44 protein-coding genes (1 of these 44 running past the window's edge) are annotated in these 57,671 nt (G+C 59.7%); 20 read left to right on the forward strand and 24 right to left on the reverse strand.

Features of this window, described 5'->3' with window-relative positions; genetic code table 11:
- Positions 1-197: 197 nt before the first annotated feature.
- From leuA to xseA, 3 genes are all read right to left on the reverse strand, one after another.
- The gene (gene leuA / locus ACP7BN_RS21110) at positions 198-1,877 is read right to left on the reverse strand and encodes a 2-isopropylmalate synthase (RefSeq protein ID WP_426205937.1); all 1,680 of its coding nucleotides are present in this window, start codon (positions 1,875-1,877) and stop codon (positions 198-200) included.
- Positions 1,878-2,403: 526 nt separating this feature from the next.
- Positions 2,404-3,225, reverse strand: coding sequence for a peptidoglycan DD-metalloendopeptidase family protein (locus ACP7BN_RS21115; protein ID WP_426205938.1), 822 nt, complete (start codon positions 3,223-3,225; stop codon positions 2,404-2,406).
- Positions 3,226-3,228: 3 nt separating this feature from the next.
- Complete coding sequence (gene xseA / locus ACP7BN_RS21120) at positions 3,229-4,608, reverse strand: exodeoxyribonuclease VII large subunit (RefSeq protein ID WP_426205939.1); 1,380 nt, start codon at positions 4,606-4,608, stop codon at positions 3,229-3,231.
- 63 nt (positions 4,609-4,671) lie between these two features.
- Here xseA and ACP7BN_RS21125 point away from each other — a divergent pair, with 63 nt between their 5' ends.
- The 6 genes from ACP7BN_RS21125 to tadA all read left to right on the forward strand — a co-directional run bounded on the left by ACP7BN_RS21125 (position 4,672) and on the right by tadA (position 11,484).
- Positions 4,672-5,436 carry a sulfite exporter TauE/SafE family protein gene (locus tag ACP7BN_RS21125; RefSeq protein WP_426205940.1) on the forward strand — a complete coding sequence of 255 codons (765 nt, stop codon included), beginning with the start codon at positions 4,672-4,674 and terminating at the stop codon, positions 5,434-5,436.
- Between the two features lie 151 nt (positions 5,437-5,587).
- Positions 5,588-6,136 (forward strand): sugar ABC transporter ATPase, encoded by a 549-nt coding sequence (locus ACP7BN_RS21130; protein WP_420650583.1) that lies wholly within the window; start codon positions 5,588-5,590, stop codon positions 6,134-6,136.
- A 115-nt stretch (positions 6,137-6,251) separates the two neighbouring features.
- Positions 6,252-7,721, forward strand: coding sequence for an IMP dehydrogenase (gene guaB, locus ACP7BN_RS21135; protein ID WP_420650584.1), 1,470 nt, complete (start codon positions 6,252-6,254; stop codon positions 7,719-7,721).
- 98 nt (positions 7,722-7,819) lie between these two features.
- Entirely contained in the window at positions 7,820-9,397 is a 1,578-nt protein-coding gene (gene guaA / locus ACP7BN_RS21140) for a glutamine-hydrolyzing GMP synthase (protein WP_420650585.1), read from the forward strand.
- Between the two features lie 210 nt (positions 9,398-9,607).
- Positions 9,608-10,984 (forward strand): multicopper oxidase family protein, encoded by a 1,377-nt coding sequence (locus tag ACP7BN_RS21145; protein ID WP_426205941.1) that lies wholly within the window; start codon positions 9,608-9,610, stop codon positions 10,982-10,984.
- The gene (gene tadA / locus ACP7BN_RS21150) at positions 10,984-11,484 is read left to right on the forward strand and encodes a tRNA adenosine(34) deaminase TadA (RefSeq protein ID WP_420650587.1); all 501 of its coding nucleotides are present in this window, start codon (positions 10,984-10,986) and stop codon (positions 11,482-11,484) included. Before ACP7BN_RS21145 ends, tadA begins: the two co-directional genes overlap by 1 nt.
- A 165-nt stretch (positions 11,485-11,649) precedes the next feature.
- Here tadA and cmoB read toward each other — a convergent pair whose 3' ends face one another.
- The 8 genes from cmoB to ACP7BN_RS21190 form a co-directional block, all read right to left on the reverse strand.
- Complete coding sequence (gene cmoB / locus ACP7BN_RS21155) at positions 11,650-12,606, reverse strand: tRNA 5-methoxyuridine(34)/uridine 5-oxyacetic acid(34) synthase CmoB (RefSeq protein ID WP_426205942.1); 957 nt, start codon at positions 12,604-12,606, stop codon at positions 11,650-11,652.
- Positions 12,603-13,346 carry a carboxy-S-adenosyl-L-methionine synthase CmoA gene (gene cmoA / locus ACP7BN_RS21160; RefSeq protein ID WP_426205943.1) on the reverse strand — a complete coding sequence of 248 codons (744 nt, stop codon included), beginning with the start codon at positions 13,344-13,346 and terminating at the stop codon, positions 12,603-12,605. The genes cmoB and cmoA overlap by 4 nt, the downstream gene beginning before the upstream one ends.
- A gap of 209 nt (positions 13,347-13,555) precedes the next feature.
- The gene (locus ACP7BN_RS21165) at positions 13,556-14,191 is read right to left on the reverse strand and encodes a lysoplasmalogenase (protein ID WP_426205944.1); all 636 of its coding nucleotides are present in this window, start codon (positions 14,189-14,191) and stop codon (positions 13,556-13,558) included.
- A 2-nt stretch (positions 14,192-14,193) separates the two neighbouring features.
- Positions 14,194-14,586, reverse strand: coding sequence for a protease inhibitor I42 family protein (locus ACP7BN_RS21170; protein WP_426205945.1), 393 nt, complete (start codon positions 14,584-14,586; stop codon positions 14,194-14,196).
- A 231-nt stretch (positions 14,587-14,817) separates the two neighbouring features.
- Positions 14,818-17,241 (reverse strand): endopeptidase La, encoded by a 2,424-nt coding sequence (gene lon, locus ACP7BN_RS21175; protein WP_426205946.1) that lies wholly within the window; start codon positions 17,239-17,241, stop codon positions 14,818-14,820.
- A 675-nt stretch (positions 17,242-17,916) separates the two neighbouring features.
- On the reverse strand, positions 17,917-18,288 hold the full coding sequence (locus ACP7BN_RS21180) for a DUF6124 family protein (RefSeq protein ID WP_426205947.1): 372 nt from the start codon (positions 18,286-18,288) through the stop codon (positions 17,917-17,919).
- Between the two features lie 375 nt (positions 18,289-18,663).
- The gene (locus ACP7BN_RS21185; protein ID WP_426205948.1) at positions 18,664-21,075 is read right to left on the reverse strand and encodes a glucose/quinate/shikimate family membrane-bound PQQ-dependent dehydrogenase; all 2,412 of its coding nucleotides are present in this window, start codon (positions 21,073-21,075) and stop codon (positions 18,664-18,666) included.
- Positions 21,076-21,181: 106 nt separating this feature from the next.
- Positions 21,182-22,543, reverse strand: a complete 1,362-nt coding sequence (locus ACP7BN_RS21190; RefSeq protein WP_426205949.1) for a carbohydrate porin — start codon at positions 22,541-22,543, stop codon at positions 21,182-21,184.
- Positions 22,544-22,843: 300 nt separating this feature from the next.
- Between ACP7BN_RS21190 and ACP7BN_RS21195 the strand changes: the two genes are divergently transcribed.
- Both ACP7BN_RS21195 and ACP7BN_RS21200 read left to right on the forward strand, forming a co-directional pair.
- On the forward strand, positions 22,844-23,074 hold the full coding sequence (locus tag ACP7BN_RS21195; protein ID WP_420650596.1) for a VF530 family DNA-binding protein: 231 nt from the start codon (positions 22,844-22,846) through the stop codon (positions 23,072-23,074).
- Between the two features lies 1 nt (position 23,075).
- Entirely contained in the window at positions 23,076-23,708 is a 633-nt protein-coding gene (locus ACP7BN_RS21200; RefSeq protein WP_426205950.1) for a Pr6Pr family membrane protein, read from the forward strand.
- A gap of 157 nt (positions 23,709-23,865) precedes the next feature.
- On the opposite strand, the gene ACP7BN_RS21205 is transcribed toward ACP7BN_RS21200, so the two are convergent.
- Together ACP7BN_RS21205 and ACP7BN_RS21210 are read right to left on the reverse strand one after the other, a co-directional pair.
- The gene (locus tag ACP7BN_RS21205; RefSeq protein ID WP_426205951.1) at positions 23,866-24,651 is read right to left on the reverse strand and encodes a siderophore-interacting protein; all 786 of its coding nucleotides are present in this window, start codon (positions 24,649-24,651) and stop codon (positions 23,866-23,868) included.
- Positions 24,648-25,223 carry a PadR family transcriptional regulator gene (locus tag ACP7BN_RS21210; protein ID WP_420650599.1) on the reverse strand — a complete coding sequence of 192 codons (576 nt, stop codon included), beginning with the start codon at positions 25,221-25,223 and terminating at the stop codon, positions 24,648-24,650. Before ACP7BN_RS21210 ends, ACP7BN_RS21205 begins: the two co-directional genes overlap by 4 nt.
- 494 nt (positions 25,224-25,717) lie before the next feature.
- On the opposite strand from ACP7BN_RS21210, the gene ACP7BN_RS21215 reads away from it, so the two are divergent.
- From ACP7BN_RS21215 to ACP7BN_RS21235, 5 genes are all read left to right on the forward strand, one after another.
- Positions 25,718-26,197 carry a CS1 type fimbrial major subunit gene (locus ACP7BN_RS21215; RefSeq protein ID WP_426205952.1) on the forward strand — a complete coding sequence of 160 codons (480 nt, stop codon included), beginning with the start codon at positions 25,718-25,720 and terminating at the stop codon, positions 26,195-26,197.
- A 114-nt stretch (positions 26,198-26,311) separates the two neighbouring features.
- Positions 26,312-28,834, forward strand: a complete 2,523-nt coding sequence (locus ACP7BN_RS21220; RefSeq protein WP_426205953.1) for a CS1-pili formation C-terminal domain-containing protein — start codon at positions 26,312-26,314, stop codon at positions 28,832-28,834.
- 2 nt (positions 28,835-28,836) lie between these two features.
- Positions 28,837-30,063, forward strand: coding sequence for a hypothetical protein (locus ACP7BN_RS21225; RefSeq protein WP_426205954.1), 1,227 nt, complete (start codon positions 28,837-28,839; stop codon positions 30,061-30,063).
- Between the two features lie 45 nt (positions 30,064-30,108).
- Positions 30,109-30,852 (forward strand): molecular chaperone, encoded by a 744-nt coding sequence (locus ACP7BN_RS21230; protein WP_420650603.1) that lies wholly within the window; start codon positions 30,109-30,111, stop codon positions 30,850-30,852.
- An 11-nt stretch (positions 30,853-30,863) separates the two neighbouring features.
- Positions 30,864-31,385 carry a CS1 type fimbrial major subunit gene (locus tag ACP7BN_RS21235; protein ID WP_426205955.1) on the forward strand — a complete coding sequence of 174 codons (522 nt, stop codon included), beginning with the start codon at positions 30,864-30,866 and terminating at the stop codon, positions 31,383-31,385.
- Positions 31,386-31,439: 54 nt separating this feature from the next.
- Here ACP7BN_RS21235 and ACP7BN_RS21240 read toward each other — a convergent pair whose 3' ends face one another.
- The 4 genes from ACP7BN_RS21240 to ACP7BN_RS21255 form a co-directional block, all read right to left on the reverse strand.
- Entirely contained in the window at positions 31,440-36,419 is a 4,980-nt protein-coding gene (locus ACP7BN_RS21240) for an NEL-type E3 ubiquitin ligase domain-containing protein (RefSeq protein WP_426205956.1), read from the reverse strand.
- Positions 36,420-36,644: 225 nt separating this feature from the next.
- Positions 36,645-39,788: a transglycosylase domain-containing protein gene (locus ACP7BN_RS21245; RefSeq protein ID WP_426205957.1), complete on the reverse strand. Its 3,144-nt coding sequence runs from the start codon at positions 39,786-39,788 to the stop codon at positions 36,645-36,647.
- A gap of 254 nt (positions 39,789-40,042) precedes the next feature.
- Positions 40,043-40,501: an REP-associated tyrosine transposase gene (locus tag ACP7BN_RS21250; RefSeq protein WP_426205958.1), complete on the reverse strand. Its 459-nt coding sequence runs from the start codon at positions 40,499-40,501 to the stop codon at positions 40,043-40,045.
- A 253-nt stretch (positions 40,502-40,754) separates the two neighbouring features.
- On the reverse strand, positions 40,755-41,072 hold the full coding sequence (locus ACP7BN_RS21255) for a hypothetical protein (RefSeq protein ID WP_426205959.1): 318 nt from the start codon (positions 41,070-41,072) through the stop codon (positions 40,755-40,757).
- Positions 41,073-41,129: 57 nt separating this feature from the next.
- On the opposite strand from ACP7BN_RS21255, the gene ACP7BN_RS21260 reads away from it, so the two are divergent.
- Both ACP7BN_RS21260 and ACP7BN_RS21265 read left to right on the forward strand, forming a co-directional pair.
- Positions 41,130-42,551: an amino acid permease gene (locus tag ACP7BN_RS21260; RefSeq protein ID WP_426205960.1), complete on the forward strand. Its 1,422-nt coding sequence runs from the start codon at positions 41,130-41,132 to the stop codon at positions 42,549-42,551.
- 176 nt (positions 42,552-42,727) lie between these two features.
- Positions 42,728-43,090, forward strand: coding sequence for a GtrA family protein (locus ACP7BN_RS21265; protein ID WP_420650610.1), 363 nt, complete (start codon positions 42,728-42,730; stop codon positions 43,088-43,090).
- Between the two features lie 38 nt (positions 43,091-43,128).
- On the opposite strand, the gene ACP7BN_RS21270 is transcribed toward ACP7BN_RS21265, so the two are convergent.
- The 6 genes from ACP7BN_RS21270 to ACP7BN_RS21295 form a co-directional block, all read right to left on the reverse strand.
- The gene (locus tag ACP7BN_RS21270) at positions 43,129-44,748 is read right to left on the reverse strand and encodes an FMN-binding glutamate synthase family protein (RefSeq protein ID WP_426205961.1); all 1,620 of its coding nucleotides are present in this window, start codon (positions 44,746-44,748) and stop codon (positions 43,129-43,131) included.
- 92 nt (positions 44,749-44,840) lie between these two features.
- On the reverse strand, positions 44,841-46,238 hold the full coding sequence (locus tag ACP7BN_RS21275) for an ATP-binding protein (protein WP_426205962.1): 1,398 nt from the start codon (positions 46,236-46,238) through the stop codon (positions 44,841-44,843).
- A complete protein-coding gene (locus tag ACP7BN_RS21280; protein WP_426205963.1) occupies positions 46,235-48,049 on the reverse strand; it encodes a DAHL domain-containing protein in 1,815 nt (604 codons plus the stop codon). Before ACP7BN_RS21280 ends, ACP7BN_RS21275 begins: the two co-directional genes overlap by 4 nt.
- Positions 48,046-48,999 carry a cytochrome-c peroxidase gene (locus ACP7BN_RS21285; RefSeq protein WP_426205964.1) on the reverse strand — a complete coding sequence of 318 codons (954 nt, stop codon included), beginning with the start codon at positions 48,997-48,999 and terminating at the stop codon, positions 48,046-48,048. The genes ACP7BN_RS21280 and ACP7BN_RS21285 overlap by 4 nt, the downstream gene beginning before the upstream one ends.
- Entirely contained in the window at positions 48,996-50,906 is a 1,911-nt protein-coding gene (locus tag ACP7BN_RS21290) for a putative bifunctional diguanylate cyclase/phosphodiesterase (RefSeq protein ID WP_426205965.1), read from the reverse strand. Before ACP7BN_RS21290 ends, ACP7BN_RS21285 begins: the two co-directional genes overlap by 4 nt.
- Positions 50,903-53,167 (reverse strand): GGDEF/EAL domain-containing response regulator, encoded by a 2,265-nt coding sequence (locus ACP7BN_RS21295; protein ID WP_426205966.1) that lies wholly within the window; start codon positions 53,165-53,167, stop codon positions 50,903-50,905. The genes ACP7BN_RS21290 and ACP7BN_RS21295 overlap by 4 nt, the downstream gene beginning before the upstream one ends.
- A gap of 253 nt (positions 53,168-53,420) precedes the next feature.
- Here ACP7BN_RS21295 and ACP7BN_RS21300 point away from each other — a divergent pair, with 253 nt between their 5' ends.
- Genes ACP7BN_RS21300 through ACP7BN_RS21315 form a run of 4 tightly spaced genes read left to right on the forward strand, consistent with a single transcriptional unit; the run spans position 53,421 to position 56,424 of the window.
- A complete protein-coding gene (locus tag ACP7BN_RS21300; RefSeq protein WP_426205967.1) occupies positions 53,421-54,764 on the forward strand; it encodes an HD domain-containing phosphohydrolase in 1,344 nt (447 codons plus the stop codon).
- Positions 54,765-54,824: 60 nt separating this feature from the next.
- Positions 54,825-55,259 carry an NUDIX hydrolase gene (locus ACP7BN_RS21305; RefSeq protein ID WP_426205968.1) on the forward strand — a complete coding sequence of 145 codons (435 nt, stop codon included), beginning with the start codon at positions 54,825-54,827 and terminating at the stop codon, positions 55,257-55,259.
- A 23-nt stretch (positions 55,260-55,282) separates the two neighbouring features.
- On the forward strand, positions 55,283-55,921 hold the full coding sequence (locus ACP7BN_RS21310) for a LysE family translocator (protein WP_426205969.1): 639 nt from the start codon (positions 55,283-55,285) through the stop codon (positions 55,919-55,921).
- 2 nt (positions 55,922-55,923) lie between these two features.
- Entirely contained in the window at positions 55,924-56,424 is a 501-nt protein-coding gene (locus ACP7BN_RS21315) for a GNAT family N-acetyltransferase (protein ID WP_426205970.1), read from the forward strand.
- Positions 56,425-56,433: 9 nt separating this feature from the next.
- Here ACP7BN_RS21315 and metR read toward each other — a convergent pair whose 3' ends face one another.
- Complete coding sequence (gene metR, locus ACP7BN_RS21320) at positions 56,434-57,351, reverse strand: transcriptional regulator MetR (RefSeq protein WP_420646192.1); 918 nt, start codon at positions 57,349-57,351, stop codon at positions 56,434-56,436.
- A gap of 112 nt (positions 57,352-57,463) precedes the next feature.
- Here metR and metE point away from each other — a divergent pair, with 112 nt between their 5' ends.
- Positions 57,464-57,671: the 5' portion of a 5-methyltetrahydropteroyltriglutamate--homocysteine S-methyltransferase gene (gene metE, locus ACP7BN_RS21325; RefSeq protein WP_426205971.1), read on the forward strand. It continues 2,105 nt past the right edge of the window; 208 of the gene's 2,313 nt are visible here — the first part of the coding sequence; the start codon lies at positions 57,464-57,466; the stop codon falls past the right edge of the window.

Raw genomic sequence — 57,671 nt, forward strand, 5'->3', positions numbered from 1 at the left:
ACTAACTCGTCGTATCGTTTTATCAGGCGGGCATCTAGCCCAGTCATTTGATATCCATGCCGTCCCTTTATAGACCAGGATCGGGAGATGTGTAGATACCAATGCCGCGATGGGGCCATCAAACTCAGCATAAAACCATCAGGCAAAAAAAGGCCCCGAGGTACGAACCCCGGGGCCTTTTGCGTTTCAGCAAAGCGTTACGCCGCTTTGGCTTCCGGCTGGCTCAGCGAGCGGTTCAGCGCGCTGAACAGCGCCTTGAAGCTGGCGGTGGTGATGTTTTCATCAATGCCCACGCCGTGCACTGCACGTTCGCCGTTCACACGCAATTCGATGTAGGCCGCCGCTTTGGCGTTGGTGCCCGCGCCGATCGCGTGTTCGTTGTAGTCCATGATTTCCACCGGAATCGGCAGGCCGGCCACCAGTGCTTCCAGCGCACCGTTGCCCTTGCCGCGCCAGTGCAGATTGGTTTCGCCCTGACCCTGGCTCGCCACTTCTACTTCGACGTTGCTGTTGCCGTTCTCTTCCCGCAGGCGATGGCTGACCAGCGCGTACGGAGTGTTGGCTTGCAAGTATTCACGCTGCAGCAACGCGTAGATCTGCGGTGCGGTCATCTCCAGACCAACGCGGTCGGTTTCGGCCTGCACGACCTGGCTGAACTCGATCTGCATGCGACGCGGCAGGCTGATGCCGTATTCCTGCTCCAGCAAGTAGGCGATGCCGCCCTTGCCCGACTGGCTGTTGACGCGAATCACCGCCTCGTAGCTGCGGCCAATGTCGGCCGGGTCGATCGGCAAGTACGGTACTTCCCACAAGGTGTCTGGTTTCTGCTGGGAGAAACCTTTGCGGATCGCATCCTGGTGCGAGCCGGAGAATGCGGTATGTACCAGGTCGCCAACGTACGGGTGACGCGGGTGCACCTGAATCTGGTTGCACTCTTCGACGACTTTACGCACGCCGTCGATGTCGGAGAAGTCCAGTTGCGGGTCGAGGCCCTGGGTGTACATGTTCAATGCCACGGTGACCAGATCGACGTTACCGGTACGCTCGCCGTTGCCGAACAGGCAACCTTCGACACGGTCAGCGCCAGCCATCAGGCCCAACTCGGTGGCGGCAACGCCAGTGCCACGGTCGTTGTGGGTGTGCAGGCTGATGATCACGCTGTCACGACGGTTGATATTACGTCCGAACCACTCGATCTGATCGGCATAAATGTTCGGGGTCGCGCACTCAACGGTGGCTGGCAGGTTAAGGATCATCTTGTGCTGAGGCGACGGGTTCCAGACCTCGATCACCGCGTCACAGACTTCCTTGGCGAATTCCAGCTCGGTGGCGCTGAAGGTTTCCGGCGAATATTCGAAGGTCCACTCGGTATTCGGCTGCATGGCTGCGTATTTGACGAAAAGCTTGGCGGCGTTGACGGCGATGGCCTTGATCCCGTCCTTGTCTTGGTTGAAGACGATGCGGCGGAACGACGGCGAGGTCGCGTTGTACAAATGCACGATGGCTTTCTTGGCGCCGCGCAGGGATTCGAAGGTGCGCTCGATCAAGTCTTCACGACCCTGGGTCAGCACCTGAATGGTGGTGTCGTCCGGGATGTGGCCTTCTTCGATCAGAGTACGCACGAAGTCGAAGTCGGTTTGCGAAGCGGCCGGGAACGACGCCTCGATTTCCTTCACGCCGACCTGCACCAGCGTTTTCCAGAAGCGCAGCTTTTTCGCCGCATCCATCGGTTCGATCAGCGACTGGTTGCCGTCGCGCAAGTCAGAGCTGCACCAGATCGGCGCGGAGACGATGGTCTTCGAAGGCCAGGTGCGGTCCGGCAGGTTGATCACAGGAAACGCGCGGTATTTCGAAGACGGATCTTTGAGCATGCTCATCGGGAAATTCCTTATTGTCTGGGCCGAAAAGAGGCGGCCTGCCGGTGTAACCAATGTTTGGGAAAAACGTGTCGGACGAGGCGCAACGATTCAGCCCGGCAGTCGTGCGCTGACGAGGCACAGGCTGCGGTGCTGGCGAAGCTGAATGAGGGTGTGAGAGGTTTTCATGCGTTCAACCCTAACCGCGAGGGGAAAGGATGGCAAGCAGTCGAAAAAAATTGAGAGGAATATCCGAAAAGGCGAGTTTTGCGCGATTTTATTGTGCTTAAGTTGGAAGATCTTGTTGATGTTTGCGTTAGGTTCGGTTGGGGCGCAATTGAGATTTGGGGTATGTCCGCGGATTTTTGCTGGCAGTGAGTCAGTCATCGCGGGCAAGCCACGCTCCCACAGGGGTTGGGGTGTACACAAAATTGGTGTTCACCTTAAGCTCTCCAACAGGTATTAGGGGGGACACAAAATTCGTGTTTACCGCAAACCCTGTGGGAGCTGGCTTGCCAGCGATGACGCCATCCGCCCCAGCGATAAATCAGGGTTGGAATGCGCCAATGAAAATTGCCGGATCAACCCGCGCATCATTCAGGCTGATGTTCCAGTGCATGTGCGGCCCCGTCGCGCGCCCGGTTGCGCCGACCTTGCCAACCACTGCGCCACGCGCCAGTTGCTGGCCGTCCTTCACGTCGATCTTCGACATGTGACAGAACATGCTGATAAAGCCCTGACCGTGATCGACAAACACCGTGTTGCCATTGAAGAAGTAGCTGCCGATCAGAATCACCTTGCCCGCCGCCGGGGTCTTGATCGGCGTGCCGGCCGGCACCGCGAAGTCCAGACCTGAGTGCGGATTGCGTTCCTCGCCATTGAAGAAGCGGCGTACACCGAACTTGCTCGACAACGGCCCGTTGACCGGTTTATCCAGCAACAGATTGCTTGGCGTGTTCGGGCTGAAGCTGCGATAAGCCTTGATCTGCTCCGCCAGTTCACCTTCGATGCGCTTGAGATTGGCCGGGTTCGGATTGACCTGCTGGGTGTTCTTCAGCGTGATGTGCTGTTCCGGGTATTTCTTGTTACCCACGGTGAAACTCAGATTGCGCCCCGCACTGGCGATTTGCTGGGTGCCGGGTTTGACCGTCAGCGGCACGCCGACAATCGCCAGCCAGTTGTTCTGTTCCTTGACCACCAGCACCGGTTTGCCTTGATAGGTGGCTTTCGGCGCTTGCGCGGCGGCGCCCAGATCGACCACGGCGACGCCACCCGGCACCGGTTTGTTCAAAAGCCGGGTGATGTAACTGTCGGCGTGGGCGTTGAAGGTCAGGCAGAGCAACAGCAGCGGAGCGAGAAAACGCGGCATGGATCAGTCCAGTAAAGAGAGGGTGACAGGCGTCAGGTGATTGTCTTCGACGCGCACTTGCAGTTCGCCTTCGCCGAGTTTGGCTTTCAGGCGCTGGCCGGTGTGGGTCTGCGCCGCGTTGCGAATCGCGTTGCCGCGCTCATCGAGCAGAATGCTGTAACCCCGGCCGAGTGTCGCCAGCGGGCTGACCACATGCAGCGTCTGCATCTGACTCTGCAATTGCAGACGACGACTTTTCAGGCCTTCGCGAATGGCCCGTGGCAAACGCTCGGCCAGGCTGTCCAGACGCTGGCGCAACATCGCCAGTTGGCGTCCCGGATGTTGCCCGGCGAGGCGGGTTTCCAAGCGGATCAAGCGTTCGCGGCGGGTATTGAGTTGGCGCTCGAAAGCCCGGCGCATGCGCATGTCCAGATCATCCAGACGCTGCGCTTGCTGACGCAGACGTTCGCCGGGATGGCGCAGACGGCGGGCCATGCTTTCCAGGCGCATGCGATCGCGCACCAAGCGGTCACGCATGCGCATCACCAGACGCCGATGCAGGCTTTCGACCTGGCGGATCAAGTGGCTGGAATCAGGCGCGAGCAGTTCAGCGGCAGCCGATGGCGTCGGTGCGCGCACGTCGGCCACAAAGTCACTGATCGACACATCAGTTTCATGCCCGACCGCGCTGACAATCGGCGTCACGCATGCATCGACGGCGCGGGCCACGGCTTCTTCGTTGAAGCACCAGAGGTCTTCCAGCGAACCGCCGCCACGCGCCAGAATCAGTGCGTCGAAACCGCGTGCATCCGCGAGTTTCAGTGCGCGTACGATCTGCGCGGTGGCTTCGCGGCCCTGCACGGCGGTTGGAATCAGCGTCAGTTGCACCTGCGGCGCACGCCGACGAAACACGCTGATGATGTCGCGAATCACCGCGCCGGTTGGCGAGCTGATAATCCCGATGCGTTGCGGATGCGCCGGCAGCGGCACTTTGCGCTCAGCACTGAACAGACCTTCGGCACTGAGCTTTTCCTTCAGTGCATCGAAAGCCAGACGCAGCGCGCCGTCGCCGGCCGGCTCCACGGTGTCGAGGATCAGCTGATAGTCGCCGCGTCCTTCGAACAGCGAGACCTTGCCCCGCACTTTTACCGCCAAGCCATCGCGCAATGCCTGACGCACCCGCGCAGCGTTCTGCCGGAACAGCGCGCAACGCACCTGCGCGCCACTGTCCTTGAGCGTGAAATAGATGTGGCCGGACGCCGGGCGGGCGAGGTTGGAGATTTCGCCTTCGACCCAGATATTGCTGAACACGTCTTCGAGCAACACCCGCGCGCGGCCGTTGAGCTGGCTGACGGTCAGGACTTCACGGTCCAGGCCAAGTCTTGCAAAGGGATCTTTAATCATGGGCCGCAGTTTAATGGCATTCTCTCGATCAATGCACGGCGGCTCCTACAGGGATGAGTACAAATGTTGGTTGATTTGTTCGGTCAATGGAATTTTGGCACGGTGGACTGGCTGGTCATCGGGGCAGGCATAGCCTTGGCCTACATCGTGTTTGGCATCGCCGGGTTCGGCACAGCGCTGATAGCGGGGCCTATTCTGATCCTGTTCATGCCGCTGTCGAAGATCGTGCCATTGCTGGTGCTGCTGGATTTTGTCGCGGCGTTCGGCAATCTGCTGCCCTCGCGCCGCGATGTGGCGAAACCCGAGTTGCTGCGGCTGCTGCCGTGCATGGCGGTGGGCTGCACGCTGGGGGTGATTTTTCTGCTCAACCTCAAATCCGATCTGTTGTTGCTGTTGATGGGGCTGTTTATCAGCGCCTATGCGATTTACAGCTTGTGGGTCAAAGCACGGCCTGCGCAGTTGTCCGCCGCGTGGGCACTGCCTATGGGGACGGTGGGTGGACTGTTTGGAGCGTTGTTCGGCAGTGGCGGCTTTTTATATGCGATCTATCTCAACAGTCGTCTGCCGAAAGAGGCCGCTCGGGCGACGCAAAGTGCGCTGATCAGTTGCAGCACGGTGGTGCGTTTGAGCCTGTTCATCGTCGCTGGGGTATATGCCGAGCTACGCTTATTAATGCTCGCGCTGTGTTTGCTGCCGGCCATGGCGCTGGGTCTGTGGGTTGGGCGACGCTTGACCATGCGTCTGTCGCGCGAAGCCTTCGTACGGCTGGTGACCTGGCTGGTGCTGGCCAGCGGACTTGCGCTGATCGGTCGCTATTTGAGCACTTGACCGGATTTCGTCAGGGATTATGCTGCCGGCCTTTAGGGCCTCTTCGCTGGCAAGTCGAGTCGTCGCCCCGCAGCTCCCACAGGGTTCGCGCAGATCCTGTGGGAGCTGGCTTGCCAGCGATGAAGCCAGAAGCCACACCGCAGGACTGTCCATGAACTCGCAAAGCATCATCGTCCCGAAAATTTCCAACCTGCCGGTACACGAACCCCGCGCCCGGGCGATCGTCCGCTGGCTGGTGCGCAAGAACATCATCAAGGAAGAGTTGAGCACCTGCGGACGCACCGGCAACCGCATGGCCTATGCGATTGCCGATGGCGCGCGCGCGGTGGTGCTGCATCCCCAGGCGCTGCCGTTCGGCGAACCGATCAATGGACTGGAGATCGTCACCAAGCGCTGCATCTTCACCCCGGCCAAGGGTTTTCTCGGCGAAGCGGGTTGCGCCGAATGCCGTCAGGAAATCGGAGAGGCGCTGTTCGAAAGTCTCGAAGAGTGGATGCCGGCGCGTACCGACAACTTCACCTGCCCGGAATGCGGGCATGAAGACGACATCAACGGCTTTCTGTTCTTGCAGGAATGCGGATTTTCCAACCTCGGTTTCATCTTCAACAACTGGCTGGAGGCGGGGTTCAAGCAGAGCTTCATCGACGAATTCGCCGATTGGCTGGATCAACCTGTCAGCTGGGTCAAAGTCGAGCTGTAGGTGCGGATTTTTCCGTACATCAGCAACATTGATATAAGACAAGTTTTACATTGAGCATGCAGGGGTGTCTGAGTATAATGGCGCGCTTCCATTTTCCCGCTCGGGAGCCCCCGCGATGCTGCGTATCAGCCAAGAAGCTCTGACCTTCGACGACATTCTTTTAGTGCCTGGTTATTCCGAGGTGCTTCCTAACGAAGTCAGTCTCAAGACCCGTCTTACCCGTGGCATCGAACTGAACATTCCTCTGGTTTCTGCCGCCATGGACACCGTTACTGAAGCCCGACTGGCAATCGCCATGGCTCAGGAAGGTGGCATCGGCATTATCCACAAGAACATGACCATCGAGCAGCAAGCTGCCGAAGTGCGCAAGGTCAAGAAGTTCGAAGCCGGTGTGGTCAAGGATCCGATTACCATCGAGGCTGACGCCACGGTACGTGATCTGTTCGAACTGACCCGCATGCACAACATTTCCGGCGTTCCGGTCCTGCACGATGGCGACCTGGTCGGCATCGTCACTTCCCGTGACGTGCGTTTCGAAAGCCGTCTGGAAGCGACTGTCCGTGAAGTGATGACGCCCAAAGAGCGTCTGGTCACGATCAAGGAAGGCGCGAGCAAGGACGAAGCACGCGAACTGCTGCACAAGCACCGCATCGAGCGCGTGCTGATCGTCGATGACAAATTCGCCCTTAAAGGCATGATGACCGTCAACGACATCGAAAAAGCCAAGGCTTACCCGCTGGCCAGCAAGGACGATCAAGGTCGTCTGCGTGTTGGTGCTGCGGTCGGCACCGGTAAAGACACCGGTGACCGCGTCGCTGCTCTGGTCAATGCCGGTGTGGACGTGGTGGTGGTCGACACCGCGCACGGTCACTCCAAAGGCGTGATCGACCGCGTGCGCTGGGTCAAACAGAATTTCCCTGAAGTGCAAGTGATCGGCGGCAACATCGCCACCGGCGCCGCCGCCAAGGCTCTGGCCGAAGCGGGCGCCGACGCAGTCAAGGTCGGTATCGGCCCTGGCTCGATCTGCACCACGCGTATCGTCGCCGGTGTCGGCGTCCCGCAAATCAGTGCCATCGCCAACGTCGCCGCTGCCCTTGAAGGCACAGGCGTACCGTTGATCGCCGACGGCGGCATCCGTTTCTCCGGTGACCTGTCCAAGGCCATCGTTGCCGGTGCTTCCTGCGTGATGATGGGCTCGATGTTCGCCGGTACTGAAGAAGCGCCGGGCGAGATCGAACTGTTCCAGGGTCGTTCGTACAAGGCTTATCGCGGCATGGGTTCGCTGGGCGCCATGTCCCAGGCTCAAGGATCTTCCGACCGTTACTTCCAGGACTCCTCGGCAGGCGCCGAGAAACTCGTTCCGGAAGGCATCGAAGGCCGTGTGCCGTACAAAGGCACCCTGAGCGCGATCATCCACCAACTGATGGGCGGCCTGCGCTCCTCGATGGGTTACACCGGCAGCGCCGACATCGAAGAAATGCGCACCAAGCCTGAGTTCGTGCGGATCACCGGTGCCGGTATGGCCGAATCCCACGTTCACGACGTGCAGATCACCAAAGAAGCGCCAAACTACCGCGTAGGTTGAGCCTTCCAGCAAATCGTTAAGCAACCGGGGCTGTGTTATTCAGCCCCGAGTTGTTTCTGAATCACGACTGTTACTGATTGACTAGACGAGACTGAATCATGGCCCTCGATATTCACGCTCACCGCATCCTGATCCTCGACTTCGGTTCGCAATACACCCAACTGATCGCCCGCCGCGTGCGTGAGATCGGTGTGTACTGCGAACTGCATCCGTTCGACATGGACGAGGATGCCATTCGCGAATTCGCACCAAAAGGCGTGATCCTCGCCGGCGGCCCCGAGTCCGTACACGAAGCCAACAGCCCGCGTTGCCCGCAAGCGGTGTTTGACCTCGGCGTGCCGGTTTTCGGTATCTGCTACGGCATGCAGACCATGGCCGAGCAACTGGGCGGCAAGGTTGAAGGTTCCGAGCTGCGTGAGTTCGGTTACGCCCGCGTTGACGTGGTCGGCAAGAGCCGCCTGCTCGACGGCATCGAAGATCACATCGACGCCGACGGCCTGTTCGGCCTCGACGTGTGGATGAGCCACGGTGACAAAGTCACCAAGATGCCGGAAGACTTCCACATCCTCGCCAGCACCCCGAGCTGCCCGATCGCCGGCATGTTCAACGACGAGCGCGGCTACTACGGCGTGCAGTTCCACCCGGAAGTGACCCACACCAAACAGGGCGGTCGCATCCTGTCGCGCTTCATCCTCGACATCTGCGGCTGCGAAGCCCTGTGGACGCCGTCGAAGATTGCCGAAGACGCTATCGCTCAGGTTCGCGCACAGGTCGGTACCGACAACGTGCTGCTGGGTCTGTCCGGCGGTGTCGATTCCTCGGTGGTAGCCGCGCTGCTGCACAAAGCCATTGGCGATCAGCTGACCTGCGTTTTCGTCGACAACGGCCTGCTGCGTCTGCACGAAGGCGAGCAAGTGATGGCCATGTTCGCCGAGAACATGGGCGTCAAGGTGATCCGCGCCAACGCTGAAGAACAGTTCCTGAACAATCTGGCCGGCGAGTCCGACCCAGAGAAAAAACGCAAGATCATCGGCCGTACCTTCATCGACGTATTCGATGCCCAGTCGAACAAACTGGACAACATCAAGTACCTCGCGCAGGGCACCATCTACCCGGACGTGATCGAGTCGGCTGGCGCCAAAAGCGGCAAGGCGCACGTGATCAAGTCGCACCACAACGTGGGTGGCCTGCCGGAAGAGATGAATCTGAAACTGGTCGAGCCACTGCGCGAACTGTTCAAGGACGAAGTCCGTCGTCTGGGCCTGGAACTCGGCCTGCCGTACGACATGGTCTACCGTCACCCGTTCCCGGGACCGGGCCTCGGTGTGCGCATCCTCGGTGAAGTGAAGAAGGAATACGCCGACCTGCTGCGTCGCGCCGACCACATCTTCATCGAAGAACTGCGCAAAGCCGACTGGTACCACAAAGTCAGCCAGGCGTTCGTGGTGTTCCAGCCAGTGAAATCGGTTGGTGTTGTAGGCGATGGCCGTCGTTACGCCTGGGTCGTGGCCCTGCGTGCCGTGGAAACCATCGACTTCATGACCGCGCGTTGGGCACACCTGCCTTACGAACTGCTGGAAACTGTCAGCGGCCGCATCATCAATGAAATCGAAGGCATCTCGCGCGTTACGTATGACGTGTCGAGCAAGCCTCCGGCGACGATTGAGTGGGAGTGATCCTGCGCTAACCGTGAAGGTTTGATCGCTGGATAAAGAAGCCGTGTGAACGAGAGTTCACACGGCTTTTTGCATCTGTGGCGCTCATCGGACAATGCCCCTGCGTCCCGTCGTCACGGCCTCTTCACTGTTGCTTTGCCAATTGCAGGTGTATCGTATTCGCCTTTTGCGGGCCTTGGCCCGCCGCAAATACGTGAGGTAGTTGAGTTCATGTCCTTTACCCGTCGCCAAATCCTCGGTGGCCTGGCCGGTCTTGTTGTCGTTGGCGTGGGGGCGGGGGGCGCGTCGCGTTATTGGTTGGGCAAGATGGCCGATGCCGACGCGGGGCATGACTACGAGTTGATCGCTGCGCCGCTGGACGTTGAGCTGGTGCCGGGGCACAAGACTGAGGCCTGGGCGTTCGGGCCGTCGGCGCCGGGCACTGAATTGCGTGTGCGTCAGGGCGAGTGGCTGCGGGTGCGTTTCATCAATCACCTGCCGGTTGCGACCACCATTCACTGGCACGGCATTCGTCTGCCGCTGGAGATGGATGGCGTGCCGTACGTTTCGCAGTTGCCGGTGTTGCCGGGCGAATACTTCGACTACAAATTCCGTGTGCCGGACGCTGGCAGCTATTGGTATCACCCGCACGTCAGCAGTAGTGAAGAGCTCGGTCGTGGGCTGGTCGGGCCGCTGATTGTCGAGGAGCGCGAGCCGACCGGGTTCAAGTATGAAAAGACTTTGAGCCTGAAGAACTGGCACATTGATGAACAAGGCAATTTCGTCGAGTTCAGTATTCCGCGTGAAGCGGCGCGTGGCGGTACGGCGGGGCGGTTGTCGACGATCAACGGCGTGCCGCTGCCGGTGATCGATCTGCCGGCCGGGCAGATCACTCGCGTGCGTTTGCTCAATCTCGATAACACCCTGACTTATCGCATCAACATTCCGGGTGTCGAAGCGCAGATCTATGCGCTCGATGGCAACCCGATCGAACCGCGCCCATTGGGCAAGGAATATTGGCTCGGCCCCGGCATGCGTATTTGTCTGGCAATCAAAGCTCCGGCGGCTGGTGAAGAACTGTCGCTGCGCAACGGCCCGGTGCGTCTGGGCACATTGCGTTCAGTGGCCAACGACGAGACGCCGACGCAATGGCCACCCGCACTGCCGGCTAACCCGGTAGCCGAGCCGGATCTGGCGAAGGCCGAGAAACTCAACTTCAATTTCGAATGGGTCGGCTCGGTGTCGGTGAATGTCGAAAACGGCCGGCCGCCAAGCCTGTGGCAGATCAACGGCAAGGCTTGGGATATCACTGACAAGACCTGTGCGGACCGGCCGATTGCCAGCCTGAAACTGGGGCAGAGCTATATTTTCGAATTGAAGAACATGACCCAGTATCAGCACCCGATCCACTTGCACGGCATGAGTTTCAAGGTGATTGCGTCGAACCGGCACAAGGTCATTCCATACTTCACCGACACTTATCTGTTGGGCAAGAACGAGCGTGCGCAAGTGGCGCTGGTGGCGGATAACCCCGGTGTCTGGATGTTCCACTGCCATGTGATCGACCACATGGAAACCGGCCTGATGGCCGCCATCGAGGTGAAGTGATGCGCCAGATTCGCCCCGCCGCGATCATCGACCGCAGCCGTGACCGCGACTTCATGCGCGAAGCGTTGGTGCTGGCGGCACAAGGCGCGGCGCTCGGCGAAGTGCCGGTGGGTGCGGTGCTGGTGCAGGACGGCGAGATCATCGGGCGCGGCTTCAACTGCCCGATCAGCGGCAGCGACCCGAGTGCCCACGCGGAAATGGTCGCGATCCGTGCGGCGGCGCAGGCTGTGAGTAACTATCGTCTGCCGGGCAGTACGCTCTACGTCACGCTGGAGCCGTGCAGTATGTGCGCGGGGTTGATTGTGCATTCACGGATTGCGCGGGTGGTGTATGGCGCGCTGGAACCCAAGGCCGGGATCGTGCAGAGCCAGGGGCAGTTTTTTACCCAGGGCTTTTTGAATCACCGGGTGTTGTATGAAGGTGGGGTGTTGGCGGAGGAGTGTGGGGCGGTGCTCAGTGAGTTCTTTCGGGCACGCCGAGCAAAGAGCCCCTCACCCTAACCCTCTCCCAGGGGAGAGGGGACCGACCGAGGTGAATGTTGACGTTACGCCGACCTGAAATTTTTGAGCCGAACTCAAGTTCTGAAAAGCTTGAAGATCGGCTCCCTCTCCCTCGGGAGAGGGCTGGGGAGGGGTGGGCTCACCGCGGAATTTTGGGAGATCGGGTTACTTCTTCGCGACAATCACCGCACGCATCGGCGCCGGCAGCCCTTCTACGGTTTTGCTGTGATCCTCAGGATCAAGAAAATCGCTCAGCGACTGATACTTCATCCACTCCGTCCCGCGTTGTTCCTCGACCGTAGTCGTACTCACGTCGACACAGCGAATATCGGTAAAACCGGCGCGGCGCAGCCATAATTCCAGCGCCGGCACCGACGGCAGGAACCACACATTACGCATCTGCGCGTAGCGATCTTCGGGCACCAGCACTTGATGCTTGTCGCCTTCGACCACCAGGGTTTCCAGCACCAGTTCGCCACCCTTGACCAGGCAATCCTTCAGCGCCAGCAAATGCTCGATTGGCGAGCGACGGTGATAGAACACGCCCATCGAAAACACCGTGTCGAAACCTTCCATGTTCGGCGGCAGGTCTTCGAACGGGAACGGCAAGTGCCAGGCATTCGGCTCTGACAGATAACGCTGCACCGCCTGGAACTGGCAGAAGAACAGCCAGTTCGGATCGACCCCGATCACGCTGTCAGCACCCGCACCGAGCATGCGCCACATGTAATAGCCGTTGCCACAACCGACATCGAGGATGCGTTTGCCTTTCAGATCCAAGTGCGGCGCGACCCGCGACCACTTCCAGTCCGAACGCCATTCGGTGTCGACGTGCACACCAAATAGATCGAACGGCCCTTTGCGCCAAGGCGACAGGCCCATCAGCGCGGTACGCATTTGCGCGCGGGTTTCGTCGTCGCAATCGGTGTCCAGCTTCAAGCCGTTGAGCAGGTCGACTTCGCTCGGCTGGATCTTCGGCAAGGCGTCCAGCGCACTTTGCCAGCGCTCCAGATCGCCGTGGCCTTTCTCCATTTTCTTGTCGAGTTGCGCTTGCAGGGTGTTGGCCCATTCGGCCAGCGGCGAGCCGGCCAAGCGGCGGGCGAGGGGGGACAGATCAATCATGGCAAGGCAATCAACGAGGCAAAGTTAAGACACTGGAACCACGGCACGACTTTCGAGAACCCGGCGGCCAGCAGGCGTTCGCGGTGTTCTTCGAGGCTGTCGGGCTTCATGACGTTTTCGATGGCGCTGCGCTTCTGGGCAATTTCCAGATCGCTGTAGCCGTTGGCGCGCTTGAACGCGACGTGCAGGTCGGTGAGCAGCGCGTGTTCTTCAGCATCGTTGAAACGCAGCTTCTCCGACAGAATCAATGCGCCGCCGGGCAGCAATGACTGGCGAATACGCGTAAGCAACGCGGTGCGCTGATCGGGGGCGATGAATTGCAGGGTGAAATTCAGTGCCACCACCGAGGCGGGCTGGAAGTCGAGCGCAAGGATATCGCCCTCGATCACTTCGACCGGCAGCAACTCCTGGAACATCGAATCCTGACCGTTGAGGTGTTCACGGCAGCGCTCGACCATCGCCGCCGAGTTATCCACAGCGATAACCCGGCAACCCTCGGTACGCACATGCCGGCGCAGCGCTTGAGTCACCGCGCCGAGCGACGAACCGAGGTCGTAGAGCACGCTGTTCGGCTGAGCAAATTGCGCCGCGAGCACGCCGAGGTTTTCGACGATGGTCGGGTAACCCGGCACCGAGCGCTTGATCATGTCCGGAAACACCCGCACCACGTCCTCGTTGAAGGCGAAGTCAGGCACCTGAGCCAAAGGCTGGGCGAAAATACGATCGGGTTCTTTGCTCACGGCGATTCCGGCGGTGGAAATGGAAAGGCCGGCATTTTAGCCAAAGTGGCGCGCGGATGCTTGGGTTGTCCGACGTGGCGAGGGGATTTATCCCCGTTGGGCTGCGTAGCAGTCCTGAATCTTCGCATGCGGTAGGCCTGATTCACCGCTATTGCAGATTTTGGGGCGGCTTCGCCACCCGACGGGGATGAATCCCCTCGCCACAGGGGTTAGCGATTGTTTTGGGAGAACGCGGAGGCGGTGATGCCCCACTGGCCCAGCCAGTAGCTGAGGATGATGACGTACGGCGCTGCGTTGAACGGGGCGGCGAAGCGGTCGATGCCGATCACGCTGTCGGAAAACACGAAAGCCAGCGCACCGCCCCCCGCGAGCAACGCCGAACGCTTCGGCACATCAGTGCCGAGACGCGCGAGGGCGCGCCAGAGCATGGCGCTGATGGCTGTGCCGTAGATGATCACTGGCACCAGCAGCGGCCCAAGGCCGTTGGAAATCAGAATCCCCAGCAGCACGGCGCCTACACCGAGGGCGAGAATCAGCGGCAACAGCGCCAGACGTTTGCAGTCGCTGAGGTAAGCCTTGAGGTACGCCAGATGCGCAACCAGAAACGCACCAAGGCCAAACACAAACAAATCCCCCGGCCACGCCAGCAACACATCACCGAGTAGCGAAAAAATCAGACCGAGGCTGATCCAGCGGCGGTAATCACTTGGCGGTGCATCGTGCAGCCAGCCGAGCATCGCCAGCACTGGCAACGGTTTGACCAACAGGCAGAGCAGCGCCGCGTGGGTGCTCAAGCCATAGAGGAAAGTCACCGCGCCCATCAGCGCCAGGATCAGCCAGCCCACGCTCAGTTCACCGAGATTGCGCAGTCAAAGGTTTCCACCGGCAGCACTTCCGGTGCCCATGGCTGTTGCGAGGTCAGGCGCAGGCGCCCGGTGCCGGGGGCGAAAGCCTGGAAACGCCAAGTGGACAATCCCGCCGCACCGACCACGCCTGCATCTTCCGGGTTGGTGTAAACCTCGGGGCTGAGCGCGCGCAAAACACCGCCGGCCGAGTCTTGAATGGCCCAGCGATAACCAGTGGTAGGATTGCTCGGCAGGGTAATGATCAGGTTTTGCCCGTTGGTGAGTTTCACCGGGCATTCGCTTTGTTTTTCCACGGTCACGTTGGTTTTCGGTTGCGTGGCGCAGGCGGCCAGCAGGGCGAGGGACAGCGGGACAAACAGGCGAGTGGGGGACATAGGGTCAGCGGCTCCGGGCGTTCACGACGAACGGCGAGCATAACTGAAGATGAGACGAAGTGTGACAGTGCGGGAGTGGGTGGTGTTGCAACTGACGCCATCGCTGGCAAGCCAGCTCCCACAGGGTTTTGTGGTGAACACAGGTTTCGTGAACACCTCGACCACTGTGGGAGCTGCGGTGCGACGATTCGACTTGCCAGCGATAGCGGTAGTGAGTGCACTACATCAATGTCAGAACAGCACCTTCGCCACATCCGAAAACTTCTTCGCGAAGTGCACGGTAATACCTTCCTTCAGATACTCCGGCAGTTCCTCGAAGTTACCCCGATTCGGCTCCGGCAAAATCAGCTCGAATATTTTCTGCCGCCGCGCCGCGATCACCTTCTCGCGCACCCCGCCAATTGGCAGTACATGCCCGGTCAGCGTCAGTTCGCCAGTCATTGCCACACCTTTTTTCGGCGCCTGATTACGCGCAAGCGAGAGCAGGGCACTGGCCATGGTCACGCCGGCGCTTGGGCCGTCTTTCGGGGTTGCGCCTTCCGGCACGTGCAGGTGGACGAAGGCTTCGTCGAAGAACTTCGGATCGCCGCCAAATGACTTCAGATGCGAGCTGACGTAGCTGTAGGCGATCTCCGCCGATTCTTTCATCACATCACCGAGTTGCCCGGTGAGTTTGAAACCACGGTTCAACGTATGAATCCGTGTGGCTTCGATCGGCAAGGTTGCGCCGCCCATGCTGGTCCAGGCCAGACCGGTGATCACACCGGTGCCGGACAACACTTGCTCGTTGCGGAACACCGGATGACCGAGGGACGCTTCGAGGTCTTTCGGCGCGATCTTGATCACCGCTTTCGGCTCGTCGATCAGTTTCACTACGGCTTTGCGCACCAGTTTGCCCAGCTGTTTTTCCAGCTGACGCACCCCGGCTTCACGCGCATAACCGTCGATCAAAGCTTTCAAGGCGCTGTCGCTGATGCTCAGGCTGCCTTTCGATACGCCGGCCTTTTCCAGCTGTTTTGGCCACAGGTGACGCTTGGCGATGGCGACTTTTTCTTCGGTGATGTAGCCCGACAGGCGAATCACTTCCATCCGGTCGAGCAACGGGCCGGGGATCGAATCGAGGGTGTTGGCGGTGCAGACGAACAGGACTTTCGACAAGTCCATGCGCAGGTCGAGGTAGTGGTCGAGGAATTCGACGTTCTGTTCCGGGTCCAGCGTCTCGAGCAGCGCCGAGGCCGGGTCGCCCTGGTAGCTCTGGCCCATCTTGTCGATCTCGTCGAGCATGATCACCGGGTTCATCACTTCGACGTCTTTCAACGCCTGCACCAGTTTGCCCGGCTGCGCGCCGATGTAGGTGCGGCGATGGCCCTTGATCTCGGCTTCGTCGCGCATGCCGCCGAGGCTGAAACGGTAGAACGGCCGGCCGAGGGATTCGGCAATCGATTTGCCGACGCTGGTTTTACCCACGCCCGGCGGGCCGACCAGCAGCACGATGGAGCCGCTGATCTCACCTTTATAAGCACCGACTGCGAGGAATTCGAGGATGCGATCCTTGATGTCGTCGAGGCCGGCGTGGTGTTTGTCGAGCACCTTGCGCGCGTGCTTGAGGTCGAGTTTGTCCTCGCCGTACACGCCCCACGGCACCGAGGTGGCCCAGTCGAGGTAGTTGCGGGTGACCGCGTACTCTGGCGATCCGGTTTCGAGGATCGACAGCTTGTGCGTTTCTTCGTCGAGGCGTTTCTTTACCTGCGCAGGCAGGACTTTGCCTTCAAGACGCTGCTGGAACTGTTCGATGTCCGCGCTGCGGTCGTCCTTGGTCAGGCCGAGTTCTTGCTGAATGACTTTGAGCTGTTCCTTCAGGAAGAACTCACGCTGATGCTCGCCGATCTTGCGGTTCACTTCGGCGGAAATTTCTTTTTGCAGACGCGCGACTTCGACTTCCTTGCGCAGCATCGGCAGGACTTTTTCCATGCGCTTGAGCATCGGCACGCAGTCGAGCACGTCTTGCAGCTCGGGGCCGGTGGCGGAGGTCAGGGCGGCGGCGAAGTCGGTCAGCGGCGACGGATCGTTCGGGCTGAAGCGGTTGAGGTAGTTCTTCAGTTCTTCGCTGTACAGCGGGTTGAGCGGCAGCAGTTCCTTGATCGCGTTGATCAGCGCCATGCCGTAGGCCTTGACCTCATCGGTCGGCTCGGTCGGCTGGTGCGGGTATTCGACTTCAACCAGATACGGCGGGCGATGGTGTTTGAGCCAGGTCTTGATGCGCACACGGCTCAGGCCCTGGGCGACGAATTGCAGTTTGCCGTTTTCGCGGCTGGCGTGGTGCACCTTGACTAGCGTGCCGTACTCGGGCAATGCGCCGGTGTCGAAGTGGCGCGGGTCTTCCTGGGGCGTGTCCATAAAGAACAGGGCCAGGGAGTGGTGTTCGGATTTGCTCACCAGTTCGAGGGTTTCGGCCCACGGTTCTTCGTTGACGATGACCGGCAGGACTTGGGCCGGGAAGAACGGGCGGTTGTGGATCGGGATGACGTAGACCTTGTCCGGCAGGTTCTGGCCGGGGAGGGCCAGGCCTTTGCCAGTGGGGTGGTGTTCGATGTGGTCGTCTGTGGTTTCGGTGTAGTCGGCGGGGTTATCGGGGAATTCTTGCTGGTCGCTCATGGGGCACCTGCGCAATTGGATATGGGTGTTAGATGGGGCAGGGTTTGGGTGGTTTCAATGGGGGTGTGTGTTTCTGCTTGTTTGTTCAGGGTTTGGACAGGGATTTGGGGGCATATCCGTTGCTGTGGTTGTGGCTGCTTAGGGTTTCGCCCTTACGGCGACTCACTTTTTTGACAAACGCCTCAAAAAAGTAAGCAAAAAAAGGCTTGTCCCAACGTTCGGCCCGCTCGCTGGGGCTCGGGGTTCCTTCGCTCCGGGGTTCATCCGGGGCATCGCCTCCGGTTTGCTGCGCTGCACCTCCTCTCGATGTTCCCCCCGGATGAACCCCTCCACTCAGCCTGCCGACGGGACCTGTGGATCAAGATCAAGAGCTGCAGCCGAGCTTGCGCTCATCCTGTTGAGTGGGGCGGCTTTGCCGCTGGTGGGCGATGGATGTTGTTGGTTGTGGTGATTGGCTTTGGGTTTTGTGTTGGATTCGCCCCTCACCCCAGCCCTCTCCCGAGGGAGAGGGAGTCCATTTTGGGGCTGTTCAAAATCTGCGTTCACCTCGGTATCTCACGTCGGCGTACCTTGTCCAAACACCTCGGTCAGTCCCCTCTCCCCTTGGGAGAGGGCTAGGGTGAGGGCCGCTCTGGAAGGTGTTTGAGTACCAGCCTCAACCCCAAACCATTTCAGCTACTGCCTCACAGGCCGACCAACCTCGACATTATCCAACACCCGATTCACCGCCAGTTCCGCCAGCATGATCACTTGCTGTATCCCCAGAATCCGATGCCGCTGCGGCGAGTCAACGTAGGCCGCAACATCGCTGGCCATCACGCTCGCCGTAGCCAACGATTCACACGCATGCGCTAACAGGCTCTCGTCGTCCATACCTTGGGCGATCTGAAACATCTGGCTCGGTTGCCGGCCAGGGCATTTTTTTGGGATGGGGTTGAAGTGGTGGTCGAGGGCGCGTTCGGCGGCGTCGTGGAATTTCTTTGAATCGGCCGATTCGTAGGGCGAGGTGTCGTCGGTTTCAGGTGGGTTCGGTGTTGGCTTTTTCATGATGGAACTCCATTCGGGATGTGGAGTTCGCCGCTCACTGCGACCAAGCAGTAGGGTGGCGAACCGTACGCAGGTTGGTCGACCAGGGAATGGATACCCGGCAGGGCCGTTAGCCCTCCCACGCACAGCTCGCCATAAGCAAGCTTATAAAGTGCGCCATTCTAAACCCGGACGACCAAGCCCGTTCGCTGAATTTGCAGCGACGCCCCAAAGCCTACCCAGCGCATTTCCGAGCGACAACCGACGCGGGTTGTCGGAAACATTCCCACCAAACGCCCTAATCTGTAGGACATAAACACCCCGTGTAAAAACCATCGAGCACAAAAAAAGGCGACACCCTCGCGGGCGTCGCCTTCCTTTTACCGCCGCTAAAGCTTATTCCGGCAGTTTGTACGCAATCACATAATCACCCATCTTGGTGCCCAGCGAGCCGTGACCGCCGACTACGAGCAGCACGTATTGCTTGCCGTCTTTGCCGGTGTAGGTCATCGGGGTTGCCTGGCCGCCAGCCGGCAGGCGAGCTTTCCACAGCTCTTTGCCGTTGTTGACGTCGTAGGCGCGCAGGTATTGGTCGAGCGTGCCGCTGAGGAAGCCGACGCCGCCGGCAGTCACGATCGAGCCGCCCATGCTTGGCACACCAAGGTTCATGCCGATCGGGATTGGCGAGCTGTCGCGGGTGGTGCCGTTTTTGCGTTTCCACACGACTTTGCCGGTGGTCAGGTCGATACCGGCAACGTAGCCCCAGGCCGGGGCCTGGCACGGTACGCCGATTGGCGACATGAACGGGTGCATGATCACCGCGTAAGGCGCGCCGGTGTTGGGTTGCACGCCAGCGGTTTCGCTTTCGCGTTTGCTGCCGGCGGCGACTTTTTCGCGCGGCACCATTTTCGAGACGAAGGCCATGTAGTTCGGGCTGGTGAACAGTATCTGGCGAACCGGATCGACCGACACGCCGCCCCAGTTGAAGACGCCGACGTTACCCGGATAGATCAGGCTGCCCTGTTCCGAAGGAGGGGTGTACTGACCTTCGTAGCGCAGTTCCTTGAACTGGATGCGGCACATCATCTGGTCGAACGGGCTCGCGCCCCACATGGCTTTTTCGGTCAGTTCCGGGGCCAGCAGGTTGAGGTCCGAACGGGCCTGGGTCGGTGCGGTGCGGTCGCCTTTCACGGCGCCTTGCGGAACCGGGATTTCCTTGATTGGAATGATCGGCGTGCCGTCACGACGGTCGAGAACATACAGGCTGCCCTGTTTGGTCGGAGCGATCAGCGCAGGTTTGATGCCGTCGGCAGTTTTCATGTCCAGCAGGGTTGGCTGGCTACCGACGTCCATGTCCCACAGGTCGTGGTGGGTGAACTGGTAGTTCCAGCGCACTTTACCGGTCGCGAGGTCCAGCGCGACCAGGCCGGCGCTGAATTTCTCGGCGCCCGGGGTGCGGTCAGCGCCCCACTGGTCTGGGGTCTGGTTGCCGAGTGGCAGATAAACCATGCCGAGTTTTTCATCGACGCTGGCCAGCGACCACATGTTCGCCGAGTTGCGGCTGTAGGTCTGGCCCGGGGCCAAAGGCTCGGTGGCGTCCGGGTTGTTGCTGTCCCAGTTCCATACCAGATGACCGTCGCGCACGTCGTAGGCGCGGATCACGCCGGACGGCTCGTTAGTCGATTCGTTATCGGTAACGTGGCCGCCCATGATCACCAGATCACGAGTGATCGCGGCTGGCGAGGTGGAGTAGTAGCCACCCGGGGTGAACGGGCCGATGCCCTGAGTCAGGTCAACCACACCGTTGGTGCCGAAGCCTTCGCAGATTTTGCCGGTGTCGGCGTTCAGGGCGATCAGGCGTGCATCGGCGGTCGGCAGGTACAGACGACGCGGGCAAGCTTGAGCGACGCCTTTGCCAGCCTCGGAGATCACGGCGGACGCTGCGTTTTCAGTTTTCGCGTAAGCGGCTTCGTCGTAGTACGACACGCCACGGCAGGTCATGTGAGCGAAGCCTTTGAAGCCGACCGGGCTCTTGATCTGTGGGTCGAAGCGCCACAGTTCTTTGCCGGTGTCCGGATCCAGCGCCAGCACTTTGCTGTGAGCCGTGCAGGCGTAGAGCATGCCGTTGGCTTTGAGCGGGGTGTTTTCGTTGGTCAGCTCGACCGGATCATCGGCCGTCGGCAGGTCGCCGGTCTGGATGCGCCAGGCTTCTTGCAGTTTGCCGACGTTGGCCGGGGTGATCTGCTTCAGCGGCGAGTAGCGGTCACCGAATTCGGTGCGGCCATAGGCCTGCCAGTCGCCATCAGGCATTTGCGGCGCGGCGCTGGTGGTGTCGGCGGTGTCGCGACCCAACTCGCCAAAGGTTTCACCCGGATGGGTGAACTGACTTGCCAGTGCAGTGGCGCCGGCCAGAACCACAGCCACGCTCAAAGCGCCGGTGCCCATTGGCGCAGGGCCATTGGTCAGCAGCGGACGGCGGAACCACGGCAGCAGCATGACCACACCGAGGGCGAACCACAGGGCCAGACGCGGCACCAGTTGCCACCAATCCAGACCCACTTCCCACAAGGCCCACACGGTGCTGGCGAACAGCACCACGGCGTACAGGCCCAGCGCGGCACGACGGCGCATCAGCAACAGAATGCCGGTCAGCGCAATGCCGATACCGGCCAGCAGGTAATACAGCGAGCCGCCGAGCATGCTCAGCTTGATCCCCCCGGCCAGCATGGCCAGGCCCATTAGCAGAAGCAGAATGCCGAGCAGGTTCGGCAGAAGACGGCTTCGACTCGAAGCACCTTCAGTGCTCATAGTGTGGTTCTCCGTGACGTTTCAAGTAGTCCCGCGCTGTAGTCACTGTAGATGACGATCCGGCGCGGGCATGGTTCAGATAAAACTTGTGTAGCTAACGAAATCTTTAGAACGAAGACTGGATCTTGATCCCGCCGATCAGCGCGTCATCGACTTTGTCCACGCCACCCGGATGGCGGATGTATTGCAGGTTCGGGCGCACCGTCAGCCAATTGGTGACGTGCACGCCGTAATAGAGTTCGGCGCTGTATTCGGTGTCTTGCGGCGGCAGGAACGAGGGATCGTCGTAGTCGTAAACAGCGCGGGCCTGATTGGTCGCTTCGGCGTTTTTGCGGAAGGCCGGGTTGACGTGCACGCGGGCCAGGGCGAAGCCGATGTCGTCTTTGGTGCGGGCATCGAACGGGCCTTTGTAGGTGATACCGGCCTGCACGTAGTTGTCGATGGCGTTGGTCTTCTTGTCGTGCATCGTGCCGTTGGCGAACACGCTCAAACCACGCGAGTTATCGCTGGCAACGCTGGTGATCTGCTGCTGCACGCCGAGCCACACGCCGTGCTTGCTCGAAGCGCTGCGGTAGGCTTCGCCGCTCAGGGCCGCCGGCTGACCGTTGCGGTCTTTATAGGCGTCGCTTGCCTTGGCATTGCTGTAGTAGTAGCCGGCGCGGTATTCGCCCGGCAGGCCGTTGAGTTTCGGCGTCCACACCAGCTCGATCGGCAGAATTGCGCCCTGGGTGCCGCTGCCGCTGAGCTTGAAGCCGTTGCCGCGATCGAGGTTCGACGGGTTCTGCTCATACGCGCCGACCTGTGCGTACAGCTCCGGCGTCAGGTGATATTTGACGCGCATTGCCCATTGGCTGACCGGCCAGTTGTACCAGATGCCGCCGACCCAGTTGCCGACCTGCGAGCCGCAGAATGCAAGGTTCTGGAAATCGCACGGGAAGGTATTGAAGTCTTCGCCTTCGCCAAAACGGCCGACTTTGATGTCGAGCTTCTGGTCGAAGAATTTCTGCTGATACCACATCTGCGTCAGGCGCGTGGTCTGGCCACGGCCCCAGACTTCCTGGGCCGAGGTGAAGCCACCGACGCGCGGGTCATTGATGCGGTCGTTGCTGATGTTGTTGCCGCTGCGTTTGGTCACGGTCAGTTGAAACTCTGCATCGCTCCAGCCGAGGAGTTTTTGCAGGTCCAGATGCGTGCCCAGACCCCATTGATCGCTGTAACGCGCCGTGCGGTCGTGGTCATAGCCGCCGTGCAAATTGCTGCCCATTTCGCCGGTGTAATCGAGTTTGAAGTCGATGCCTTTTGCCGAGAGTTCGCTGCGCGTGCCGTTCCAGTCACCGAGCATCCACGGTGATTCACTGTCGAAGGCCGGGGCGGCTTGCGCGCACGTGGCGAGGCCAAGGGCGGTGCAGCCGCCGATCACGCGCAGGGTTAAGATAGCGCTGTCTCGGAAAAGCGGAAAATCGGGCATAAATAGGTCTTTCTTGATCTTTTTTTGGGGATGGGCTGGCCGCTACGATTTGTCGCAGGCAATGAAGCGATTCAGCAGAAGGCCGGCAGGATAATGATCTGTAACAAAAAGACAAAGCGCTTTTGCAGACATGCAGCCTTTCGGATTCTGTAACAGTGCGGCAATACAGCGCATTGCGGGTCCCGCGCAAGGCTGCGATCTTCGTCGGTTGACCTACATTTAACGCTAGGCCTTCCACCTGCCGATGCCCTCGGCTAAGGTGCGCGGCTTCTGCAGTTTCAATTCGCCCAAAGGCCTGGCATGAACGACCACAACCCCGATCCGCTGCACGGCGTAACCCTCGAACAGATCCTCAATGCACTCGTGACCCACTACGAATGGTCGGGGCTGGCCGAGCGTGTCGACATCCGTTGCTTCAAGAGCGATCCGAGCATCAAGTCGAGCCTGACCTTTTTGCGCAAGACCCCGTGGGCGCGGGAGAAGGTCGAGCGTCTGTACGTGAAGCTGATGCGCACCAAGCGCCCGCTCTGAGATGACCGCCGTATTGCGGCGACGTCTGATTACCTCGGCCGCCACGCTTGGTTGGGCGGGGCTGAGCATTCAGCTGTATCTGATTTTTTTCGCTCGATTGAGTGTCGACGCCAGTCTGCTGGGCGGGCTGGTGAGTTTTTTCAGCTACTTCACGGTGTTGACCAACACGCTGGTGGCGGTGGTGCTGACTTGTGCAGTGACGGATCGAGATTCGGCTGCGCGGCGCTGGTTTTTGCAGCCATGGGTGAGTAGCGGGATTGCCGTGAGCATCACCGTGGTCGGCGTTGCGTACAGCGTTTTGCTGCGACATTTGTGGCACCCGGAAGGCTGGCAGTTTATCGCCGACGAATTGCTGCATGACGTGATGCCGCTGCTGTTCCTGACATATTGGTGGTTTTGTGTTCCGAAAGGCACGTTGCGCCTGAAGCATCTGCCGCTGTGGCTGATCTATCCGCTGGTGTACTTCGCCTATGCGCTGCTGCGCGGGCATTTGCTCGGGGCGTATGCGTATCCGTTCATAGACGTGGCGCAGTTGGGTTATCCACAGGTGTTTATCAATGCCGGGGGGATATTGGTGGGGTTTGTGCTGATTGCACTGATCGTCATCGGCCTCGACCGCTGGCATCCAGACTGAACAAAGTCAGCCCCTGTGGCGAGGGAGCTTGCTCCCGCTCGGCTGCGCAGCAGTCGTAAACCCAGCGATTGCGTTTACCTGACATAACGAGTCGGCAGGATCAGGGGCTGCTGCGCAGCCCAGCGGGAGCAAGCTCCCTCGCCACAAATGTGCGCAGTTACTCTTCTTCAGAACCCTCAGCGCGCCAGTAGCCTGCGGCTTTGACGAATTGCTCGTCCAGGCCATGCTCATCCAGCAGCACCCGGCGGATCTGCCGCGAGACTTTGCTCTCGGTCGCGACCCACGCATACAGATTGCCCTTGGGCACCTGCAACTGCTTCACAGTGGCCAGCAAGTTGTCCTTGCCACCATCGCGCAGCACCCAGATCACATTGACCTGCGCCGCACTCTCCAGCACTTGCTGCTCACCGCCATTCGCCACTTCGATTACCACCAGCGCCTTGCGATTGGACGCCAGACCTTCGAGACGGCGCGCGATGGCGGGCAGGGCGGTTTCGTCGCCGATCAGCAGATAGCTGTCGAAGATGTCCGGGACGATCATCGAACCGCGCGGCCCGCCGATGTGCAGGAACTGCCCGGGTTTGGCCTGTTCCGCCCAGGTCGAAGCAGGGCCATCGCCGTGCAGAACGAAATCGATATCCAGCTCAAGTGTGTCGAGGTCATAGCGGCGCGGGGTGTAGTCGCGCATCTCGGGCATTGGCGCGTCAGTCTTGCCAGCGCCGAGCACCAGATTCTCCAGTGCAGCGCTTTGTTCGGCGTTCTGCGGAAACAGCAGTTTGACGTGATCGTCAGTGCCGAGGCTGATGAATCCGGCCAACTCAGGCCCGCCCAAAGTGATGCGGCGCATGCGCGGGGTCAGATCGACCACGCGCAATACTTCGAGCCGACGGCGTTTGATTTCGTGCATCACACGGTGAATGGATTGTGTATCGACTGCGGTCATTCGGCTTGCTCCGGGGCAGGTTGTACGGCGGGGCCGTCGACGATGGCTTTGGCGGTGTCGTTGAGCAGGTCACGCACGCGCAGGATTTCTTCGGCGCTCCAGCGTCCATGGTGCATCTGCAAGGCGTGGCGCAAGTTGTGCACCGCTTCGTGGATTTCCGGCGGCCGGTCGTGGCCGCGCAATGAGCGCTTGCTCACATCGATGCGCATGCGTACGCCGTCGAGGGCCACGGCTTGTTCGCTGAGGGACTGGCGACCGGCGTCAGTCACGGCATAGCGTTTTTTGCCGCCCTCGGCGTCGCCCGAGATCATTTCGCTTTCTTCCAGAAAGGTCAGGGTCGGGTAGATCACGCCGGGGCTGGGGCTGTAGGCACCGTCGAACATGCCTTCGATCTGGCGGATCAGGTCGTAGCCGTGGCACGGCTGTTCGGCGATCAGCGCCAGCAGCAGCAATTTCAGATCACCGGGGGCGAATACCCGTGGACCGCGACCGCCGCGCTCGCGGCCCGGGCGCTTTTCAAAGCCGTCGCGGCCATCGCCGTGCTCTCTGTGGGGGGAATGATGGTCTCTCATTTTCTGTCTTCTCTCGTCGTGTTTAGATACAACTTAAGATATATCTTTTGCGTTGTGCAAGGCGTTTTTGCCGGACAGCCGACGAGCGGCCGCCGAGCTCTGGCCCACGGCAATCCTCGCGGCATAAGTTTTATTTGATGGATTTAAAATAACCGGAAAGTTAAAGCTATGACTCTATTAATATTGAGTTTATATTCTAAAAAGTAATGAAAGTGCCGGTTGGCAAAGTTCGGATTGGTGTAATGTTTTTTAGCGAAAACTGTGCGTAGTCCAAGTATTACAGTCGTATTTTGATATTCTCGGTTTTCAGTGTTTTTTCTTTCCAGTCGCGAGGCTGTTGAACTACAACTTCGTGGGAAGTTGCCTGCTTACATTCCGAAGAGAACAGTCGATCATGCCCCGGCGTTGAACTTGCGAGTATCTCGGCCGGTATCGGCAAGCGTTACTTGAACTTCAATGTTTCGATCCCAAAAAAAGCACACAGGTACTGACCGATGTTCAAGAAAACTGCAATCACTGCGTCCCTGGCTGTTCTGGCTCTGAGTTCGTCCATGGTCTTCGCTGCCGGTGAAGCCCGTCACTCCATCAGCCTCGTCGCGCACGTACCTACCGACGGTTTCTACGTAGTGCCGACCGACCCGGATCTGGTCAACAAGGACCAGGACATGAGCTTTCAGCCGACCACTGGCAAGCTGCGCGAAGTCAACGGCTTCTTCGATGTGCGCAATAACAATGGTTCGGTTCACGCCAGCCTGGAAAGCCTGCCGAAACTGATCGCGGGTTCTGAATCCATCGACCTGCAAGTTTCGTTCAACAACAAGGTACTGGACCTGACACCGAAACTGGTGGTGGATGAGGCCGACTCCGATGTGAACTACCGCGCACCTTTGAACATCAAGGCGCTGGGCAGTTCTTTTAAACCGGGCGATTACACCGGTTCGGTGGCAATGATCTTTGATGCCGTGACACCTTGATCGATTGATCAGGCGTTAAACGCCAACTTAAACAAGTGGCGTTCCCCGGCGGAACATATCTTCCCCGTCTGTTCCGCCGGATTTCAACGTGTTTGTAAATCAGAGTAAGAGTTCATGTTCCCGATGACATCCATCGCGGCTGCGCTTGCGCTGTTGTTTTGTGCCAGCGCAGCGGCAGCTTCCGAACCCGCCGGCACCACACCGCGCAGTCTGTTGGCGCAGGCCAAAGGTTTGCCGGCGGATTTCGAGGAGCACTTCTTCGACGTGCCGCTGGCCGTGCGGGTCGAACTCGACCAGCAAATGCTGGGTGAAGCCATGGTGGTTTTGTCCCGTGATGATCGCGTCACCCTGCTCGAATTTACCGACACCAGTGAGAACCGCTACACCCCCGCCGAGCGTGAAAAATGGGCGGCCTATCTCAAGCCCGGCGTGCCGCTCGGAGCGTGCAGCGGTGCATGCCCGGATCAGGTATTGGCGGTGCATTACAACCTGCAAAACTCACTGCTTTCGATTCTGACCGAGAACGCCGAACGCGACCTCGAAATCAAGCGTTACCACGACCAGCCGATTGGCGGCAGCAGCGGCCTGATGGTGCGCAATCAACTCAATCTGAATGGCGGTCAGGATCAGGATCTGGGCGGGCGCTTCGGTCTCGAAGCCAGCGGCAGCCTCGGCAACTGGAGCCAGACCTTCAACATGCAGATGGCCCGTCTCGGCGGCCCGGACGACAAGCTCTACCACGCCATCCATGAGCTTTATACCCAGCGCGAACTGCAAGGCAATTTCTTGCGTCTGGGCTATTTCACACCCAATTCCGAAGGGCTGACGCGCCAGCCGCGCACGTTCGGCACCAGCCCCGACACCGCCGTCGGCGTGATGTACGGCAGCTCCGACAGTCTGGCGATCAACAACGCGATGCCCAGCGTTTATCCCATCTATGTCACGTCCAACCGCCAGGGCTCGGTGGAGATCTGGCGCGATGGGCTGTTGATCAATACCCAGTCAGTACCCGCCGGTTTGCAGACCCTCGACACCCGCCCGTTGCCCGGCGGCATCTATGAAGTCGAAGTGCGTTTGATCGAGGACGGCCAGATCACTTCCTCGACCCAGGAGCTGGTGTACAAGCCCAACAACTGGCGCAACCTCGACGAACGCTGGCGCTACAACCTGTTCGCTGGCGAAGAACAGAAACTGCTGAGCAACTGGGATCAGCAGGCCAGCGGCAGCGCCACCGCTGGCGCGTCACTGAATTACCTGATGCACCCGCGAGTAATCCTCGGATTATCGGCGCGGCAGATTCGCGAAAAGCTGCAATACGGCACCTCTATCGACTGGACGCTGGCCAACCAAATCAGCCTGTATGCCAACGTTTACCAAACCGAGGATCACGGCACCGGGCTGGATCTGCAGAGCCTGTACAACTACGGTTCCGGCAGTCTGGTGATCAGCCACAACCGCAGCTGGCTCGACACCACCGACCAATATGAAACCCTGCCCGACGGCACACGGATCCGTCAGCGCAATGTGTTCATCGGCGAAACCAGCAATTCATCGCTGGCGCTCAATCACCGGATCAACAGCAAGAATTCGCTCAACGCCCGGGTCTCGCACAGCGAGGGCAATGTTGAAGGTATGGGCGTCGATCTGGGCTGGACCCAACGCACGCAATTATTCGGCAGCGACGCCAACTGGCGTCTGTCGCTGTTCGACCGGCCGGGCAGTTACAGCAGTGGCGATGCACGCAATCGCGGGGTCGATCTGAGCATCAACCTCGCGTTGGGCGCCCCCGGCCAGCAACTCACCGGCAGCATCGGCTCGCGTACCGATCGTGATGGCGGTCGCGACAACAATGCTTCGCTCGGCTGGCGCAAGGATTTCAAGGATCACGTCCTGCAAAACGTCTCGGTGACGGCATTGACCGACACCTATGGCCTGGGCATGTCCAGCCTGGCGAACTTTCGCACCGACGCGATCAATGGCGACGGCTTCGTCCAGCGTTCGTCCTATAACGGAAATCTCACCGGTGGCCTCAACGTCGACACCACGCTGGTGGTCGGCGGCCAGCAGATGCTCATGACCAGCCAGTACGAGATGCGCGGCGCCGGGATGATCGTTGATGTCGAGTCGGATATCGACGGCATCGCCCTGCGCGCCGACGACTTCAGCGGTGGCACCGCCGCGTTGAAACCGGGGCGCAATTTCATCCCGATCACCGCGTATCAGAACAGCTCGGTGAGCTTCGATTTCGAGGGCAACCACGTACCGGCGGCCACCATCGAACCGGCGCGTACGCGCTATCACCTGAACAAGGGCGGCGTCGATTATCGCAAGATCCGCGTGATGAAAACCCTGACCGTGCTCGGTCGGCTGGTCAACGAGCAGGGCCAGCCGCTCAAAGGCCACCACGTGATCAATCACGCCAGTCGCGGGGTGACCGAGGTCGACGGCTTCTTCTCGATGGAAATGAACGCCGGCTCGCCGACCCTCGAGGTGCGCCAGGATAACCGTTTGCTGTGCCAGTTCCGCCTCGACGCGAATCAGCACCGCAGCGAAAACAATGTGTTGATGATCGGGGATCTGCGCTGCACGCCGGACACCCTGGCGGATGCGACCTTTACCGATCAGAAGGCGGGTTGAGCATGAAGAAGTTGAGCTTTTGTCTGGGCTTGTTTGCGCTACTGAGCATGCCGGCGGCGCAGGCTTTCAATCAGGAGATCCGCGCTCGTTTTCAGCCGGATCCCTCGCAACCGAACAAGAACGTATTCGTCAACCAGACGCCCAATAGCGGCTATTGCACGATCAATCCGGCTGAGTGCACCAGCCTCGGCATGTTCAGCATTCAGTTACCGACGCGCTTCGATTCCAGCCGCGAGATCGTCCCGGGTACGTCCGATGAGACTGTGGCGTTGAAGGTGCCGGCGAATTGGCGGCGATTGACCGTGATCAATCAGGACACCCGTGAAGAAGAGACCGTAGAGGTACGCATCACGGGTATCGGGTCCAAATATGTTCTGAGCCAGAAGGCCGCCATTCTGGTTGGAGGGGCGTCGGACAATGTCGAAGCACATCAAAAGCTCTGGACTAACGACAGGTGGAACTATGCGCCCGCGCCATGTCGGTACAGCGGTGTCGGCTATGTCACCGACTACACCTACCGGTTTTTCTGGAAAACTCCGATGGAAACCTCGTGTTCCAAAATGGCGGCCTATCGAATCCCGAGGATGTCGTTCGACGGCATCGACTTTGCCTATGAATTACGCACCCCGAATCCGCTGAGCATGTCCTCCGGGCTGTACACCGGCTCGATCTCTTACACCATCGGGCCCAATGGCGATTTTCAGATGGGCTCGATGATGGTGCCGGACGACGGCAACCTGACCCTGGACTTCGTGCTCGACGTGCAGCACACCCTGAAAGTCGACCTGCCACCCGGTGGCGACAAAGTCGCGATGGAGCCAGTAGGCGGCTGGCAACGCTGGATCGACGGTGGGCGCATGCCGACCGAGATCTACCGCGACCAATTGTTCTACCTGTCGGCGTCTTCGCGCTTCAAGGTGATGATGCTCTGCAGTTCGCACGGCGGTAACGAATGCGATATCGGCAACAATCAGGTGGGTTTTTCCAAGTTTCAGGTTCGGCTCACTGTGCCCAAAGGCATTGTCGGCCCCGGTAATGCTGACGGTTGGTCCGGCACGCTGAATCACAATCTTTGGATCGGGCCGTTCGAACCCTCGCGTTACGTCGATCGCAAACCGGGCACTTTGCGTTTTCAGATGCCCTCGCGGTGGATTGAGTCGCTGCTCAAACCCGGCATGAACGGCACGCTGTGGGGCAACGTCACGATCATTTTCGATTCGGAAGTCTGAATCTCCGGGCTGGATCATTGTTTCTTTTTTACGAGGTTGAAGACCATGACACGTGCGTGTTTGCTGGTGCTGTCCGGAGTGTTTTGCATGGCGGCCAATGCCGGGCCGCAGATCAATGTCGGCACGGTGTACGACTATCTCGACGGTGACAAGAGCACCTATCTCAAACGCGTCTTCAATAGCGGCGACAGCACCGCGTTCGTCAAAATCAACGTGCTGGAGATCGTCTACGACGCCGACGGCAAAGCCCAGGAAATCCCGGTGCAAAACGCTGCCGACGGTGCTTCGCGCAATGGCGTCATGGCCAGTCCTGCCCGGCTGATCGTGCCGGCGCAGGGCATGCAGGGCACGCGCTTGCTGTACATGGGCGAGCGTGACCGCGAACGCTATTTTCGGGTGCGCTTCGTGCCGGTAGTGCCGGAGAAGGAAGACGAATTCGTGGTCTCTCAGGAGGACCGTGAGGAGTACAAGAAATCGCTGTCGGCCGGGGTCAACGTGATGACCGGCTTCGGCACCATTTTTTTTGTACGGCCCAGGGATGCGCGTTTCGACACGGCCATCAGCGACACGCAAGAGCGCTACGAAATCCGCAACAACGGCAACACGGTGCTGGTGATCGACGAGTTCAAGAGCTGTTCATTGACCAAAGAAACCGACTGTGGCGCAACCACCAAGCACCACGTCATGGCCGGTAAAACCTTCGCCTTCGATAAAGAAGCGGGCCGTGAGTATCGCTTCAAGCTGATTGAAGGCGACAGTAAAAAAGACCTCAAGGTGGCGCGCCGCTAAGGCCGCTGCCCATGACGCGCCAGGTATCGATGATGAACAAGCAATGCGCAGTCGCCGCACTGATGGCTTTCACCGCTCTGACCGGGGAGCCGAGTTGGGCAGCCCGCGAGGAACTCAATTTCGAGGTCACGCTGACCATTCCCAGCCGGCCGTTTTATGTGATTCCGGCAGAGGCCGACTGGATCCATCGCCCACAGCGCCTCGACTGGGATTATCCGTCGGGAACCATGGGCGGGCTGCGCAAATACTTCGACGTACGCCACGACTCCAGCGCCATCGAAGCACGCCTGGATCGCACCGCGATGTTGTCCAACGGCAAGCCGGGCGAGGAGATCTTGCTGCACGTCAAATTCAACGGTGTGGTGCTGGGGCAGGACACTGTTCCGCGCGAAGTGGTGTCCCGCGCCGACGCTGCTGTGGGTACTCGGGTGCTGCTGGAAATCAACCCGATCAAACCGCTGGGCGGCTACAAAGCCGGGGATTACGACGGTAACGTGTTGTTGCTGTTCAACGCCAAGGCGCCGGGCCAGTGATTCAAAATCCGCCCTGAAAGTCTCTTCAGGGCGGGGCACGGCTTGAGCGAGACGTCAGATGCCGGCGCGAGCCATCGCATCGCGAGTCAGCTGTCTGCGCAGCTCTTTCTCCCTGTAACCCAGTTCACGCAGCAAGCGCTCGTAGGTTTGTGCACTCATCTCCTCACCGGTGAAAACCTCTGTCTCGGCAATCGGATAGCGTTGCGCCAACTCACTCAGCCTCTGTTTGCGCAGGTAGCGTTGAGTGGGCGGCAGCGCAGCCGATTGTGCCCATTTGGCCTGCGCCGATTTGAGCTCCTCGAGCAGATCGAGCTTGTCCATGTACAGGCGTTTGTTGGCTTCCATCTCGCCTGGCCAGTTGTTGCACAGGTACTGTTCCCAGAACGGCTGTTCGATCATTTGATTGACCAGACCGTCACCGGCCTCAGCCTCGAGCACGGTCTGGATGGCGTTGTCGATCGTCTGGTCGCTGACGCCGGCGGTGGGGCGAAACTTCATGTCTTCCGACTGCCACGGCAATTCGAGCGGTTTTGCCATGCCTGTTTCGTAGGCCAGATGCACCTCGACTTCGTCCGGATCACCGCTGCGCGCCTTGATATCGGAGCGCGCGATTTCGCTGACCTGGCCGAGGCGGGCAGAACCCTTGGCGAGGGTCACCAGCTTGCGCTCCAGCTCCGCGCGGTCGGTCGAGTACAGGCGCGCCTCGGAGGCCAGCACCCTGACGCCCATGTTGTTGAACAGCTGCGCGCCGGCGTCCTCGCAGCCTTCAGGGTTGGTCGACATCAGCAACAGTTCTTCGCGCAGAGGTGTATCGATGTCCATGGCGCCGATCATGCGCCAGACCCGGTCCGTCAGTTGATCATTGGCTTTGCCTCCTTCTTCGTAGTCGGCGGAACGGGTCAGCCCCTCCAGCACCTTGAAGAAACCTTCCGAGCCTGGCTCCTGCGCCAGGTCGTGCCATGCCTCTGGCCGATATGCGCCGATCCCGACGGTTTCGTGGCTGAGCGTGGTGTCGACGAACAGTGGCCAGCGTTCGAGTAAATTACCGGCGGCTGGCGAGTAGGACAGGCGCGGGGGCATGCCCACCGAAACGCGGTATTGCTCGTAAGTAGTGCGAACGCTGTCCGTCAGCATTTCTGCATGTACGCGGGTGCGGGCAATCAGCCACGCGTCGTCGGAACCCAAAGGCACGTCGGGGATGTGCCTGATCGGGTTCGACCCAAGGTCAAGAAAGAACCCTCGGGGACGGGCCTTGTTGAACAGTCCCGCAGGCCAGCTATCAATGCCGGTGTCGATCAGACTCAGCACTTTGAGCCGCGGCATGCGCTCGATGTTCGGCGCAACACCCAGGGGGTTATTGTCCAGTCGCAGGGTTTCCATGTGCGTCATGTCGCGTAGTTGTTCGATGGCCGGCGGCGTCAGTCGAATCTGGTTTTCGTTGAGCCGCAGGGTTTCCAGCAGGCGCATTTTGCCGACGTTTTCCGGCAGTTCGGTCAGCCCGCAGCCGCGGGCACTGAACTGACGCAGATGCGCAAAGTCGCTGAGCAGTCCGTCTGCCGCCGGGAAGAACCAGGCTCTGTCGAGGTTCAAGGTCGTGACCTGATCGATCCACGGTTTGAGCCCCTCAGGTATTTCCCGCCACCAGCGTTCAAGATCGGGGCGCAGGAGCTCGGTGGAAAGATCGAGGGTATAGCCTTGTTGCGCACTGATGCTGCGTTCGCCAAACACTTCACTGGTTCTTTCGAAACACGCCAGCAACCGGTCGGCAACGAAGCGCCCACCGTTATGTTGATAGTCCCACCAGGCGCGGGCGCGGTGCGGATCGGGATACTCGGCATCCCAGCCGCTCAGATAGCTCTGGCGCCAGTCTGCGAGTTTTTGCTTGAGCGTCTTCAGCTCTTGCTCAAGGCGCTGGATTTGCACATGGGCATCGCCGTTGCCTGCCAATGACCGACCGAATGCCGAGACCTCGGCCTCGTTCAAATGCGGATAAAGATTCCTGACTTTGTCTTCGACGGTGAGGGCGTTCCGGGAAAACGCCGGGCCGCGCATCAGCAACTCGGTTTGCCGCGGTACCACCGGACGAATGGGCGAGCGGGCAAGCAATGTCCTGCGCTCGGCCGGTGTCCCGGTCTTGACGATCACCCATTGTCTGAAGAGCTGCCCCTGACCGGGGCGGTAGCCCAGTGCGACGCGCTTGCCTTGCGGTAACGCGAGCAAAACTGCCTCATACAAGTCACCGGCCGCGTGCAGTTGATTGTCTTGACGGTCACGCACTGCATAGCGGCCGCGCTCGTCCCTGACCAGCACCCGGATCGTCGCGGCGTCTTCACTGCCGGCGCTGCAACGCAATGTTCCGTCATAAAACAGGTCGCGCACTTCAATGCGCAAATCGGCGAAAGCGTCGGCGTGCAAGCGTAGTGCGTTGAGGATCATTCGTTCGGAGTCAGGCACCCGCAACGCCGGCTCATACAATCCTTCACTGGCACGCGCGGTGCTGACTTCAAACGCGCTCTCACGCGCCTGATCTCTTATGCGCAGCGGTATGCGCTGTTGCTCGAGGATGATTTTCTGTTCGGCGGGCGATGCGGTAGTCAGCAAGGTTTCGGCGACTGGCGCGGGCAACTGCGGGAACTGCTGTTGCAGCAATTGCACCCGCGCGTCAGCGGTGTGATCTCTGAGTCGGTTCTGGTAGGCGAAGATCTCCGGCGTGCGCGTCTCGACGGCGAGCGCCAGTTGGTTGCGCAAGGCCTGGGCGCGCTGCTCTGGCGGATACTCGCTGCCGAGCAACCTGGACATCTCGCCATCGTCGAGAAACTCGACCATTCGCTGCGCCAGTTTGCCGGCCAGAATGTCTGCCAGACTGATGCTCAGCGTCTGCGCATCGCTGGCTTGCGGATTACCGTATTTGCGAAAGACCCCGCTCAATCGGGCATCCTCGAACACCTTGAGCGCCATGTCGGCGGGCCAGCCGGGCATGTCCGGCACCATGCGTTCGAACCAGTACGCTGTCGGCTCCAGCGGCTGGCCGTTACGAATCAGTTGGCTGAGGTTGCGCGTCTCATCCCAGGTTTTGAAGCGCGCCAGAGTGTCGGCCAGCAAGGGCGGTGGTGCAGCGTTTTCGAGGTACATCCTGCGCAGACAATCGTGAGGTGTCCCGCTGATGCTTCGCAGATCCTCCAATTGGTTGTCGGTATAAGCATCCACCGTGTGACCGAGGCGGCGCATCAGCACCGGGCCGTCCCAATCCTGTGGTTTTTCCCCTTCGTGCACCCACGCACCACGCTCGTTGTGGCGCAGTTGCGGCGCGTAGGCTTGTGGGCGGGAAGGGTGCTGAATACGATGGCGGCCGCTGTCGCGGTCGTATTCCACCTCGTAATGCTTGCCCTCCAGCGGCAGCACGGTTTTGCCGGCGTACTGATGCAGACCCTTGGCGTCGGGCTTTGATGTGTCAGGTAGCGCCAGATCCGCTTGTGCATAAGGCGTGATATCCGGGTGCCACAACCGGGTTTTGTTATCGAGCGACGGCACCGGTTGCAGGCCTTCGACAAACGCCGAGATTTTCAGGCGGAACGCGTTGCCGATCGCGGCGCCGGCACCGAATGCCGCCAGCTGAATCACGTCAGTCACCACCCCGACCACGTGCTCCGCCAGTTCCGTCCAACGCTCTTGCGCGAGATCAACTGCGCCCTCGACCACCTCTTCGGTCAGCTGAAACGCGGTGTAGACCAGCATCAACTCACCCAGCCCCGGCACGAACGGGGTCAGTACCAGCAGCGCCGCATTGAAAATATCCTCGGCGATCTTCAAGAGATTTTTCCACCACGCCCAGCGCGATTTGCTGTCGGCATCCGCCGTCGACACGGAGATGCCGCGGGCGTCATTGAGAATCTTGTTGAGCCGCTGCTGGTACAGATACGTCCACAGCGGCGTAGTGATCGCCGGGGCGCTGAATTGCAGTTGCGGTTTCTCCACCGGCGTTTCGCGCCATGACGGGCGCGAGTCCGCCGTCTCCTTTGGATACCATTTGACGTAGGTCAGGCGCTGTTCAAGCCCGGCAAAAAAGTGTCCGCGCTGTTCATGGTCGACGAATTGGCTGAAGAACTGCCGGTAGTTGATGCCGGTCGATGGCAGGGTTTTGTTGGCGCGCAATTGGCGACTCAACTCCTTCATGAAATCCAGGGTGGACGGGTATTCCTTGAGCGGATGTTCGGGGTCGTGCGGCACATAGGCGATCATGTTCGCCGAGCGTTGTGGCTGCGCCGGATCCGGGCGAATGATCAGGATGCCGGTGAAGGTCAGGTCCATCATGCCCAGGTCGCAGACCAGCATTGGCTGGCCATCCAGCATCAGGTTCTGCCGCCCCAGAAGCAGCTCGCGAATCAGCGCGTAGGCACTGTGGCCGATGTCTTTTTTGATCTGCGCCATGTGTGCAGCCGCTTTCAACGCGGCCTGTTGGCTCTGCTGCACGCGGGTGCGTAAATAGGTTTCGGCCACCGGCTCGCGATCAAGCAACAGCGTCTCGAGATGGGCCTTGTACTGTGCGCCAATGTCGAGTTCCCGGCACAAGGTCTGGAACTGGCTTACGCTGATCTTTTTATTGATCGGCGAAACATCGAACAAATCTCGGGCGGGATCGGTTTTGCTGATGAAAGTTGAATAAGTTTGATAAGTTTCGTCGCTGGCGAAGTTATGCAGCGCTGCATCGATCAGGGACACGGTTCTGGCTTTGGAACCCTTGTTTATATCGATGGCGTACCACGGGGTTTTTTCGGAAGAGTACAGCCGTGCATAAGTGTTCTTTACGTCAACGTCGATATTGAACCGTTCAAGCAGTCTGGCTTTCAACAATGGCTCGGCGAAGGCGTACACGTCCTTGAGACGCCCGAGCAAACGGTCGATCCTGTTCTGCGCCGCCCAGGCTTTACGATTGTCGGCGGACAGCCGGTGCAGCTCACGGGCCGGCGCCTGCGTCATCCATGTTTGCCGGTCAGGACGCATGTTTTTCAACGCGTGCACACGATGCAACTGCATGTCGCTGAACACTGGATCAATATGCGATTTAATTAAGTCGTAATGTTGCCCTTTATATATAGATGTTGCGCTCATTGTTGTGGCCTTGAATAAGTCAGGAATTATCAGCCTAACGTTCAATGCACAGAATGATTAGTTTAAAAGCCTGCTGTTCAAGCGCCGGGTTAACGGAGGATTCATTGAATATTGAAATGTTGAAAATACATATTTACTACCCTCGATGGTTCATTGTTGATCAGGCCTTGCTGAGCTCGCGGCCGCAACTGAGGGGGCTTGCGCAGGATTGCATTGCGAATCGCTGCCGGGTTGCAGATACGGCATCAGAATCGGCGCCATACCCTTGAGTACCTGCACTGGCAGTGCCGAGGTGAACTTGAAGTTCTCCGCCGAGCGCCCCGGCACGAACGCGGTGAGCGTGCCGAAATGGTGATCGCCGATGTAGAACACAAACGTTGCCGTGCGGTTGATCGACTTCGAACTGAGGATCCGCCCGCCGGAGCCGATTGCCTCTATGCGGTTATCGCCGGTACCGGTTTTTCCGCCCATGATCAGCGGGCTGCCATCGGTCAGTTTGAAACTGCCGGAAACACGTTTGGCGGTGCCTGAGTCGACCACTTGCGACAGCGCCTCACGCATGGCCGTCGCCACTTCCGATGGCATTACCCGTTTGCCCACATGCGGGTCGTTGACCAACTGCGTTTCATACGGTGTATCGGCGGCAAAGTGCAGGCTGTCGATGCGCAGGGTCGGCATGCGCACGCCGTCGTTGAGGATTGTACCGATCAGCTCGGCCAGCGCGGCAGGGCGATCGCCGGAGCTGCCAATGGCGGTGGCGAGTGACGGCACCAGGTGATCGAAGGGGTAGCCGACTTGCTGCCAGCGCTGATGAATGTCGAGGAACGCCTGGATTTCAAGCATGGTGCGAATGCGGCTGTCGCGCGCGCCTTTGTGCTTGCTCTTGAACAGCCAGCTGTAGACTTCCTGACGCTCGAACTGGCTGGCCTTGACGATGTCCTTGAAAGTCGCGTCGGGGTGATTGAGCAGGTAGCCGATCAGCCACAGGTCCAGCGGATGCACCTTGGCGATGAAACCCTGATCAGGCAAATCGAAACTGCCGGGGCCGTAGGCGAGATAAAGCCGTTCAAGGCGTTCATCGGTGAGTTTCTCCGTCAGCTTGGCGCCCTTGAGATGCGAGCGCACGAAGGTGTTGAAGTCTTGCTGGCTGGCATCCGGCAATAGATAACGGTGCACCGCCGCCATGCGGATCGGCGTCGGACGCATGCTGTCGAGGAAGGTTTCCAGGCGCGCCCGGGTATCTTTGTTGCGGTATTTTTTCCAGAACTTGAGCAGGAACGATGTGCCCTCGCGGTCGGCGAACGAGGCGAGGTATTCCTGACGCCGTGGGTCGCGATCGTCCTTGAGCAACTCGGCGCTGTTGTTGGGGCCGGAGTAGGTGGTGTAGCGCACCAGATCACGCATCAGGCGAATGAACGGCAGATTGATTGATTCGCGCAACGCGTCGCGCAGGGTCGGGATACGTCCGTTGTCCTCTTTGCGAAAGTTATTGAAGGTGTGCAGGCCACCGCCGGTAAAAAACGCCTCGCCGGGGCTGGCCGAATATTTACGGTCCAGCGCCGCACCAAGCAGTGTCGACAGGTTGCGATCCTTGTTTTGCACCAGATAATCGATCACCCACCGGCTCAGGCGATCCTGATCCGGCACCTCGACTTTCTTCAATTCCGGCACGCTCATGCCGGCGTACTTCTCGTGCAACTCGGCGATGATCTGCAGGTAAGTGGTCATCACGCGCATTTTTGCGGTGGAGCCGAGTTCGAGTTTGCTGCCCTCGTTGATGTCGAATGGCTGGTCGGTGCTGTCGGTCTGCACCCGTACGCGCGAGCCATCCGGCGTCAGTTCGAACAGGGTGAAGCTGTAGCGCACTTGAGTGGTGCTGGTGGGGGTCAATAGACGTTCGCCCATCAGGCCGACTTCTGCGGCGTAGGTCGGGTCTGCAAGTTTTTTCAGATAGGCCGTGGCCTGGGTTTGCAGTTCACCTTGCAGGGTGCTGGTGGCCGACAGGTCGAGACGGTCGAGGTCGTACAGCGGACGGTTGAGCATCGACGCCAGGCGGCTGCGCGCGGCACTGATGCCCTTGTTGGTTTCGATCGGCTGAATGGTCGGTTGCGTCTGCCAGTCGCGATAGCTGATCTTGCTCGCGAGTGCGGCATCGGCCAGCGCCGCGTCGATCACGCTGTTCTGTTTGAGCACGCGCAGATGACTGTCGGTGAGATTGACCAGTTCTTCGCGGCCCTTGCTCAGGTAATGCGAAGGGCGACGCTGAGCGATCATCAGCGAAAGCATTTCGCGCAGTGCCAGACCCTTTGCCGCCATAGTCTGCGGATCGGTCGCGGTACTGGCGAGCGTGGCGTTGGCCGTATTGAAGTCCGCGCCATACCAGACCCGCAAGCCTTCAGCCATGCCGTGTACTTCGCCGTGCCCCGGCACCGCCGAGAGCGGCACGCTGTTGAGGTAATCGCGAATGATGTTCTGCCGCGCCGGCAACGTTTCCGGCCCGCCCTGATAGGCGCGCACGCTGGCGGAAATCATCTGGCGGATCTTCTCGGCGCCGGACACGGTCAGGCCGTCTGGCGAGTGCCGGTATTTTTCCAATTGTGTTGCCAGGGTGCTGCCGCCAGCTGATTGGCCCGGCAGGCGCAGCACCTTCGCAACCTGCGACCACGCGGCCATGCCGAAGCGTGGCCAGTCCACTGCCGGGTTGGCCAGGGGTTGTTTGGGGTCGAGCAGAAAACGGTTTTCGATGAACAGCAGACTGCTGACTACCACCGGCGGTATCGCGGCGAAACTCGAATAGAGTTGTTGCGGATATTTGTACTGATACAACGGCGCCGCGCGGCAGTCGGTGATCGACAGCCCGGCCTGGATTTTCTCCGTATAGGGCACGAACAGCCCCTTGTCGGTATAGCTGAGCAGGGCCGGGGAGAAGCGCGTTTGTTCGGTGATCACATAGTTGCGCTTGATCAGCCGCGGCAGGAACTCATCCAGCGAGCTATAACCCAGACGTAAGTCGAACGGCCCGTTGCCCGGATAGCGAATCGCCTCGCTGGGGCCGGGTTGCAGTTCGTATTTGAGCTTGGCAGCGTACTGGCTGGCCTCGCGCGACTGAAAACGCGAAGTGCGCATTTCCTTGGCCGCGGCCAATCCCAGCACAACCGCGATAATCAGAAACAGAACCCAGAAAGCCTTCCACCCGTGCCGTTTACGGCGGGGTTTTTCAGGTATAGGCGCTTCATCCACACGTTCAGTCGGAACCACTTTTTCACTCGAATCGGTTTGCCATAACGCGCCCATAGTCGACTGATCCATTCACGCAGATTGATCGGACTTGTCTGAAGCTTAGACGGTGGTTGGCGATGGTGAAAAAATTGTGAGGTAGTGTTATTCCTCCTGGATGGGAACACCCTGTGGCGAGGGAGCTTGCTCCCGCTCGGCTGCGAAGCAGTCGCAAAAAAACTGCACATGCAGTGTTTCAGACAAACCATAACTACCAGCCTACGGCCTGCTGCGCAGTCCAGCGGGAGCAAGCTCCCTCGCCACAGGGTGGATCATAGCCAGCAGGCATCCCAGAGCGGGTAATCGCCTATTTTATCTACTAACCCCGCGCGTAAAGGATTGGCAACGATGTAACGGGCGAACGGCTTCAAGTCTTCGCCGTCGCGGATAGCCCGGTCATGGTAGCCGGTTTGCCAGAACGCACCTTTTCGGTTCAACGTTCGGTTGATAGAGAGTGTGCTGCGAGATTTCACTGCCTGCATCAGCTGATCCAGACGCATTGTTTCCAATTGAACCAGCCAATGGAAATGATCAGGCATCACAACCCAGGCGATCGAGTTGACCCAGCCCTGTTCATGGGCTCGTCTGAGTTCTGCTACTAGTAATCGCCCCAATCGCCAATCACTGAAGATCCTGCGACGCTCATAAACCACGGCGGTGATCAAATAGGCGCGACCCGATTCGGAGCAGCGTCCTTGGCGAAGTCGATGTGAATGTAGATGTTTGCGCATTCCGTTGCGTCCTGTTGGATTCATCACTCATACGCTAGCTGCTGAGCTTCCGAGTTGAACCTGAGAAAGCTGTCGGATTTTTCCGAGAATCTTGCCGGACACAGCTTTTGTGGCGAGGGAGCTTGCTCCCGCTGGACTGCGCAGCAGGCCCAAGTCCGGTAGTGATGGCTTCACTGAAGTACCGCGTGGGCAGGTTTTGCGACTGCTGCGCAGCCGAGCGGGAGCAAGCTCCCTCGCCACAGGGATGCCCTCTTCACGGGAGGGGGATGCCTTCAAGACATTTGGAATAGAGCCATCCCAAGATCAATACCACCAAGGCATAGGCATGACGCTGCACCATTGCTGTGCAATACTCGCCGGCCGTTTCGATAGCGAAAAATCCTACACTTGCAGGATGGTTTCTCTCGAAAACAGCGTGAATCACAATATTTGCCGCTGAATCAAGGCGTTTATAGAGTGAATTACCCTGTCCGAAGCTTTTTATACTGCACGCCCCGCTGATCTTGCAGGTTTTGTTCCGCAAGACGCGTTTGCCCACGAAGCAGGCGCGGTTTCGGGAGGTGTCGGCCAATCAACCGACGCCTCGACACTCAGTGGTCAATCCAATAACAAGATGAGGTTGCACCCTATGCCCGTAGGCAATCACCTGCCGCATGGCGAGACCGCTGAAGGCGGCCCGCTCAAACGCGAACTCGGCGAACGGCATATTCGCCTGATGGCGCTTGGCGCCTGTATTGGTGTCGGTCTGTTTCTCGGTTCGGCCAAGGCCATCGAAATGGCCGGCCCGGCGATCATGCTGTCGTACATCATCGGCGGTCTGGCGATCCTGGTGATCATGCGCGCCCTCGGCGAAATGGCCGTGCACAACCCGGTCGCCGGTTCGTTCAGCCGTTATGCACAAGACTATCTCGGCCCGTTGGCAGGCTTCCTCACCGGCTGGAATTACTGGTTCCTGTGGCTGGTGACCTGCGTCGCGGAAATCACTGCCGTCGCGGTGTACATGGGCGTCTGGTTCCCCGATGTGCCGCGCTGGATCTGGGCGCTGGCGGCGCTGATCAGCATGGGCTCGATCAACCTGATCGCGGTCAAGGCCTTCGGTGAATTCGAGTTCTGGTTCGCGCTGATCAAGATCGTCACGATCATTGCGATGGTCATCGGCGGCATCGGCATCATCGCTTTTGGTTTCGGCAATGACGGCGTGGCGCTGGGGATTTCCAACCTGTGGGCGCACGGCGGCTTCATGCCCAATGGCGTGCAGGGCGTTTTGATGTCACTGCAAATGGTCATGTTCGCCTACCTCGGCGTCGAGATGATCGGCCTGACTGCCGGTGAAGCGAAAAACCCGCAGAAGACCATCCCGAATGCGATCGGCTCGGTGTTCTGGCGGATTCTGCTGTTCTACGTCGGCGCGCTGTTCGTGATTCTGTCGATCTACCCGTGGAATGAAATCGGCACGCAAGGCAGTCCATTCGTGATGACCTTCGAGCGTCTGGGCATCAAAACCGCTGCTGGCATCATCAACTTTGTGGTGATCACCGCTGCGCTGTCGTCGTGCAACGGCGGCATCTTCAGCACCGGGCGCATGCTCTACAGCCTGGCGCAGAACGGTCAGGCCCCGGCCGGTTTCGCCAAGACCTCGAGCAACGGCGTGCCGCGTCGCGCATTGCTGTTGTCGATCGGTGCGTTGTTGCTGGGCGTGCTGCTGAATTATCTGGTGCCGGAAAAAGTCTTCGTCTGGGTCACGGCCATCGCGACCTTCGGCGCGATCTGGACCTGGGTGATGATCCTGCTGGCGCAGCTCAAATTCCGTAAAGGTCTGAGTGCCAGCGAGCGAGCCAATCTGAAATACAAGATGTGGCTGTACCCGATCAGCTCGTATCTGGCGCTGGCGTTTCTGGTACTGGTGGTCGGCCTGATGGCGTACTTCCCGGACACCCGCGTCGCGCTGTACGTCGGCCCGGCATTCCTGGTGTTGCTGACGGTGGTGTTCTACGTGTTCAAGCTGCAACCGACCAATGTGGCGCAAGGTGCGGTGCGTTCGGTTTCGTAAATCCAAAGCGCAGAAACATCAAAGCCCCGGTCGATTGACCGGGGCTTTTTATTGGGTAGGGTTTTAGCGTAGCCATTCGTCGGATGCCACCGTGCACCTGTAATTTCTGACAGTAGACCGGCCTTGCATCATGAACTAGCTTGCGTTTTCGCCAGTGAGAAATGGAAGGAGGCGCAATGAAAGGATTCTCTGCAATTCTCGTGATCGGGCTGGCGGATGCGTTGATTCACTGGCAAATCTTTTTCGTACTCTGCGCCGCCGTCGGACTCGATCAGGCCGCTAGCAATTTCGCGGCATTCTGCGTGGCCGCAGCGTTCTCATTTTACGTGAACGCGCTTTACACCTTCGAGAACCAGACCTCGGTGTTCGCTTACCTAGGGTTCATCGGCGTGATGGGGGCGGCGAGTTTCGCTGTGGGCCATATTGCTGACATCTACCAGTTGCCCGGACTGGTGACTGTCACCACGTTTTCATTGCTGAATCTGCTGCTCGGCTATAGCTTTTTCCGCTTTGTATTGTTTCGCCGACACAGCGATTGAAGCGCCGGCCTCTGTTGCCGGCCAGCGCCTCGAACAAGCTAAGCGGCCGCCACATCCTGCGGTTCGAAACTGTCCGCCCGCGCCATTTGCCACATGCGCGAGTAGAACTCGCCATTCACTTCCCCGGTGAGCAGTTCTCCCGGTTTCAGGAACACATGCAACTGCGAGAACAGTTTGATCTCGGTGGCCGACATGCGCCGCACCAGGTGCTTGGCCGAGAGTTGCGACGGATGATCGAGGCCGGCGGCGGCGAGCATTTCTGCCAGCGCCTTGAGCGTGTTGCGATGGAAGTTGTATACCCGCTGTGCCTTGTCCGGCACCACCAGCGCGCGTTGGCGCAGGGCATCCTGAGTGGCGACGCCGGTCGGGCATTTGTTGGTGTGGCAGCTTTGCGACTGGATGCAGCCGATGGCGAACATGAAACCGCGCGCCGAGTTGGCCCAGTCGGCACCGATGGCCAGCACGCTGGCGATGTCGAAGGCGCTAACAATTTTGCCGCTGGCGCCGAGTTTGATCTTGTCGCGCAGGTTCAGGCCGACCAGCGTGTTGTGCACGAACAGCAGACCTTCGCGCATCGGCACGCCGATATGGTCGGTGAACTCGACCGGTGCGGCGCCGGTGCCGCCTTCCTTGCCATCAACCACGATGAAGTCCGGCAGAATTCCGGTTTCCAACATCGCTTTGGCAATGCCCATGAACTCCCACGGATGACCGAGACAGAATTTGAAGCCCACCGGTTTGCCACCGGACAGTTCACGCAATTGCTGGATGAAGTGCATCAACTCGATCGGTGTGGAAAACGCACTGTGGCGCGACGGCGAAATGCAGTCTTCGCCCATCATGATGCCGCGGGTGTCGGCGATCTCGCGGGTCACCTTGTGCTTGGGCAGAATCCCGCCGTGACCGGGTTTGGCGCCCTGACTCATCTTGATTTCGATCATGCGGACTTGCGGATTCTGCGCCTGGGTGGCGAAGCGCTCCGGGTCGAAACGGCCGTCGCTGGTGCGGCAACCGAAATATCCGCTACCCAGTTCCCAGGTCAGGTCGCCGCCATGTTCGCGGTGGTACGGACTGATGCTGCCTTCGCCCGTGTCATGCGCGAAGTTGCCGAGTTTCGCGCCTTGGTTCAACGCACGAATCGCGTTGGCGCTCAGCGAGCCGAAACTCATGGCTGAGATATTGAACACCGACGCCGAGTACGGTTGGGTGCACTGCGGGCCACCGACGGTGACGCGAAAACTGCCCGGATCGCTCAACGGCGCCGGGCGCATCGAGTGGCCGATGAATTCGAAACCGGACTGATACACATCGATCAGCGTGCCGAACGGCTTGTCGGCGGTTTCATTTTTCGCCCGTGAATACACCAGCGAACGCTGGGCGCGGGAGAAGGGCAGGGCGTCGCTGTCGGACTCCAGCAGATACTGGCGGATCTCCGGGCGAATGCCCTCGACCAGATAACGAATGTTGCCCAGGATCGGGTAATTGCGGCGCACCGCGTGCGGGCTTTGCAGCAGGTCGAACAGACCGAGCAGGCTCAGCACGCCCGTCACGGCGGTGAACGGCCATAGCCAGTCGTGATGCAGAAAAGGCAGGCTGGCGAGGGTGAAAATCACACAGCCGGCAAAGAAGGCGTAGCGGCTCAGAAGGGACAGGCTCATACGGTTTCCTTGGTTCGGACTTGGTAGGGCAGGCAGGGATTCTGCGCCTCCAGGGAAACCGTGAACAGGGAGACTTTCTGCCTACATCGGCGTCAGGTTACCGACTGACGCAGCGGCAACAGCACGCGGAACGTGGTGCCAGCCCCGAGTTCGCTGCGCACTGAAATGTCCCCGCCGTGTTTTTTCACGATCCCGTAGGACAGCGACAGACCCAACCCTGTCCCTTGCCCCACCGGTTTGGTGGTGAAGAACGGGTCGAAGATTTTCTGCAAGGTCTCGGGTGCAATGCCCGAGCCGTTGTCAGCCACTTCGATCCACACATTTTGCCCTTGCAGCCCCGTGCGCAGGGTGATGACGCCGCGTTCAGGCCCCATGGCCTGCGCCGCATTGATCACCAGATTCATGATGACCTGATTGATCTGCGACGGCAGGCATTCGATGTCCGGCAGATCCTGATATTCCTTGACCAGATCGGCCTTGTACTTGAGTTCGCTGGCGACGATGTTCAGGGTCGATTCGATGCCTTGTTGCAGATTGGCCGACTGCCATTGCTGCTGGGTGTCGACCCGGGAGAAATCTTTCAGGTCCTTGACGATCTGGCTGACGCGACCGATGCCCTCCTTGGATTCCCGGATCAGCACGGGAATGTCTTGCAGCAGGAAATCCAGATCCAGCTGTTCGCGCAATTGCTGCAATTGCGCGGCGGGTTCGGCGGCGAGGGTTTGCCCGGCGGTCTGGTACGCGTCGAGCATGCTCAGCAACTGCTGAAAGTAGCCGTCCAGCGAACCGAGGTTGGAGGAAATGAAGCCGATCGGATTGTTGATCTCATGCGCGACCCCGGCCGCCAGTTGCCCGAGTGAAGCAAGCTTTTCCGACTGCACCAACTGGCCTTCGAGCTGTTTGCGCTCGTCGATTTCGCGCTGCAAGGCCACGCTGGCCTGCTTGAATTGAGCGGTGCGCTGATCCACCAGGTGCTCCAGATTGTGCATTTGCAACGACGCGCGCTCGGTCATCTGCCACTTGGTCAGCAGGGTATTGGCCATTTGCTGCACTTCGATGTTATCGAAAGGCTTTTTCAGGATCAGCAGACGGTCGTGAGCCTGCAGGCGATCAAGCAATTCGTCCCAGGAATAGTCGGAATACGCCGTGCACACGACCACCTGCAATTGCGGATCCTGCAACCACAGTTGCTCGATGGTTTGCGCGCCGTCCCAGCCGTCGGGCATACGCATGTCGACAAACGCCAACGCGTAGGGACATTGCTCCTGCAAGGCGAGGTTGAGTTTGGCCAGGCCTTCCTCGCCACCATAAGCCGAGTCCAGCTCGAAACTCGGGCGTTGGGGTTTGGCTGGAGCACCGAACAATGCTGTTTCCATCTCGTCCAGTTCCGCGGAGTGCGCCAGGGTCGGGGTGAGAATCTTGCGAAAGTCTTCGTGAATCGACGGCATGTCGTCGATCAGCAAAATGCGCCGGTTCGACAGTTCGCTCATGCATTCTCCGTTACAGCAATCAGCGGCAGTTGCAAGGTGAACAAGGCGCCCAGTCCCGGTCCGTCGCTGTGGGCGGTGAGGTGGCCGTTCATTTCGATCGCCGCCAGTGCGCAGCTGTGCAGACCAAACCCGTGGCCTTCCTTGCGGGTGGTAAAACCGTGAGCAAAGATCCGGGTCATGTTTTCCGCGGCGATGCCTTCACCGTCGTCGCGGACGCTGATTTGCAAAAAGGTCTCGTCAACGATTTCCACCCCAAGCGTCATTGTTCGCGGGCGGTTGCTGAGGTCGGTCATGGCGTATTTGGCGTTGCTGATGAGGTTGATCAGAATCAGCAGCAAGCGGTGTTTGTCGCCCATGACCTGGGGCACTTCACTGTATTGCCTGACCACGGTGACGTGATGGCGAGTCAGCGCACCGGCATTCATGCGCAGGGCGTCCTCCAGCAGTTCGTCGATATACAGCGGTTCGGTCATGCTGTTGGCCCCCGCGTAGGATTGCTGGGTGGCGACGATGTCCTTGATGTGGTCGACGCTCTTGTTCATCTGACCCAGTTCGTCGGCCATTTCCTGCTGTTCCTGGTCAATCGCACTGACCAGTTGGTTGAGATAGCCGGGCAGCAATTTTCCCTTGTCGTCCTGGCTAAGGAAATGCCCGAGGTCATCGGGGTGTTCGTTGATCAGTTGCATGGCCTTGCCCAGGCCAAGGGCCTTGCTGCTGCGCAGTTTGCGCCCGATCAGCTCGCAGGAAATATTCACGCTGTTGAGCACGTTGCCGACGTTGTGCAGCACGTTGGTCGCGATTTCCGCCATGCCGGCCTGCCGTGCGGCGTCGAGCAGTTCGCTCTGGGCGTTCTTGAGTTCCCGGGTGCGTTCTTCGACCCGTTGCTCCAGCGCATCGTTGGCGTTTTGCAGGGCGTTGTTGACCCGGTGGATCTCGGCGAAGCTGCGGATCAGCCGGACGGCCAGCCACAGCAGCGACAGCATGAGCAGCACGGAAAACAACAGCATGTAGAAGTGGTACTCGCGGTCGATTTTTTCGACCCGTTGCTGATCCAGGTTGAGCATGCGGGTGATGTCGTCCAGACGTTCGGCCACGGGCACGACTTCGATGCTTTCCAGCAGATCGTTGACGATTGGCTGCTCGCGTAAAATCAGCGCGATGTGATTGCTGAGAATCTTCACCGGGGCATGGAATTCTTCCGGCAAACGTTGCGCGTTCACCGCCAGTTTATTCAGCCCCAGCACAATGTCGGCGCCCTTGTCGGCGGAGGTGACCTGAGCAAACTCCAGGGCACTGAGCAGCAGGTCGTAGGTGTCGGTGGCGATGTTTTGCACTTGCAGCTTGTCGAGGTCAGACAAGTCCGCCAGTTGCGCCTGAATGTCATCTTCGGCGGTCGGCAGGAACGCCAGCGAGTTACGCAACAAGGCGTTGTGCGACTTGAACTGTTCGACCAGGCGAGTCTTTTCCTGCATTGCCTTGAGAAAGCCTTCGTGTGCATCGTTCCATTGGCTGGAGTCCTTGCGCCCATGCCCCGACTCCATTGCGGCGAAGCGCTCCCATAGCTGATGCATCTCGGTCACCGGAGACACCAGCGGATCGTAGTTGTGGGAAATCGCCACGCGGGCCTTGAGTATTTCGTTTTCCCACAGGGCGTCCTGTTGGGTGATCTGGCGGATCAAATCGCGCGAATCGGTGTAGGTGGTGGTCTGTTCCGAGCTGGACTTGAGGTAGAGGAACAGCAGCGTCGAGGCCAGCAGAATGGCGACCACCGTGATCAGCAGCAGGCTGGTTCTGCGTGAGATCTTCTTCATGGCTTGCCCTCCCATTGGCCGGTCAGGGTCTTGAGAAACTGGATGATCAGGGTTTTGTCTTCGGTGCTCGGCATGCGCCCCAATTGGTACTGGAACATCACGTCCACGGCCCGTTCGAGGTCAGGTGCCGAACCGTCGTGGAAGTACGGCGCGGTCAGGGCGACATTGCGCAAACTCGGCACCTTGAACACCGCGCGATCAGCTTCATCGCCGGTGACATTGAAGCGGCCCAGATCAGCCGCCGTCGGGTTGCCGCGATCAGCAATGTAGTCGCCGAACACGCCGAACTTCTGGAACATATTGCCGCCAATGTTCACGCCCTGATGGCAGGCGATACAGCCGTAGTCCTTGAAGCGTTGATAGCCGTACTTTTCTTCGAGGGTGAGAATGTCGGTCTTGCCCAACAGGTATTGATCGAAGCGCGACCCTGGCGATAACAAGGTGCGTTGGTAGGTGGCGAGTGCGTTCTGGATATTGGCTTTGGTCACGGCGTCCGGGTAGGCGCTGTCGAAGGTCTTGCGGTAGCCGGGATCGTCGTTGATGCGTTGCACGACGGTTTTCCAGTCACTGCCCATTTCGTGGGGGCTGGTAATCACATTGTCGGCTTGCGCTTCCAGGGTCTCGACCCGTCCGTCCCAGAATTGCCGGAAATTGAGGCTGGCGTTGAGCACGGTTGGCGTGTTGACCGTCACCGGTTTGCCATCGAAACCCAGCGACAGGGCGCGGCTGTCGGCACCGCCCTTGTCCAGTTGGTGGCAACTGGCGCAGGACAACGTGTTGTTCGCCGAAAGCCTGGGATCATTGAACAACTGGCGACCGAGCGCGGCGCGTTCACGGTTGGGTGGCGCCATCTCCGGCAAGGGCTTGAGTGGTTGATTCAATGGCTCGCCGGCAGCGTTGACGCATGTCCCACCCAACATCACCGCCAGCGTGTAACGGAACAGGGTCATGAGGGATTGTCTCCCGTGCCTGTTGCCGGGCTGTCGCAGGGCGTCGATGAATCCGGCAGCCCTGTGCTCAACAGTCGGGCAAACGCCGGCGCCGGCACGGCTTCGCTGAAGTAGTAACCCTGAGCTTCTTCGCAATGGTGATCCTTGAGAAATTTCAGTTGCGCCGCTGTTTCGACCCCTTCGGCGATGACGTTCAGGCTCAGGCTCTTGCCCAGGCTGATGATCGCGCCAACCAGCGCGGCATCGCTGCTGTCAGTACTCAGGCCACGAATGAATGATTGATCGATTTTCAGCACATCGATGGGAAAGCGCCGCAGGTAGCTCAGGCTTGAATACCCGGTGCCGAAGTCATCGATGGCCAGCCTGACCCCCAGCGCTTTCAACCGTTGCAACGCGCTCATGGTCGCGTCGACGTTTTGCATCAGTACGCTTTCGGTGATTTCCAGCTCCAGCAGGCACGGATCCAGCCCTGTCTGAGCAAGCACCTGTTCGATGTTCTCCACGAAGTGGCGCTGGCGAAAGTCGATGGCCGAGGTGTTGACCGACATGCGGATCGGCGGCAACCCCGCCGCCTGCCAGTGCCGCGTCTGGTGGCAGGCTTCGGCCAACACCCATTTGCTCAACGGCACGATCAGCCCGCTGTCTTCGGCCACTGGAATAAACTCGGACGGGTAAACCCAGCCATGCCCCGGTTTTTGCCAGCGCACCAGCGCCTCCGCGCCGACAATCCGCCCACTTTCCAGAGCGATTTTCGGCTGGTAGTGCAGGACAAATTCGTTGCGTTGCAGCGCCTGGCGAATACCTGATTCGATACTCTGCTGTTGGCGTGCGCGCTCGTTCATGGCCTCGATGAAAAAACCGAAGTTGTCCGGCCCGCTGTCCTTGACGTTGCGCATGGCCGTTTCAGCCTTTTTGATCAGGTCGATGGCTTCGAGCCCGTCGTCCGGGTAAATGCTCACGCCCATGCTGGCAGTGACGCTGACGTCATGCCCCGCGATCATCTGGGGCGCACGGATGGCGCCCAGCAGTTTTTCGGCGATGCTGCGGGTCTGCTGGGGATGGTTGATATCAGTGAGGATCACCACGAACTCGTCCGAGCCGTAGCGAAAGACCGAGTCCGATCCGCGCACGTTTCCCAGCAACTGCTGGCCCACCCGTCTGAGCATTTCGTCGCCGGCCGGATGCCCCAGCGCGTTGTTGATGCGTTTGAAGCGGTCCATACCGAGGAACAGCACCACCAGTTTTTTGTCATGGCGGCGGCAGGCCGCAATCGACTGACTCAAGCGGTCACCGAGCAAGGTGCTGTTGGGCAGACCGGTGAGGGTGTCGTACTGCAACAGATGCGAGACTTTGAGCAATTCGTGGACGCGTGCCTCGATGGTTTGTTCGAGGCTGAGCATCTTCAGTGCGGCGTCCTGAGCCAGTTGCCACTTCCAGGTCAGGGCGTTGGCCATCTGGCGGATTTCCAGGGTATCGAAGGGTTTTTTCAGGATCAGCAACTGATCGCCGAACTCCAGCCGTTCGGCCATGGCCTCCCAGCTGTAGTCGGAGAAAGCAGTGCATAACGCGATTTGCAGGTTCGGATCGACTTTCCACAGTTGCTCGATGGTTTCCAGGCCATCCCAGCCGGGCGGCATGCGCATGTCGGTGAAGGCGAGGGCGTAGGGACGACCCTCATCCAGCGCTTGTTGCACCAGTTTCAGCGCTTCCTGGCCCTGATAGGCGGAGTCAAGCTGGAACGTCACTTGCGGGGCCTGACGGGTGCCGAACAACGACTGTTCCAGGCTGTTCAGGTCTGCTGCGCCGCTGATGTCGGGGGTGAGTATCTTGCGAAAGTCGTCGTGGATCGCCGGGGTATCGTCGACGATCAGAATCCGGCGGTTGGTCTGGGCGAAGGGCGTTTTCATCCCTCAATCTCCCTCGTGCCCGCTGACTCGCTGCTGGCGGCGGTGAGCATCCGGACCGCGTGCTCGGGGCTGAGGGCCTCGTTGAAATACAGACCCTGTGCCGCAGCCAGCGGAGCATCGGATTTTGGCTCGTGTGGCTGCCCCGGCTGCTGGCCGCCTTCGGCAATGATGCCGATGCCCAGATCCCTTGCGAAATTGATGATCGCTTTCAGCGTGTTGGCCCCGGCCGTATCTTGAGCCGCGCTGTCGAGAAACGACTGGGCGAGTTTCAGGTGATTGACCCGGTAGGTTTTCAGGTAATCGAACGATGAATATTCGGTGCCGAAATCGTCGATGGCGATTTTCACCCCCAGCTCGCTCAATCTCGGCAGCACGTCGTTATGTGTCCACTTGGTTTGGGCCAGCGTCGCTTCGGTAACGTCAAAACGCAGATCCCAGGGCGCGAGCTCGTAACGCGCGGCGGTGCGCAATACGTCGTAGATAAATTCGGGGCCACTCTTGAGCTGGGCCAGCGATAGCTTGATCGCCATCACCGGTGGCGCCACACCGGCGTTGCGCCACTCGCTCATTTGCCGGCAGGCGCGATCCAGCACCCAGCGGCCGAGGGGAATGATGGCGCCGGTTATTTCCGCGGCCGGGACAAACGCGCCCGCCTGCAGCAGGCCGCGCTGGGGATGGTTCCAGCAGACCTGCGCCTCCATGCCTAAAATCCTGCCACTGTGCATGTCCAATTCCGGCGCGTATTTCAACTCCAGCTCATCGCGCTCCAGTGCAGTCATCAACTCAGTGACGATGGCCATGCGCTCGGCCACTTCCTGGGTGATCGCTTCGGAGTGGAAGTGATACTGATTGCGCCCCGTGTCCTTGGCGCGGTACAGCGCCATGTCGGCCTGGCCCAGCAGGCTGTCGGCGTCGAGGCTGGCGTCGCTGTAGGTGCTGATGCCGATGCTGGCTGAAATATGCACAGCGTTGCCCGCCAGGTGATACGGCGCCATCAGCGCATCGAGGATATTGGTGGCCATGGCGGCGGAACGGGTCGGGTCGCTGACGTCCAGTTGCAGGATCGCAAACTCATCGCCGCCGAGGCGCGCCGTGACGTCGCTTTCGCGCACACTGGATTTGATCCGCCGCGCCACTTCCTGCAAGAGCAGATCGCCGATCGGGTGACCGAGGCTGTCATTGATGCGCTTGAAGTGGTCCAGATCCAGATAAAACACCGCGAATGGCGCTGCGCCGCGACGGGCGCCGGCAAACGCCTGATGCAGACGCTCGATCAGCGTGGCGCGATTGGCCAGCCCGGTGAGGCCGTCCGTGCGCGCCAGCAAGGCGAGCTTCTCTTCGGCCACGCGGCGCTCGGTGATGTCGAGGATGATCCCTTCGACTTCCAGCAATCGGCCGTCGTGATCGCGGACCGGGACGTAACGGTTTTCCACCCAGCGCCAGTTGCCATCCCCGGTACGCAGGCGAAATTCGATCGAGGCACCGAGTGCGTGGCGATCCAGTACCCGGGCCATGGCGGCATCTACCCCGGCCTGATCATCCGGGTGAATCAAGTCCTGTGCCCAGTTTGCCGATTTCACCAGATCGGCCGCCATATGGCCGTAGCGTGTGATGTTGTGCGAGATGTACATCAGCTTGAACGAGGGATCGCCGCGTAACCGGTAAAGGATGGTCGGGCTGTTCTGCACGATGATATTGGCGTCGGACAGCTCTCGCGTGCGCTCCTGAACGGCTTGTTCGAGCTGGGTCATCTTCAGCGCGGCGTCTTCGGTCATCTGCCACTTGACCGTGAGCGCGCTGGCCATCTGGCGGATCTCGATCGCATCGAAGGGTTTTTTCAGAATCAGCAGACCATCGGTCAGTCCCAGCCGCTGGTCGATGTCTTCCCACGAGTGATCGCTGTAGGCCGTGCACAACGCGACTTGCAGTTTGGGATCGACCTGCCACAGCCGCTCAATGGTCTCCAGGCCATCCCAGCCCGGCGGCATGCGCATGTCGATGAAGGCCATGGCGTAGGGGCGTCCAGCGGCGATGGCCGCATGCAGTTTGGCCAGCGCTTCGCTGCCTTGAAATGCCGAATCCAGTTCAAAGTGCAGTTTAGGAGCGGTGGCCGGGGTGCCGAACAGCAGGTTTTCGGTTTCCCCGAGGCTATCGGCGTCTGCATTGCCCGGACTGAGGATTTTCGAAAAATCGGAATGAATCGACGCGGTATCGTCGACGATGAGTATGCGGCGGTTGATCGGTCCGGCTTGTGCGCTCATGGCGCAATGCCAGATCCAGACACGCTCTTACTCGGGAGCATCCTTTTTCCCCTCCTTGCATGCCTGCACGCAGGCCGTTTGTCTCGTTCGACCCCTAGAGCATAGTTGCCCGCAGGACTCTTCGCTTGCCGGTGTGTAACCGATGTATCGCGTGAACCGCGCAAAAATCATCTAGCCTTGCCCTCAAGCGCGGGCAAACGAGGAGGTCTGTCGGCGCGCCTGTCAGGTTCACTGTTTCGCTTGAGGTCACCCCATGGAAGAACAATCTGCGACTTCAGCGCACCGGCCGCAGGTGTTGCTGGTGGATGACGAGGAGTCGATCCTCAACAGCCTGCGGCGTCTGCTGCGCGGTCAGCCCTACGACGTGGTGCTGGCTACCAGCGGCGCACAGGCGCTGGAAATACTGGAGCAGCAGCCAGTCGATCTGGTCATGAGCGACGCGCGCATGCCCAATATGGACGGCGCCACATTGCTGGCGCGCGTGCATGAACTTTATCCGGCGACCACGCGGATCATGCTCACCGGCTATGCCGACCCTGCGGCGATCATCAAAGCCATCAACGAAGGACGCATCGATCGCTACATCAGCAAACCGTGGAACGACGAAGAAATGCTCCTGACCTTGCGTCAGGCGCTGGAGCATCAACATTCCGAACGTGAACGCCAGCGTCTGGAGCGGTTGGCCAAAGTGCAGAACGATCAGCTCAAACTGCTCAACAGCACGCTGGAAAAACACGTCGCCGCGCGTACCGCCGAGTTGCAGCAGACCGCCGACATGCTCGATCTGGCCTACGAAGAGCTCAAACACAGTTACGTGACCGGCACCGAAGTGTTCTCGTTGCTGGCCAACCTGCGCCTGCCGCCGGCCAAGCAGACCAATCGGCAGATCATCGAACTGGTGCGCGGCTACTGCAAGATGCACGGGCTGGATGAAGCCAGCAGCCGCGACCTGGCCATGGCCGCCGCGCTGTACAACATCGGCAAGCTGAGCTGGACCGACAGCATGATGAGCGCGCCCTCGGATTTACTGCACAGCACCGAGCGCGAGCGCTATCGCGGTTATCCGAAACAGAGCGAATCGCTGCTGATGACCCTCGACCCGATGAAGGATGCCGCGCGCTTGATCCTGCACCATCAGGAACGCTGGGACGGCAGTGGCTTTCCCGATCGGCTCAAGGGCGAGGCGATTCCGTTTGGTTCGCGGCTGTTGAAGTTGGCGGTGGATTTTGTCGAGTTGCAGCGCGGGCTGATTCTCGAGCGGCAAATGAACAGCGACGAGGCGTTGTTATACCTGCGCCAATACGCCGGCCGACTGTACGATCCGGAGTTGATCGAAGATTTCATCCAGGTGTGCGCGGCGTGCCTCAGCGACGTGGTGCTGGCCGACCCGAACGTCAAGGTGTTGGGCACTCGCGAGCTGGCGGCGGGGATGATCCTCGCGCGCAATCTGAATGCCGACAACGGCATGTTGCTGCTCAATGCCGGTAAGGTTTTGAGCGCATTGCTGGTGGACAAACTGATTAGTTTCGAGGCCATGGAGGGAGCCAAATACAAAGTGTTTGTGAAGGAGCCGGAAGAGCTTGAAGGCACGGGTTGATGACGTTGGCGTGACCGGCATGGGATCCTTGCGGTTTCTCCCAAGGCCCGTGACTGACCCATGACTTCTGCATCCGCCGTTCCATCGCGCATCATTCACATCGCCGCTGCACTGTTGATCCGCCCTGACGGCCAGACCCTGCTGGTGCGCAAGCGCGGCACTAGCGCATTCATGCAGCCGGGCGGCAAGATCGAGGCTGATGAATTGCCGGTGCATGCACTGGCCCGTGAGCTGGAAGAAGAGTTGGGATTGCTCATCGATCCGACGCAAGCGACATTCCTCGGCCAGTTCTCGGCGCCCGCCGCCAACGAGCCGGGATTCGTCGTACAGGCGGAAATTTTCCAGCTGAGCATCGACGCACAAGTCTCCCCGGCGGCCGAGATCGAAGAAGTGCTGTGGATTGATCCGGCCACCGACGGCGATGTCATCCTCGCCCCATTGACACGCGACCTGATCCTGCCGTTTTATCGAGCCTCGCTGGCCGCCAGCGCCTGATCATTCATGCACAGGACTTCGCCATGATCCCGCTTCAAGACCTGTTGATTTTCGCCGCCGCCGCGTTGTTGATGGTGCTGACGCCGGGGCCGAACATGATCTACCTGATCTCGCGTTCGATCTGTCAGGGACGCAAGGCCGGGGTGACCTCGTTGCTCGGCGTGGTCGCGGGATTTTTTGTGCATCTGTTCGCGGCGGCGGCAGGTTTGACCGCAGTGTTTCTCGCGGTGCCGATGGCTTATGAAGTGTTGAAGTGGGCCGGTGCGCTGTACCTGTTATGGCTGGCATGGCAAGCGGTCAGGCCCGGTGCGCGCTCGCCGTTCGAAGCGCAGCAATTGCCGGCGGATTCTTCGCGCAAGTTGATCACCATGGGTTTTCTCACCAGTGCGTTGAACCCGAAAATTGCGGTGTTCTATCTCTCGGTATTTCCGCAATTCATCTCGCCTGAACACGGCTCGGTATTCACCCAAAGCATTATCCTTGGCCTGACGCAGATCAGCGTCAGCTTCTGCGTCAACTTGCTGATCGCGCTGTTCGCGGCGGGCATTGCGTCGTGGTTCGTCAGCAATCCAACATGGCTGGCAGTCCAGCGTTATTTCATGGGTTTCGTGCTCGGTGCGCTGGCATTGCGGCTGATGCTTGAGCAACGGCGAGCGGCCTGAACATGTGGATCGAGCGCCTCGACGCCAGTCATGCGCTGGCTTACCGCGAGTTGATGCTTGAGGCCTACGACCTGCATCCGCAGGCGTTTACTTCCAGCGTGCGTGAACGAGCGGTGATGCCATTGAGTTGGTGGGAAGCGCGGCTTACCAGCAAGCTTGACGCGGTGTTTGGCGCGTTCGAAGAAGGCCGGTTGGCCGGCATCGTCGGCCTGGCATTCGAGCCTCGGGAAAAGGCTCGGCACAAGGCGACGTTGTTCGGCATGTACGTTTCGGCCGAGTTTCGCCATCACGGCCTGGGCCAGCAACTGGTGCACGCCGCGCTGGACGAAGCGCAGAAGCATCCCGCGCTGAAAGTCATTCAACTGACCGTCACCGCCGGCAACCAAGCGGCATTCAACCTGTATCAGCGCTGCGGCTTCATCCAGTTCGGACTGGAGCCGTTGGCGGTGCGGGTGGGTGAGGACTACTTCGACAAGATCCACATGTGGCGCCAGATCTTTTGATTTAAAGGTTCAGCGAACCGCGCTTACGCCATCCAGCGTCGAGAACGATGTGTCCTTGGCCGTCAGCAGGAAGTCACGCATGTACGGCGCATCAAGCATGTCGGCGCGGATCCCTGCATACAGCGTGGCAAACAAGCCTTTTTCCCCCAACCGCTTGCCCTTCACATAACCCCGCGAGCTGTATTCATGCAGCGCCCAGTGCGGCATGCCGCACACGCCACGCCCGCTGGCCACAAGCTGCATCATCATCACCGTCAGTTCTGAAGTACGCACCTGTGCCGGTTCAATGTCGGCCGGTTCCAGAAAGCGCGTGAAGATGTCCAGACGATCGCGTTCCACCGGGTAGGTGATCAGCGTTTCTGTCAGCAAATCTTCCGGGACGATGTACGGCTTGCTCGCCAGCGCATGCTGATTGGCCACCGCGAGCATCGCTTCGTAGGTGAACAGCGGCACATAAGTAATGCCAGCGATTTCCAGCGGATCGGACGTCACCACCAGATCCAGATCACCCCGCGCCAATGCAGGCAGCGGCGCAAATGAAAAGCCCGAAGCCAGGTCGAGTTCGACTTCCGGCCACGCATCGCGGAACTGGTCGATGGTCGGCATCAGCCACTGAAAACAGCTGTGGCATTCGATGGCCATGTGCAGGCGTCCGGCGGTGCCACCGGCCAGTCGCGCGATGTCGCGTTCTGCGCCGCGCAGCAGCGGCAAGGTCGCGTCGGCCAGTTGCAGCAGGCGCAGGCCGGCGCTGGTGAAGCGCACCGGTTTGGTCTTGCGCACAAATAATTGCATGCCCATGCGCTCCTCCAGCTCCTTGAACTGGTGGGACAGCGCTGATTGGGTCAGGTGCAAGCGGTCAGCCGCATCGACCAGGCTGTCGGCTTCGCGCAAGGCGTGAAGGGTTTTCAGGTGACGGATTTCAAGCACCGGCTGGCTCCATGAGGAAAACTTGTGATCAACACGAAAAGGTTGAGTTTGTCTCATGTTGGGTGAGCTGTCGACAATGGCGCCATCTTTTACGCAATGGAGCACATTCGACATGGCCGTGGCACACACCCTGGGTTTCCCGCGCATCGGCGCCGACCGCGAACTGAAAAAAGCCCTCGAAGCCTACTGGAAGGGTGATCTCGATCAGGCGGCTCTGAATCAGGTCGGTCGTGATCTGCGCGCCAGGCATTGGCAGTTGCAGAAAGACGCGGGCATCGATCTGCTGCCGGTCGGCGACTTCGCCTGGTACGACCAGGTGC

The organism is Pseudomonas sp. TWP3-1, from assembly GCF_049896625.1.
GTDB lineage: Bacteria > Pseudomonadota > Gammaproteobacteria > Pseudomonadales > Pseudomonadaceae > Aquipseudomonas.

Coding starts and splice junctions, on each gene's coding strand:
- leuA (WP_426205937.1), bottom strand. CDS start 1,877: ATGAGCATGCTCAAAGATCCGTCTTCGAAATACCGCGCGTTTCCTGTG.
- ACP7BN_RS21115 (WP_426205938.1), bottom strand. CDS start 3,225: ATGCCGCGTTTTCTCGCTCCGCTGCTGTTGCTCTGCCTGACCTTCAAC.
- xseA (WP_426205939.1), bottom strand. CDS start 4,608: ATGATTAAAGATCCCTTTGCAAGACTTGGCCTGGACCGTGAAGTCCTG.
- ACP7BN_RS21125 (WP_426205940.1), top strand. CDS start 4,672: ATGTTGGTTGATTTGTTCGGTCAATGGAATTTTGGCACGGTGGACTGG.
- ACP7BN_RS21130 (WP_420650583.1), top strand. CDS start 5,588: ATGAACTCGCAAAGCATCATCGTCCCGAAAATTTCCAACCTGCCGGTA.
- guaB (WP_420650584.1), top strand. CDS start 6,252: ATGCTGCGTATCAGCCAAGAAGCTCTGACCTTCGACGACATTCTTTTA.
- guaA (WP_420650585.1), top strand. CDS start 7,820: ATGGCCCTCGATATTCACGCTCACCGCATCCTGATCCTCGACTTCGGT.
- ACP7BN_RS21145 (WP_426205941.1), top strand. CDS start 9,608: ATGTCCTTTACCCGTCGCCAAATCCTCGGTGGCCTGGCCGGTCTTGTT.
- tadA (WP_420650587.1), top strand. CDS start 10,984: ATGCGCCAGATTCGCCCCGCCGCGATCATCGACCGCAGCCGTGACCGC.
- cmoB (WP_426205942.1), bottom strand. CDS start 12,606: ATGATTGATCTGTCCCCCCTCGCCCGCCGCTTGGCCGGCTCGCCGCTG.
- ACP7BN_RS21170 (WP_426205945.1), bottom strand. CDS start 14,586: ATGTCCCCCACTCGCCTGTTTGTCCCGCTGTCCCTCGCCCTGCTGGCC.
- lon (WP_426205946.1), bottom strand. CDS start 17,241: ATGAGCGACCAGCAAGAATTCCCCGATAACCCCGCCGACTACACCGAA.
- ACP7BN_RS21180 (WP_426205947.1), bottom strand. CDS start 18,288: ATGAAAAAGCCAACACCGAACCCACCTGAAACCGACGACACCTCGCCC.
- ACP7BN_RS21185 (WP_426205948.1), bottom strand. CDS start 21,075: ATGAGCACTGAAGGTGCTTCGAGTCGAAGCCGTCTTCTGCCGAACCTG.
- ACP7BN_RS21190 (WP_426205949.1), bottom strand. CDS start 22,543: ATGCCCGATTTTCCGCTTTTCCGAGACAGCGCTATCTTAACCCTGCGC.
- ACP7BN_RS21195 (WP_420650596.1), top strand. CDS start 22,844: ATGAACGACCACAACCCCGATCCGCTGCACGGCGTAACCCTCGAACAG.
- ACP7BN_RS21200 (WP_426205950.1), top strand. CDS start 23,076: ATGACCGCCGTATTGCGGCGACGTCTGATTACCTCGGCCGCCACGCTT.
- ACP7BN_RS21205 (WP_426205951.1), bottom strand. CDS start 24,651: ATGACCGCAGTCGATACACAATCCATTCACCGTGTGATGCACGAAATC.
- ACP7BN_RS21210 (WP_420650599.1), bottom strand. CDS start 25,223: ATGAGAGACCATCATTCCCCCCACAGAGAGCACGGCGATGGCCGCGAC.
- ACP7BN_RS21215 (WP_426205952.1), top strand. CDS start 25,718: ATGTTCAAGAAAACTGCAATCACTGCGTCCCTGGCTGTTCTGGCTCTG.
- ACP7BN_RS21220 (WP_426205953.1), top strand. CDS start 26,312: ATGTTCCCGATGACATCCATCGCGGCTGCGCTTGCGCTGTTGTTTTGT.
- ACP7BN_RS21225 (WP_426205954.1), top strand. CDS start 28,837: ATGAAGAAGTTGAGCTTTTGTCTGGGCTTGTTTGCGCTACTGAGCATG.
- ACP7BN_RS21230 (WP_420650603.1), top strand. CDS start 30,109: ATGACACGTGCGTGTTTGCTGGTGCTGTCCGGAGTGTTTTGCATGGCG.
- ACP7BN_RS21235 (WP_426205955.1), top strand. CDS start 30,864: ATGACGCGCCAGGTATCGATGATGAACAAGCAATGCGCAGTCGCCGCA.
- ACP7BN_RS21240 (WP_426205956.1), bottom strand. CDS start 36,419: ATGCAGTTGCATCGTGTGCACGCGTTGAAAAACATGCGTCCTGACCGG.
- ACP7BN_RS21245 (WP_426205957.1), bottom strand. CDS start 39,788: ATGGGCGCGTTATGGCAAACCGATTCGAGTGAAAAAGTGGTTCCGACT.
- ACP7BN_RS21250 (WP_426205958.1), bottom strand. CDS start 40,501: ATGCGCAAACATCTACATTCACATCGACTTCGCCAAGGACGCTGCTCC.
- ACP7BN_RS21260 (WP_426205960.1), top strand. CDS start 41,130: ATGCCCGTAGGCAATCACCTGCCGCATGGCGAGACCGCTGAAGGCGGC.
- ACP7BN_RS21265 (WP_420650610.1), top strand. CDS start 42,728: ATGAAAGGATTCTCTGCAATTCTCGTGATCGGGCTGGCGGATGCGTTG.
- ACP7BN_RS21270 (WP_426205961.1), bottom strand. CDS start 44,748: ATGAGCCTGTCCCTTCTGAGCCGCTACGCCTTCTTTGCCGGCTGTGTG.
- ACP7BN_RS21275 (WP_426205962.1), bottom strand. CDS start 46,238: ATGAGCGAACTGTCGAACCGGCGCATTTTGCTGATCGACGACATGCCG.
- ACP7BN_RS21280 (WP_426205963.1), bottom strand. CDS start 48,049: ATGAAGAAGATCTCACGCAGAACCAGCCTGCTGCTGATCACGGTGGTC.
- ACP7BN_RS21285 (WP_426205964.1), bottom strand. CDS start 48,999: ATGACCCTGTTCCGTTACACGCTGGCGGTGATGTTGGGTGGGACATGC.
- ACP7BN_RS21290 (WP_426205965.1), bottom strand. CDS start 50,906: ATGAAAACGCCCTTCGCCCAGACCAACCGCCGGATTCTGATCGTCGAC.
- ACP7BN_RS21295 (WP_426205966.1), bottom strand. CDS start 53,167: ATGAGCGCACAAGCCGGACCGATCAACCGCCGCATACTCATCGTCGAC.
- ACP7BN_RS21300 (WP_426205967.1), top strand. CDS start 53,421: ATGGAAGAACAATCTGCGACTTCAGCGCACCGGCCGCAGGTGTTGCTG.
- ACP7BN_RS21305 (WP_426205968.1), top strand. CDS start 54,825: ATGACTTCTGCATCCGCCGTTCCATCGCGCATCATTCACATCGCCGCT.
- ACP7BN_RS21310 (WP_426205969.1), top strand. CDS start 55,283: ATGATCCCGCTTCAAGACCTGTTGATTTTCGCCGCCGCCGCGTTGTTG.
- ACP7BN_RS21315 (WP_426205970.1), top strand. CDS start 55,924: ATGTGGATCGAGCGCCTCGACGCCAGTCATGCGCTGGCTTACCGCGAG.